Origin of the sequence: Blautia sp. AM47-4 (assembly GCF_003479865.1) — a bacterium.
Classification (GTDB): domain Bacteria; phylum Bacillota; class Clostridia; order Lachnospirales; family Lachnospiraceae; genus Fusicatenibacter; species Fusicatenibacter saccharivorans.
Map to the genome: position 1 here is coordinate 1 of NZ_QUHY01000015.1, position 57,671 is coordinate 57,671.

General features: G+C 49.2%; 52 protein-coding genes, 4 pseudogenes and 1 riboswitch (1 of these 57 running past the window's edge). Of the genes and pseudogenes, 18 read left to right on the plus strand and 38 right to left on the minus strand.

Annotation, left to right across the window (positions count from 1 at the left end; all coding sequences use genetic code 11):
• Positions 1–197, plus strand: a 197-nt coding sequence (locus DW965_RS19445; protein ID WP_330421127.1) for a hypothetical protein, incomplete at its 5' end; no start/stop codon positions are given.
• Between the two features lie 168 nt (positions 198–365).
• Positions 366–614, plus strand: coding sequence for a DUF6061 family protein (locus tag DW965_RS10930; RefSeq protein WP_110442440.1), 249 nt, complete (start codon positions 366–368; stop codon positions 612–614).
• A 49-nt stretch (positions 615–663) separates the two neighbouring features.
• On the opposite strand, the gene DW965_RS10935 is transcribed toward DW965_RS10930, so the two are convergent.
• The 8 genes from DW965_RS10935 to DW965_RS21325 all read right to left on the minus strand — a co-directional run bounded on the left by DW965_RS10935 (position 664) and on the right by DW965_RS21325 (position 8,915).
• On the minus strand, positions 664–1,689 hold the full coding sequence (locus DW965_RS10935; protein WP_033121502.1) for a sensor histidine kinase: 1,026 nt from the start codon (positions 1,687–1,689) through the stop codon (positions 664–666).
• Positions 1,686–2,363, minus strand: a complete 678-nt coding sequence (locus tag DW965_RS10940; RefSeq protein WP_033121503.1) for a response regulator transcription factor — start codon at positions 2,361–2,363, stop codon at positions 1,686–1,688. Before DW965_RS10940 ends, DW965_RS10935 begins: the two co-directional genes overlap by 4 nt.
• Positions 2,364–2,382: 19 nt before the next feature.
• On the minus strand, positions 2,383–4,455 hold the full coding sequence (locus tag DW965_RS10945; RefSeq protein ID WP_119198387.1) for an ABC transporter permease: 2,073 nt from the start codon (positions 4,453–4,455) through the stop codon (positions 2,383–2,385).
• Positions 4,445–5,212, minus strand: a complete 768-nt coding sequence (locus DW965_RS10950; RefSeq protein ID WP_033121505.1) for an ABC transporter ATP-binding protein — start codon at positions 5,210–5,212, stop codon at positions 4,445–4,447. The genes DW965_RS10945 and DW965_RS10950 overlap by 11 nt, the downstream gene beginning before the upstream one ends.
• Positions 5,213–5,289: 77 nt before the next feature.
• The gene (locus DW965_RS10955) at positions 5,290–6,477 is read right to left on the minus strand and encodes a hypothetical protein (RefSeq protein WP_119198388.1); all 1,188 of its coding nucleotides are present in this window, start codon (positions 6,475–6,477) and stop codon (positions 5,290–5,292) included.
• A gap of 31 nt (positions 6,478–6,508) precedes the next feature.
• Positions 6,509–7,798, minus strand: coding sequence for a protein kinase family protein (locus DW965_RS10960; RefSeq protein WP_119198389.1), 1,290 nt, complete (start codon positions 7,796–7,798; stop codon positions 6,509–6,511).
• A 14-nt stretch (positions 7,799–7,812) separates the two neighbouring features.
• Entirely contained in the window at positions 7,813–8,328 is a 516-nt protein-coding gene (locus DW965_RS21320; RefSeq protein WP_330421128.1) for a DUF6076 domain-containing protein, read from the minus strand.
• The gene (locus DW965_RS21325) at positions 8,316–8,915 is read right to left on the minus strand and encodes a hypothetical protein (RefSeq protein WP_330421129.1); all 600 of its coding nucleotides are present in this window, start codon (positions 8,913–8,915) and stop codon (positions 8,316–8,318) included. Before DW965_RS21325 ends, DW965_RS21320 begins: the two co-directional genes overlap by 13 nt.
• 344 nt (positions 8,916–9,259) lie before the next feature.
• Here DW965_RS21325 and DW965_RS10970 point away from each other — a divergent pair, with 344 nt between their 5' ends.
• From DW965_RS10970 to DW965_RS11000, 7 genes are all read left to right on the plus strand, one after another.
• Positions 9,260–9,757 carry a CHC2 zinc finger domain-containing protein gene (locus DW965_RS10970; protein ID WP_243036618.1) on the plus strand — a complete coding sequence of 166 codons (498 nt, stop codon included), beginning with the start codon at positions 9,260–9,262 and terminating at the stop codon, positions 9,755–9,757.
• A gap of 1 nt (position 9,758) precedes the next feature.
• On the plus strand, positions 9,759–11,105 hold the full coding sequence (locus DW965_RS10975) for a DNA primase family protein (RefSeq protein WP_119198400.1): 1,347 nt from the start codon (positions 9,759–9,761) through the stop codon (positions 11,103–11,105).
• A 400-nt stretch (positions 11,106–11,505) separates the two neighbouring features.
• On the plus strand, positions 11,506–11,721 hold the full coding sequence (locus tag DW965_RS10980; RefSeq protein WP_119198390.1) for an LLM class flavin-dependent oxidoreductase: 216 nt from the start codon (positions 11,506–11,508) through the stop codon (positions 11,719–11,721).
• A 63-nt stretch (positions 11,722–11,784) separates the two neighbouring features.
• Complete coding sequence (locus tag DW965_RS10985; RefSeq protein ID WP_119198391.1) at positions 11,785–11,970, plus strand: hypothetical protein; 186 nt, start codon at positions 11,785–11,787, stop codon at positions 11,968–11,970.
• A gap of 77 nt (positions 11,971–12,047) precedes the next feature.
• A complete protein-coding gene (locus DW965_RS10990) occupies positions 12,048–13,337 on the plus strand; it encodes a plasmid recombination protein (RefSeq protein WP_119198392.1) in 1,290 nt (429 codons plus the stop codon).
• Between the two features lie 18 nt (positions 13,338–13,355).
• Complete coding sequence (locus DW965_RS10995; protein WP_119198393.1) at positions 13,356–13,658, plus strand: hypothetical protein; 303 nt, start codon at positions 13,356–13,358, stop codon at positions 13,656–13,658.
• Positions 13,659–13,738: 80 nt separating this feature from the next.
• Entirely contained in the window at positions 13,739–15,385 is a 1,647-nt protein-coding gene (locus tag DW965_RS11000; RefSeq protein WP_243036619.1) for a recombinase family protein, read from the plus strand.
• A 103-nt stretch (positions 15,386–15,488) separates the two neighbouring features.
• Here the strand turns inward: DW965_RS11000 and rpsI are convergent, their stop codons facing one another.
• The 12 genes and pseudogenes from rpsI to DW965_RS11060 form a co-directional block, all read right to left on the minus strand.
• Complete coding sequence (rpsI, locus tag DW965_RS11005) at positions 15,489–15,881, minus strand: 30S ribosomal protein S9 (protein ID WP_055219853.1); 393 nt, start codon at positions 15,879–15,881, stop codon at positions 15,489–15,491.
• 17 nt (positions 15,882–15,898) lie between these two features.
• Positions 15,899–16,327 carry a 50S ribosomal protein L13 gene (gene rplM / locus DW965_RS11010; protein WP_055219851.1) on the minus strand — a complete coding sequence of 143 codons (429 nt, stop codon included), beginning with the start codon at positions 16,325–16,327 and terminating at the stop codon, positions 15,899–15,901.
• Between the two features lie 214 nt (positions 16,328–16,541).
• Positions 16,542–17,294 (minus strand): tRNA pseudouridine(38-40) synthase TruA, encoded by a 753-nt coding sequence (gene truA, locus DW965_RS11015; protein ID WP_055226919.1) that lies wholly within the window; start codon positions 17,292–17,294, stop codon positions 16,542–16,544.
• 24 nt (positions 17,295–17,318) lie between these two features.
• Positions 17,319–18,119 carry an energy-coupling factor transporter transmembrane component T family protein gene (locus DW965_RS11020; protein WP_055265741.1) on the minus strand — a complete coding sequence of 267 codons (801 nt, stop codon included), beginning with the start codon at positions 18,117–18,119 and terminating at the stop codon, positions 17,319–17,321.
• On the minus strand, positions 18,113–18,997 hold the full coding sequence (locus DW965_RS11025; protein WP_119198395.1) for an energy-coupling factor transporter ATPase: 885 nt from the start codon (positions 18,995–18,997) through the stop codon (positions 18,113–18,115). The genes DW965_RS11020 and DW965_RS11025 overlap by 7 nt, the downstream gene beginning before the upstream one ends.
• On the minus strand, positions 18,988–19,833 hold the full coding sequence (locus DW965_RS11030) for an energy-coupling factor transporter ATPase (RefSeq protein ID WP_119198401.1): 846 nt from the start codon (positions 19,831–19,833) through the stop codon (positions 18,988–18,990). The genes DW965_RS11025 and DW965_RS11030 overlap by 10 nt, the downstream gene beginning before the upstream one ends.
• Before the next feature lie 4 nt (positions 19,834–19,837).
• Positions 19,838–20,494, minus strand: a complete 657-nt coding sequence (gene yihA, locus DW965_RS11035) for a ribosome biogenesis GTP-binding protein YihA/YsxC (RefSeq protein ID WP_256372854.1) — start codon at positions 20,492–20,494, stop codon at positions 19,838–19,840.
• Positions 20,478–22,804 (minus strand): annotated as a pseudogene (lon, locus tag DW965_RS22160) (endopeptidase La). The gene yihA and the pseudogene lon overlap by 17 nt, the downstream one beginning before the upstream one ends.
• A gap of 21 nt (positions 22,805–22,825) precedes the next feature.
• Positions 22,826–24,121: an ATP-dependent Clp protease ATP-binding subunit ClpX gene (gene clpX / locus DW965_RS11045; protein WP_117509624.1), complete on the minus strand. Its 1,296-nt coding sequence runs from the start codon at positions 24,119–24,121 to the stop codon at positions 22,826–22,828.
• A 108-nt stretch (positions 24,122–24,229) separates the two neighbouring features.
• A complete protein-coding gene (clpP, locus tag DW965_RS11050) occupies positions 24,230–24,811 on the minus strand; it encodes an ATP-dependent Clp endopeptidase proteolytic subunit ClpP (protein ID WP_022461349.1) in 582 nt (193 codons plus the stop codon).
• A 24-nt stretch (positions 24,812–24,835) separates the two neighbouring features.
• Positions 24,836–26,121: pseudogene (gene tig / locus DW965_RS11055) on the minus strand (trigger factor).
• Positions 26,122–26,265: 144 nt separating this feature from the next.
• Complete coding sequence (locus DW965_RS11060) at positions 26,266–26,817, minus strand: DJ-1 family glyoxalase III (protein ID WP_055219893.1); 552 nt, start codon at positions 26,815–26,817, stop codon at positions 26,266–26,268.
• 235 nt (positions 26,818–27,052) lie between these two features.
• On the opposite strand from DW965_RS11060, the gene DW965_RS11065 reads away from it, so the two are divergent.
• Positions 27,053–27,508, plus strand: a complete 456-nt coding sequence (locus tag DW965_RS11065) for a CYTH domain-containing protein (protein WP_022461346.1) — start codon at positions 27,053–27,055, stop codon at positions 27,506–27,508.
• A 180-nt stretch (positions 27,509–27,688) separates the two neighbouring features.
• Here the strand turns inward: DW965_RS11065 and proC are convergent, their stop codons facing one another.
• The 3 genes from proC to DW965_RS11080 form a co-directional block, all read right to left on the minus strand.
• On the minus strand, positions 27,689–28,486 hold the full coding sequence (gene proC / locus DW965_RS11070) for a pyrroline-5-carboxylate reductase (RefSeq protein ID WP_117760472.1): 798 nt from the start codon (positions 28,484–28,486) through the stop codon (positions 27,689–27,691).
• Between the two features lie 211 nt (positions 28,487–28,697).
• On the minus strand, positions 28,698–29,705 hold the full coding sequence (locus DW965_RS11075) for an ABC transporter substrate-binding protein (protein WP_118640316.1): 1,008 nt from the start codon (positions 29,703–29,705) through the stop codon (positions 28,698–28,700).
• 176 nt (positions 29,706–29,881) lie between these two features.
• Positions 29,882–30,013 (minus strand): diguanylate cyclase domain-containing protein, encoded by a 132-nt coding sequence (locus DW965_RS11080; protein ID WP_117801967.1) that lies wholly within the window; start codon positions 30,011–30,013, stop codon positions 29,882–29,884.
• A gap of 147 nt (positions 30,014–30,160) precedes the next feature.
• On the opposite strand from DW965_RS11080, the gene DW965_RS11085 reads away from it, so the two are divergent.
• Both DW965_RS11085 and DW965_RS11090 read left to right on the plus strand, forming a co-directional pair.
• The gene (locus DW965_RS11085) at positions 30,161–31,117 is read left to right on the plus strand and encodes a ketopantoate reductase family protein (RefSeq protein ID WP_118640315.1); all 957 of its coding nucleotides are present in this window, start codon (positions 30,161–30,163) and stop codon (positions 31,115–31,117) included.
• A 21-nt stretch (positions 31,118–31,138) separates the two neighbouring features.
• Positions 31,139–32,115: pseudogene (locus DW965_RS11090) on the plus strand (Gfo/Idh/MocA family protein).
• Between the two features lie 60 nt (positions 32,116–32,175).
• Here the strand turns inward: DW965_RS11090 and DW965_RS11095 are convergent.
• Positions 32,176–32,349, minus strand: a complete 174-nt coding sequence (locus DW965_RS11095; RefSeq protein ID WP_117760475.1) for a response regulator — start codon at positions 32,347–32,349, stop codon at positions 32,176–32,178.
• 156 nt (positions 32,350–32,505) lie between these two features.
• A riboswitch (TPP riboswitch) is annotated at positions 32,506–32,617 on the plus strand.
• Positions 32,618–32,742: 125 nt separating this feature from the next.
• Here DW965_RS11095 and thiM point away from each other — a divergent pair.
• The 4 genes and pseudogenes from thiM (at position 32,743) to thiC (ending at position 36,422) form a co-directional block, all read left to right on the plus strand.
• Positions 32,743–33,563 (plus strand): annotated as a pseudogene (gene thiM, locus DW965_RS22165) (hydroxyethylthiazole kinase).
• The gene (gene thiE / locus DW965_RS11105) at positions 33,550–34,194 is read left to right on the plus strand and encodes a thiamine phosphate synthase (protein ID WP_055226936.1); all 645 of its coding nucleotides are present in this window, start codon (positions 33,550–33,552) and stop codon (positions 34,192–34,194) included. The pseudogene thiM and the gene thiE overlap by 14 nt, the downstream one beginning before the upstream one ends.
• A 115-nt stretch (positions 34,195–34,309) precedes the next feature.
• Complete coding sequence (gene thiD / locus DW965_RS11110) at positions 34,310–35,089, plus strand: bifunctional hydroxymethylpyrimidine kinase/phosphomethylpyrimidine kinase (protein ID WP_055219891.1); 780 nt, start codon at positions 34,310–34,312, stop codon at positions 35,087–35,089.
• Between the two features lie 25 nt (positions 35,090–35,114).
• Positions 35,115–36,422: a phosphomethylpyrimidine synthase ThiC gene (gene thiC / locus DW965_RS11115; RefSeq protein WP_119198396.1), complete on the plus strand. Its 1,308-nt coding sequence runs from the start codon at positions 35,115–35,117 to the stop codon at positions 36,420–36,422.
• An 86-nt stretch (positions 36,423–36,508) separates the two neighbouring features.
• On the opposite strand, the gene glpK is transcribed toward thiC, so the two are convergent.
• From glpK to DW965_RS11135, 4 genes are all read right to left on the minus strand, one after another.
• Positions 36,509–37,999 carry a glycerol kinase GlpK gene (gene glpK, locus DW965_RS11120; RefSeq protein WP_117814337.1) on the minus strand — a complete coding sequence of 497 codons (1,491 nt, stop codon included), beginning with the start codon at positions 37,997–37,999 and terminating at the stop codon, positions 36,509–36,511.
• Between the two features lie 137 nt (positions 38,000–38,136).
• On the minus strand, positions 38,137–40,524 hold the full coding sequence (locus DW965_RS11125; protein ID WP_119198397.1) for a glycoside hydrolase family 31 protein: 2,388 nt from the start codon (positions 40,522–40,524) through the stop codon (positions 38,137–38,139).
• Between the two features lie 99 nt (positions 40,525–40,623).
• Positions 40,624–42,294: a glycoside hydrolase family 13 protein gene (locus DW965_RS11130; protein WP_117760479.1), complete on the minus strand. Its 1,671-nt coding sequence runs from the start codon at positions 42,292–42,294 to the stop codon at positions 40,624–40,626.
• A 154-nt stretch (positions 42,295–42,448) separates the two neighbouring features.
• Entirely contained in the window at positions 42,449–43,465 is a 1,017-nt protein-coding gene (locus DW965_RS11135; protein WP_022462608.1) for a LacI family DNA-binding transcriptional regulator, read from the minus strand.
• Positions 43,466–43,706: 241 nt separating this feature from the next.
• Between DW965_RS11135 and DW965_RS11140 the strand changes: the two genes are divergently transcribed.
• Complete coding sequence (locus DW965_RS11140) at positions 43,707–45,347, plus strand: InlB B-repeat-containing protein (RefSeq protein ID WP_117760480.1); 1,641 nt, start codon at positions 43,707–43,709, stop codon at positions 45,345–45,347.
• A 123-nt stretch (positions 45,348–45,470) separates the two neighbouring features.
• Here DW965_RS11140 and DW965_RS11145 read toward each other — a convergent pair whose 3' ends face one another.
• Together DW965_RS11145 and DW965_RS11150 are read right to left on the minus strand one after the other, a co-directional pair.
• A complete protein-coding gene (locus DW965_RS11145; protein WP_022462610.1) occupies positions 45,471–45,773 on the minus strand; it encodes a Dabb family protein in 303 nt (100 codons plus the stop codon).
• A 69-nt stretch (positions 45,774–45,842) separates the two neighbouring features.
• Positions 45,843–46,589, minus strand: a complete 747-nt coding sequence (locus tag DW965_RS11150; RefSeq protein WP_147342020.1) for an RNA polymerase sigma factor region1.1 domain-containing protein — start codon at positions 46,587–46,589, stop codon at positions 45,843–45,845.
• A 140-nt stretch (positions 46,590–46,729) separates the two neighbouring features.
• Here DW965_RS11150 and DW965_RS11155 point away from each other — a divergent pair, with 140 nt between their 5' ends.
• Entirely contained in the window at positions 46,730–47,359 is a 630-nt protein-coding gene (locus DW965_RS11155) for an HdeD family acid-resistance protein (protein ID WP_022462612.1), read from the plus strand.
• A 110-nt stretch (positions 47,360–47,469) separates the two neighbouring features.
• Here the strand turns inward: DW965_RS11155 and DW965_RS11160 are convergent, their stop codons facing one another.
• The 8 genes from DW965_RS11160 to DW965_RS11195 all read right to left on the minus strand — a co-directional run.
• Positions 47,470–50,271: a glycoside hydrolase family 3 protein gene (locus DW965_RS11160; protein WP_117760482.1), complete on the minus strand. Its 2,802-nt coding sequence runs from the start codon at positions 50,269–50,271 to the stop codon at positions 47,470–47,472.
• A 181-nt stretch (positions 50,272–50,452) separates the two neighbouring features.
• On the minus strand, positions 50,453–51,811 hold the full coding sequence (locus DW965_RS11165) for a sodium-dependent transporter (protein ID WP_055265757.1): 1,359 nt from the start codon (positions 51,809–51,811) through the stop codon (positions 50,453–50,455).
• Between the two features lie 203 nt (positions 51,812–52,014).
• A complete protein-coding gene (gene sigE / locus DW965_RS11170) occupies positions 52,015–52,713 on the minus strand; it encodes an RNA polymerase sporulation sigma factor SigE (protein WP_330377007.1) in 699 nt (232 codons plus the stop codon).
• Between the two features lie 42 nt (positions 52,714–52,755).
• Entirely contained in the window at positions 52,756–53,619 is an 864-nt protein-coding gene (locus tag DW965_RS11175; RefSeq protein WP_158554986.1) for a sigma-E processing peptidase SpoIIGA, read from the minus strand.
• A gap of 189 nt (positions 53,620–53,808) precedes the next feature.
• On the minus strand, positions 53,809–54,990 hold the full coding sequence (ftsZ, locus tag DW965_RS11180; protein ID WP_055219889.1) for a cell division protein FtsZ: 1,182 nt from the start codon (positions 54,988–54,990) through the stop codon (positions 53,809–53,811).
• A gap of 185 nt (positions 54,991–55,175) precedes the next feature.
• Positions 55,176–56,120 carry a cell division protein FtsQ/DivIB gene (locus DW965_RS11185; RefSeq protein WP_119198398.1) on the minus strand — a complete coding sequence of 315 codons (945 nt, stop codon included), beginning with the start codon at positions 56,118–56,120 and terminating at the stop codon, positions 55,176–55,178.
• Positions 56,117–57,382 (minus strand): UDP-N-acetylglucosamine 1-carboxyvinyltransferase, encoded by a 1,266-nt coding sequence (gene murA / locus DW965_RS11190; RefSeq protein ID WP_117760484.1) that lies wholly within the window; start codon positions 57,380–57,382, stop codon positions 56,117–56,119. The genes DW965_RS11185 and murA overlap by 4 nt, the downstream gene beginning before the upstream one ends.
• An 84-nt stretch (positions 57,383–57,466) precedes the next feature.
• Positions 57,467–57,671, minus strand: the final stretch of a protein-coding gene (locus DW965_RS11195; protein WP_117509641.1) for an FtsW/RodA/SpoVE family cell cycle protein. Its footprint extends 878 nt past the window's final position; the window shows 205 of its 1,083 coding nt (coding positions 879–1,083); its start codon lies off the right edge, out of view; its stop codon occupies positions 57,467–57,469.

A 57,671-nucleotide genomic window follows, 5' to 3' on the forward strand; every position in this document is an offset into this window, starting at 1 on the left:
AAAATACCCCCGAAATTGCTCTCTGGTTGTCCTATTTTTTAACCCCCGAAATTGCTCTCTGGTTGTCCTATTTTTTAACCACTACGGTTCCGCTTTTGACCCCATTTTTGCCGGTTGTCCTATATTTAACCACTAAAAATTGGGTGAAATCCGCTCTCGTTTTGCCAAATTTGGTCAAACCATATCAGCCCGTTTAGATATAGCAAAAGCCCGGAAAACCTTGGCTTAACAGTGATAAGGAACTAATTTACTTATCAACTGTTAGCTGACGGTTTCCGGGGTGCATACGGACAAATCCCGTCTGATTTCCAACAGGAAGTCAGACGGGATTTTCGCTTTATATTACGAATTATGGAGGACATACCATGAAAACCTTAATATCTTGTGCCTACAATATGGATAATTGCTGTGTGGAAGTGAAATTCAGCGACGGCAGTATGATTGCGATTGACACTATCGCCGTTGAGAACGAGATTGCTGACAATATGTATCAGCGGTCAGAGCTGGATTATTTGATCTACAACGCTCCTTTGGAGTATGCAGACCTTATCTTGAACGGCGATCCCGAAACCTATTTGAAAACTGTAACAGAATACAAGCCTTGGGATAGCTGACAACACGCTGCCCGCAGGAGAAAATCCTGCGGGCGTTTTTCTGTTTATATTATTTCCCTCCGTTGGATCTCAATTTAGGAAAGAAGATGACAATCTTGAAGCCCTTTCCCCACTGGGAAGCTGCTTCCAGATGAAGATTTAGATCGTCGGCCATCTTCTTAACCAGGTAAAGTCCCATACCGGTAGCCTTCTTTCTGCTGTCAGTAGAATCCCCGGTAAAGCCCTTTTGAAAAATGTACGGCAGATTATATTTTTTTACGCCAATGCCGTTATCTTCAACAGAAAGGATATCTGCGGTCTCCGAATGTATCACGGAAATTGTAAGCATGGGACTATCGCTGCTATATTTGATGGCATTGCTAACGATTTGTCCCAACATAAACTGAAGTCCTCTACGGTCTGTATAGACTGTTTCAGATTGCAGTTTGTTGAGAATGACAAACTGCTTCTCTTCAAGAAGTGGGGCATAGTCCTCCAGAACTTCACCCAAGCAGTCATTCAAATTGACATCCTCAAATCGGTAATCCTTTGTACTGCTCTTCAACCGGGCATAGTACAGCATCTGCGTGACATCCTCCTGAAGCTGACTGCGGACATAATCCAGCTTTGCTTGCAGGGAAGGAGAGATTTCATCGTTCCGGTTATCCAAGAGCATGGTCAGCAACGATAGGGGCGTTTTCGCTTCATGTGCCCAGCCCTCCACATATTCTTCATAGTCCTGTAGGGCATCTGCCATACTGTTACTCTCAGTTTTGTGTTCCTGTAAAACTGATGCCAGAAGCCGGATAGATTCTCCTTCTTCCCGGCTGATGGCACTGAGCAGCCGTTCCTCGTTGCAGATGGTAGGATCACTGAGGAAATCCCGGAACAGTTCTCGGCGGGTAGTCTCCCGCTTGTTTAGTACAAACAGAATCGCTGAAAACAAAAGGAGGCTTGTCAGAACTACTAACCCAATCAAGGGTTGAAATGCCTGAATGTCAGAAATCCAAAGAATGATAGCACAAAAGCAATCCACGCCCAACAGCAACAATAGCCAGGGGTAGTATCGCTCTGTTATGCGCCAAAGCTGCTTCATGGAGCCACCCCCGTTTCCAGACGATAGCCCATCCCACGAACCGCAACGATTCGCTGCTTCATCTCAAGACCGGACATCGTCTTTTTCAGCCTGGTCAGATTAACCTGCAAGGCATTTTCGTCTATGTATTCCGTGGTTCCCCATAGTGCTATGCAAAGTTGCTCCGTCGTGACCAGAGCATCGCCGCCGGACAAAAGAGCAACCAACAGTTTTCCCTGATTTTTTGGAAGCACGACAGAGGTATTATGAATATAAAGCGTGTAGGTCTGCTGGTCTAACAGGAAATCTGGTCCCTCTATGAGATTGGTACGGCCTTCATACCTTTTGAGAATATTGGATACCCTGGCAAGAAGCCGGTCTTTTCTGCACGGCTTCGTCAAATATTCATCGGCACCCAAGTGGAACGCTTGCAGTTCATCCTTTACCTGATCTCTGGAAGTTAGTACCAGGACGGGGATAGCGGTTTTATTCTTTAGTTCCTGGCAGATTTGAAAGCCACTGATCTCCGGCAAATTCAGGTCTAAGATCACAAGGTCAGGACGGAGGGCTGCCAGGAGCCGAGCGGCATCTTCAAACTCGGTGATTGCCTCCGCAAGATACCCGTCCTTTTGGAGCATATTGCAGAGTTCTTCCCGCATATAGACTTCATCTTCCACAACAGCAATTCTTTTCACGACAGCACCTCCTTCCAAATTATTCTTCTCTCTGCGGCTGCATCAGTGTCAGCAAATACCGATCACTGGAGTGCTTGACCACTCTCATATAAATATATTCTATCACGCAAAGCAGCAAAATCATAGTAGCAGATACAAGCAGCATTTCAGGCACTGTCCCACGGGTTCGGGACGAGAGTATCCCTGTAAACAACGCTCTGACTCCAAACAGACTGCTGACAGCTGCAACCAATACAGGAAGTCCCATAAACCACGCAATCTGCTTTCCGGCAGACTGGCAAAGGCTTTCGTAAGTGGCTCCCAGGCGGATCAGGGTCTGGTATCTACGCCCGGTTTTCTGCTGGCTCATCAGGAACTGAACACCCACAATGGTGTTGGCAACCACCAAGAACACAATCGCCAGATAGAGGGTAATATAGATGGATGCTACGGTGTAGAAAAGCTGGCGGCCCATATTCTGAAGATAGCTTTCATATTCGATACCTATTTTGTCCAGCTTCTCGTTCAGATCGGAATAGGCAGTCATAAGGCTATTTCCATTCAGAGCTTGCTCACTGAGCACCGCATTGACATAGGTATCATACATTCCCTGACTATAATATAGGAATGCTTCATCCGGAAGAATCAATGCAAAGGACAAGGTTATAGAACGGTCCGTGACCAAATTCACAGACTGAACCTCTCCTGTAAGATGAATCGGACTACCATCCAGTTCCACCTTGGGCTGCCCGGCCAATACTTGGTTCAGCATTGCGGTACGGCTTGCCGTAGTAAACTCTGTATCAATATAGACAGTGGCCTCCTTTTCGCCTAATTGGAGAGCCGGATTGCCGGACAATTCCAACAAACGATTATAGTCCGATAAACAAATCAAATATGGGTATGTGGCATAACCAAGATTGTTCAGAAGGACATCCCGGTCTTCCGACTGGGGCAGGCTCCGAAGAGAGTCCATAACAGCGTCCATGCTGTAGGCATTATCATAATCTTCTGTGGTGCGAATACGCCCAACCCTCATTTCAAAAAGCTCTGAAAATTGATTTTCCAAACTGTTTTCTTTCAGGACTGCCTTTATATTCGGAAGAACCTGCGATGAATCTTCTGCAGTATGATCTTCAAAAGTATAGTCGATTACATGGCCAGAAGACAGGCTATTCGTTCCTGCAATTCCTACGCCCGCACCAAAACAACACAGCGCCGCCAGAATCAGCAGGGAGCTGATGGCCATGGAGGTTGACTGATGAATAACATTCTCCTGAATCTGCCGGAAGGTAAATACATGAAGCTGCTTATTTCCTTTTCCTTTCTTAACAATCAAAGCAATCAGCGCACGCATCCCATAGAAAAGCAGCATCGTACCAACTATGCCCAACAGCAAAGTCAGTCCCATCATACTTACCTTTGTCCATGCAATTCCCTGAATCGCCATGTAGTAAGCCACTGCCAACATCACACTTCCGCATATAGCAGCCAGTCCATAGATAACAGATGGCATTTGCTTTTTGGGGCGGTTCGTTGGCTGGGATAGCAAAGTACCGATCTCCTGGCGGCTGATTCGTCCACTCAAAATCAGAAGTGCCGTCAGCTTAATTGCCAGAAATCCTGCCAGCGTCCATTCAATTGCAGACCAGGATAAAGAAAACTGATGACCGATGATCCCCATGCCTACCAGCTTGGCGGTGACAAGACTGACAATTTCTGAAAGCACCACAGCCACAGGTAAGCCTATGAGCATGGCAAGAATACTGGTCAGGAAATCTTCCGCCAGAAGCATACCAAACAGTTTACTTCTACGCATCCCCAACATTAGATAAACACCAAACTCATGCCGTCTGCGCTCGAACTGATACTTGCAGGCAAAATAGATCAAAAAGAACAGAATACCGAGGGTCATCCCATAAAACGCAGGAATCAGAAGCAGGAGTTTGTCAACTGCGTCACTCTCCATTTTCTGCAAAAAGAGCATCACATCTTGAGTGGAGATGGAAAGAATCATGTAAAAGGCAACAATAGAAATCACCAGGGAGCTGAAAAACAGACCGTTTTCCTTTCGGCTGCGGCGGCTGTTCCGAAGAATGAGATTAGAGAACATTTGCGCTGCCCCCTCCCAGTTGCGCCATCACCTTCAGGATGCGCCCGTAGAACTCCTGCTGGCTTTCGTCTCCACGCCGAAGCTCATGAAAGATCACGCCATCCTGGATGAACAGGATGCGCTTACAGAAGCTGGCGGCATTGGAATCATGGGTTACCATCAGGATCGTAGCTTGTTCGTCACGATTCAGGCCGGACAGCTTCTCCATAAGACTTCTTGCGTTCTTAGAATCCAGCGCACCCGTCGGTTCATCGGCAAGGATCATTTGGGGATGTAAGATCAGAGCCCTTGCTGCCGCAACACGCTGACGCTGGCCGCCGGACATCTTGGACGGAAACTTATCCAGAACATCAGTGATTTCCAGATAGTCAGCCAACTGCTTCAGCCGCTGGCTGCTTTCTGCTTCGGATACCCCATGCAAGGAAGTCGGGAGCAGGATGTTTTCCCTGCCAGTCAGGTTGTCCAGCAATTCAAAGTTCTGGAATAGATAACCAACTTTTTTGCCACGGTACTCTGCAAGAGCCTTTCCCTTGAGGGATTGCAGAGTATCGCCTTCCACCTGAATGCTTCCACCTGTGGGTTGAATCACGGTCGCAATACAATTGAGCAGTGTGGATTTACCAGAACCGCTGCTTCCCATAATACCAAGAAACTCTCCCGGCATCACCTGGAAGGTGATCCCATTCAGTGCCTTTGTTTGACTTGGCACATTGCCATAGATTTTTGTTAAATTTTCAATATTCAAAATGGGTTTCATGTGAATACCTCCTATCATTTGTAATAAAATGATAGCATGGGAACACAGCAAATACCACTTACAGTTGTTGTAAGGATTCAGGATATAAGTAGCGGCTCAAGGGGGACGAGCATATATTTTTTAAGAGCATCAGGCGACAATGATAAAGTATACCGGATCGCCTCATTGGCAAACCAGTTCGTTTTAATTGTATCCCAATCAGCAAGCCGAATGATTTCTGCTGTGCCGTTCTCAAAATCAACTGATATTTCGCCCCATTCGCCGTCGCAGTCTGCCTGGTATTCGTAGATTGCGGCGGTGATTTTCTTTTTGCGCTTGGTTTTGGATTTCTGTTTCAGCCGGACTGCATGGATAGCACCCTCGGCAACCAGCAGTTCTGTCAGCTTATCCATCGCTTTCCGGTAAGCCCGCTCTGCACCGCTGGCTGTGCTTCCCTCAAACATAACCGCCAGGTCTTCAAAGGTGGGGCGGTTCTTCCATGAGCCAACACGCCCACAGGTCATGCAAATTGCTAACCGTTTTTCGAGCAAGGTCTGCTCCCGGTAATTCAGTTTCTCAAATGCCCGTTGCACCTTTTCTGCCTGTATGCCGTTCCAGAGGATGTCGGTATAGTTCCAACTATCGTCAAGGGCGACATCTTCGCCAGTTTCCTCGCCGTCCTCGTCTGTCACATAGAATGGCTGCTGATTGCGGATACCTCGGACAACTTTCAGATATTCTTCGGCAAGAGCAAGATCACAGTTGTATTTCTTGGAAAACTCGTTGACAGCATCCTTGGTATTGTGGTACAGCCAAGCCATTGACCGCACCATTTTGTAATTAGTCAGAGAGGATACCGACCATTTTTCTTCGCCCATGCGGAAACGGAGCATAGCATCCCGGATGAACGGAAAAATGTATGTAGCATACTCCGCACCCTTGGCAGGATCATAGTCCATCAGCTTTTGGAGCATTTGCTCCCGGCAGGACAGTTTTATATCCAGAAAACGGTCTGTATCGTACAAATCGCCGCCATCCACACCAAGAAAGCTCTTGATGCGCTTATTAAGCTGCGGCTCGTAGTGATGTAGAAAGAACGAAAAATATAGCAAATTCTTTTCCCGCAAAGCAGACAGGATATATTCATTCAGACTGTCCACTGCTGGCGGTTCCGGTTCCAGTTGGAAGATGCGCTCTGCCACATAGGGAATGATACCATCACCGTGCGGATTGACTTGGTGTTTCGGTATGTATCCGGTCATATTCCATGTAAAATCACTCAGCATAGCGCACCTCCCTTCTGTATGCCATTCTGTTTTATGAAATGTATTCCATGATTATGGAGTTCAAAATATTATACAATGATTCTACGCACATCAGCTTTACTACGCCGTTATGGTCACTTAAAATCGTACCATCTTCGGAATAATAGAACCGTATCGTCTTCCGACTATTTATTGTGTATTTTATCGTGATGCTGCAATACCTATCAGTTCCACGAGCGGGTTCATAATTAATTGAAAAATAGATTCGGTCATAAGTTCCGCTATAGAGATAATGGCTGGCATTGTTTTCAACATTTACGGATGTATAATCAATGCCATCCTTTGAATTTTTACGGTATTCATCGTAGAGTTTTTGAATCAGCTCAAAATCAGGGTATGTATTCAGTAATTCTTCTAACGCCTTTATATAATACTGACTAAAGGAATTTACAATTAGCCGATTCTTTTCTTTTATCTCCAAGAGTTCTAAATTCCGTTTCTCTTGATATACTCGTACTCGATACTGTTCTTCTTCCCCTGGCGTCATATTGCCCTCTGCAATGAAGTTCTCAATCTGTCCAATCAAACTTGAATATGCGCAGCGCTCATCAGGAGCAATATTCAAACATGATGCAATAATTGTATTAGCAACAATCATATCAGCATTTCCGGGAAAACGCTTGGTCAAATCATATTCATCAACAAACCAGAAGTTTGAAGGCATAAAGTCCTCCGGCTCACCATTGATCATACACCAAAGAACTTTACCCAAAGAAAATATATCTCCTTTTTCAGTTACTTCCTCTACACGACCTGTTTCGTATTCTGGGGCAATATACATCCTGGGACCAACTGCCATAGTTTCCGGTGTCAGTCGTTCGCTCCCATCGTTAAGAAAACACGTTCCAAAATCTGTAAGATACAGTGTGTATTCATCACCTTTTTTCAAAAACAAGATATTATCCGGCTTTATATCTCTGTGATACAAGGGCGGATTTCCGGTTGAAAGTGTATAGAGTGCTTTGATGACCGGCAAAAGCAGTTCAAATGCTAATTTAACATTCCCTTTGGTAACTTCGAGTATATCGTATACCGAACCGTCATATTTTTTCATTTCAACATAAGATTCAGCAATTTTATCCTCGTTAATATAAACATCCGTCACCTCAACAACATTGGGAATTGGATTCTTGCATAATTCCTGAAATACAGCAAGTTCTCGTTTGAAGCGTGCGACTTTTTCAACGGTAGACGTATTTCGAAGGTATTTTCTCGCAGTTCCGGTTTCAGTATCGAATACCACATCACCATTACCGCCTTTAACATCAGCTTTTCGTGCCATGTATTATCTCCTTGTCATTTTTTGTTGTAAGCTTCCTTTTTCAAGGCAGCCTGTCCCATTTCCTTTTCATAATCGCCCTTGGCATAAGCAACATTGCTCAAGGCCCGGAGCATTTTATCTTTCGCCAGTTTCTTCATAACCTCTGCAAGATCATCGTCCAGTTTACCACGCTTCACATAGCGGTTTATGGTGTTCAGCCGCTTCTCATAAATCTGTTTCAGCGGATGATCGTCCGCAAGCTCCCGCTGTTCTCTGCCTTTTAGATTGCCGATCTGCCGGCAAGTGCGGTGCAGCTTATCTCCCGGAGCATAGCCGCCGCAGTATTTGGTGTGCCGTGCGTTGGTGGTCAGAAACCACTTGCCGCAGATTTTGCATTTCTTCGGTGCATGACCAACACATAAGCCCTCAAAAAGATCAGACCGGAACATCCCTACAAAGGATACATAGTGCATCCGCTTGACCAGCTTCGCAACTTTTTCGCCGGGACGGATGACGGATACATACTGAACGGAATTGTTCAGGGTAGACATCCAGCATTGCCCTCTGTGATAGAAAACTCCGGCGGGAAATAGGTGCCGAACATTTTCGCAAAGCCCTCTGCGGTGCGGTCTGCTTCGTTTCCGTCCGATTGTTCTGCAAAATCAAGCATGGCCGTTTGGTATTCCCCAAGGGAGTATGCCAGATGCCCGAAAACTGCGGTATAGCGTTGGAGCATCATCGCATCGGCAAAGTTCTGGATTTCTTCAAATTGCAAAGAATTGGTTGCGGCTTTTATGGCAAACTCCACATATTTCAGCGCATTGTCCACAGTAAAGACTTTTTCAATCCGTTCTCTGTGCTTTGAGATATTCATATAGGAGAACGGCGGTGTTTGACTGAGAATATCAAGCATCGTCAGAGCAGCTTCCGTTGCAATAGGACAGAGTGCAGAAGCATCCTGTCCGGCGTTTAATATTCCAAGCAGCAGATTGATTTTCTCGCATTGCTCGTTCATCTTTGCGATGGTATCCGCAGGGACATTCAGCGCATCACAGGCAAGAGCGCCGACAGGAAGTGTTTTTCCCTCATATATGACCGTATCCTGCCAAAAATCCAATGTCATCAGTTCTTGGTTCATGCTTGCCCCTCCTGTCCTGTTTTTTCATTTTCTTAATTGTATCATGCTAATGTAAAGAAATCTACATCTATCCATAAGTTGTCCTGTTTTTTGAAACGGGGTTGTCCTCCGATTAGCCTGTTTTTTGAGAAATCCGGCATAACCATAGTAGAAAGAGCGAAACACCTGCCAATCACGGCGGGTGTTTCGTGCTTTCTGAATACTATGAACGGAGGTTTTTCTATGACAATCTATGAAACCATCAAGCGGCAATCAGCGTAAAGCAAGCCGCCGAACACTACGGGATGAAAGTGAGCCGCAACGGTATGGCTTGCTGCCCGTTTCACAATGACAGGCATCCGAGCTTGAAGCTGAACGAGGACTATTTCTTCTGCTTTGGCTGCGGAGCCAAGGGGGACGCGATTGACTTCGTGGCAAGGTTGTTCAATCTGACGAGCTTGCAAGCGGCGCAAAAGCTGGCTGCGGATTTTGGGCTTGACCCGAAACCGCCCACTGCCGCAGCTATGGTCAAGCCAAAGCGTCCCTATATCCGTCAGTTCCGGGAGAATGAAATGCTGTGTTTCCGGGTGCTGACGGATTATCTGCATCTGCTGGAAGATTGGAAAGTACGATACGCACCCAAGACACCGGAAGATGCTCTGGATGACCGTTTTGTGGAAGCCTGCCAGATGCACTGCTATATCGAATATATGGCAGATGTGCTGACGGTGGGTGATCTGGAAGAACGGGTGGCATTGGTGGACAAGCTGATGCAGGACGACAAAATTGCTTTTCTGCAAGAGTATACCGCACGAAAGAAAAAGGAGGTGGCGCACCGTGGCAAAGAACCGGAAAACGCCTAATATGAATTTGCCTGTCTGGTTTGACGGGCAGAACATCAACGAAGCTCTGTTTTGTGAAGAATTTCTGCATGAGCGCAGAATCATCTTCGCAAACGGAGCTTTTTTCACGCCCGATGGTCGAGTGACGGATGACCTTCCTCTGCGTGGGGAGATTTACGACAAGCTGAAATTTTGTGCCGTGAACAACATCCCACGGAAGATCACCAACATTCTGGAAGTGCTGAAACTGGAAGCGCAGGTGTCTGACTTCCCTCCGGAGCAGGATCGCATCCATGTTGCCAACGGTACGCTGCTCTTGAACGGCACTTTCACCGAAGGCAGACCGGCTATCGTGCGAAGCCGTCTGCCTGTCGGCTATAATCCCGATGCTCCTGCACCGGTGATCTGGCTGAACTTTCTGGATGGACTACTCTATGCAGAGGACATCCCCACCTTGCAGGAGTTCATTGGCTACTGCCTGATTCCCTCCAACAAAGGACAGCGCATGATGGTGATTAAGGGCAACGGCGGTGAGGGCAAATCCCAAATCGGTGCGGTGCTGTCCACCATCTTCGGCACGAATATGAAAGACGGCAGCATCGGGAAGATTTCTGAAAACCGTTTTGCCCGTGCCGATCTGGAACACATCCTGCTGTGCGTGGATGATGATATGCGGATGGAAGCTCTGCGTCAGACCAACTATGTAAAATCCATCGTGACTGCACAGGGCAAAATGGACTTGGAACGCAAGGGCAAACAGAGTTATCAGGGCTGGATGTTTGCCCGGTTGCTGGCATTCAGCAATGGTGATCTGCAAGCCCTATATGATCGCAGCGATGGTTTTTACCGCAGACAGCTTGTGCTGACCACCAAAGAAAAGCCCATAGACAGAGCCGATGATCCTGACCTTGCAGAGAAGATGAAAGCTGAAGCCGAGGGTATCTTCCTGTGGGCATTTGAAGGCTTACAGCGGCTTGTTGCCAACAACTTTAAGTTTACGGAGAGTGACCGTATCCGGGAAAACCGGGAAGCGGTCAAGCGTGACAACAACAATATCTTTGATTTCATGGAGTCGGAGGGATACATCCGATTGAAAGCGGATGCTTCCATCAGCTCTAAGGATTTCTATGAAATCTACCGGATGTGGTGCGAGGAAAATTCCCTTGCTCCGCTGAAAGCCCGTAGCTTCAGCGACGCCATGATTGCCAATGCCAAGAAATTCAATCTGGAGCATTGCAACAACATCACCAACTCTGCCGGACGGCGGGTATGGGGATTTATGGGTGTGGAAGCTGTGGCAAGACCTCATATAAATGGGTTTTACGATGTTTCGCCGTGTACGTACGTACCGGAGGAATGGCGGGATTGATTTTGCCAGTCATGCTCTGTACGTATGTACGCAGCATTTACCCCTGTTTTCTCCCATTATAGGAAACAACGGCTTTCAGAGACAACCTGTTTTCGGGTATTGAAAATCAATGGCAATGGAAACAGCAAAGTTTTTGACCGCAGGACGAAGCTATTTCACGAAATCGTGCTTCTCTGAACCGTGTACCCTGTTCACGGAACAATAGATGTTTTCATTTTTCCAGACCAAATCACACGAAACAGTAAAGCGGGATATGGTCATATATGGACAGGACATCACAAGCAAAATTCTGAACGGATTTCGGAGATTGCAGATTTTTCACTGTTCGGTGCATCCACTCCACCTTGGAGCGCAGAGGTTGCACCGACACATGAACTGAATTATGGAGGATTTTATCAATATGAATATACGCAACGAAATAAAGGCACAGATCATCCGTGCTGGGATGACCATGCAGGAAGTTGTTGACCTGCTCTCGGACGAGTACGGATGGAGCGACAGCGTTTCCAACCTGTCCGCAAAATTACAGCGGGAAAGCATCCGATACAAGGAAGTATTGGAGCTTGCCGATGTGCTGGGATGCGACATTGTATGGCAGCAAAGACGGGAGAAGTGATGCCCCCGGCAACAGCCCCTCGCATCTCCCGTCCCCATAGGCACACCGCAGTGCTGCCTATGGATGGCAGTGAAAGACGCTGCCAACGTCTGCAAGAAACATTCCGCAGAACAGCTTCATGCAGACGGGCTGACCATGGGAAAAGTTGCAGACATTTTGCCTTGGTCAGCAGAGGTCACCGCAGTGACCGCACACCCCCTCGGGAGAGCCCACGGCACTTTGCAGCCAGAATGGATGAAAGTGTTATAGTGGGTTATTACACTTCCGCAGAAGTGCATCCCCGCAGCCCCGCCCGTCTGCTACTCTCGAAAGAAAGGAAAAAACCTATGGCAAGAAACGATGGAATTGACCGTACCTTTGCCCGTAACCAGGACTTGCCCACCCTCGACGATGTGGCGAAAGTTCAGGAGCATAACGAGCGAGAAAAAGACAGCTACTCCAATCAAGATATTGATACCACCCAGACCCACCGCAATGTCCACTTCAAGAAACCTACCGACAGCTATGCCGCCATGTTCGATCAGATGATTGCAGATGGTGTTATCTCCACCCGTGGTCTGAAAGCCGATGCGGTGAAATATGGGGAGCTGCTGTTTGATGTAAACTCTGCCTACTTCCACAACCACGGCGGCTATGAATATGCCAAACAGTTCTATGCCGATGCCTACAAAGCCGCCGTGGAGATTGTGGGCGGCGAGCAGTATATCCTCTCCGCTGTGATGCACGCCGATGAGCGCAACCGGGCAATGTCCGAAGCCCTGGGCGAGGATGTGTATCACTACCACCTCCATGTGGTTTATATCCCGGTGGTGGAAAAGCAAATCCTGTGGTCGAAGCGGTGCAAGGATGAATTCCTCCGGGGAACGGTAAAGGAAACGATCACACAGGTCAGCCGCAGTAAGAAATGGGAATCCAAACCCGTTCTCAATGAAGATGGCAATCCGATGTTGAACGCAAAAGGGAAAAAGATTTTGAAGTCGTCCTACAGTGTGCTGCAGGATGACTTTTTCAATTTCATGCGAAACGCTGGTTATACCGATGTAGAGCGTGGAGAACGTGGCAGCACCGAAGAACATCTGACGGTGACACAGTTCAAGGTACAGGCCGAACAGCAGCGTTTGGAAGCTGTGACCGGACAGGTGACACAGGCCGAGCAGAGCTTAGCGGATGCCAAAGCTGCCACGGAGAAGCAGAAAAAGAAACTGGAAGCTCTGAAAAAGGAAACTCAGGCTGCTAAGTCTGTTGCTATGACTGCACATGAGATTGAGTCGATGGGCAAGAAAAATCCCATTACGGGAAATGTTACCATGACGGCGGATGAGTGCCGCACGCTAAAGGATTATGCGGTCAGCAGCTTTGCGGAAAAGTCTGAGAAGCTGAAATACAAGCAGAAATTCGAGCAGGCAGATAAAAACGCAAAGATATGGAAAGACCGTTTTGAAAAACTGAACAAAGACTATGAGGAGCTGAAACAGAAAGCCCAGCCTTTCCTGGATGCGATTGAGATTGCATCTGAAAAGGTCTGGGCTTTTATCAATGCCATCCTCGCCAGGGGAAAGGAACTGTATGAACACAAACACCCTGCCCGCAATCGTGGACAGGACATGGAAATTTAAGAAAGGAACTATTTGCCTATGAAGGAAACCGTAGATGAAATTAACAAGATGATTATGGAAGATGCCCCGATGGAAGAAATCAACGATGCCATCGGCTATATTGATATTTGCTCCTGCTTCGATCCGATTTTTGAGCCGCCTATTGATTTTCTGGAAGAATGCCGCAAGCGTTGGGAAGCGGCACAGTCCTCTTTCTGCAAAACCATTGAGTGCAAGATCGGAAACACATGGTATGTGATTGAAACGGAGTGTGACGGAAATGAGCCACTTACCGACAAGGTAAAACGGCTCATTTTTTCTGACAAGGGGGTGATTTGTTAATGACTGCGACACAAAAGCATGATATAATTCCAATATACACAACGGTACTGTCGGCTGACCAACCACCGAAGGAGGATATTATGTTGGATCAGCAGAAAATTACCATTCTCTATTGCCGTCTGAGCAACGAGGATGCCCAGGAAGGCGAGAGTAACAGTATCGCAAATCAGAGAGAGTATTTAACCCGATATGCCCGTGACCACGGGTATACAAACCTGAAAATTCTGGTGGATGACGGTTATACGGGGACGAACTTCAATCGTCCCGGTGTGCAGGAAGGCTTTGAGCTTGTCAAGCAGGGGCTTGTGGGCTGCTGGCTGGTCAAAGACCTCAGCCGCTTTGGTCGTGACTATCTGACTGTTGGACAATATACGGATATTATCTTTCCGAGTTATGATGTCCGCTTTATCGCTATAAATGATGGCGTAGACAGCAACCGGGGAGACAGCGAGGGCTTCGCCGCAATCCGTAATCTGTTCAACGAGTGGTATCCCCGTGATACCAGCAAGAAAGTCCGTGTCAGTTTGCGGCAGAGAGGAACCAGTGGGAAGCACATGGGCAAACCGCCCTACGGATACCGCTGTGACCCGGAGGACAAGGATCACTGGATTCTGGATGAAGAAGCGGCTCCGGTAGTCAAGCTCATCTTCGACCTTTGCATTGACGGCAAAGGCCCGGAGCAGATTGCAAGGATTCTGGAAGAAAAGCAGATTCTGACCGCAAAGGCACTCTATGCCAAGCGAAAGAAAAAGCCGATGCCGGAAAGACCGTACCACTGGGGCAACCAGTCCATTGTAGGGATTTTGGAACGGCAGGAGTACACAGGCTGTACCTGCAACTTCAAGACTTATTCCAAGTCCTACAAGCTGAAAAAGCGGATTCCCAATGAGCCGGAGAATATGTTTTATCTGCCGGACACACAGGAAGCGATTGTATCTCAGGCACAGTTTGACAGGGTGCAGGAACTGAGGAAAAACAAACGCCGCCCCGCAAAAGCGGAACGGCAGGGATTGTTCTCCGGGCTTCTGTTTTGTGCCGATTGCGGCGGCAAGCTCCACTTTGCCACAAGCAAAAGCTTTGAGGGCAAGCAGGATCACTACGTCTGCAACAACTACAAGAGCAACCGTGGTACTTGTACTGCCCACTATATCCGGGAAGATGTGCTTCGTGAAATCGTTCTGGAACGCATCCGGGCAGTCAATGAGTATATCCGAAGCGATGTGGACGGTTTTCAGGAGGAATGGCTGCAATGCCGCAGGACTGACCAGGAGCGCAGCATCCGGGATGACAAAAAGAAGCTGGAACAGGCAAAGAAACGCCTTGCCGATCTGGATGTCATCATCTCCCGGCTGTACGAGGACTATGTTCTTGGAAATCTCAATCAGGACAGATACAGAAAGATGTCTGCGGACTATGAAGCCGAACAGGAACGGTTAAAGCTCGAAATTGAAGTTATCGAAGAATGGGTGGAACAGCGGGAAGGAATGAATGACGGTCTGGATGCCTTTATCGCCCTGACACAGAAATATGTGGATGTGGAGGAACTGACACAGACCATCGTGAACGAGTATATCAAGAAGATCGTTGTCTATGCCCCGGACAAGTCCAGCGGCAAGCGCAAGCAGAAAGTGAAGATTTTCTTCAACTTCGTGGACGATGTAGATATTCCCGTTATTTCCGAGCCTATTGTCACACAAACAACCTATGAACGCAGAAAAACGGCGTGACCTTCGGGTCACACCGTTCTCTGCGACAAAATAGTTACTTGTCACTATTAAGCCTTGATTTTCCGGGGTTTTTGAACCATTTTGATATAGTCTGAGCAGTCGATTATCGCTTGCTGAACTGCGGAGCGCGACGTGCTGCTTTGAGACCGTATTTCTTACGCTCTTTCATTCTAGGATCACGAGTCAGGAATCCTGCTTTTTTCAGAACTGGTCTGTAGTCGTTGTCTACAGTCAGAAGGGCACGTGCAACACCGTGACGGATTGCTCCTGCCTGTCCTGTGTATCCGCCGCCGTGAACGTTTACGATCACGTCAAATTTATCAGCGGTCTCTGTAGCTGCCAGAGGCTGACGAACGATAACTTTCAGGGTCTCCAGACCAAAATACTCATCGATGTCTCTTTTATTGATGGTAACTTTACCAGTTCCCGGTACAAGATATACTCTTGCGATAGATTTTTTTCTTCTTCCGGTTCCGTAATATTTTGCGCTAGCCAATGTTCTTTACCTCCCTATTAAAATGTTAATACTTCTGGTTTCTGAGCTGCATGAGCGTGCTCTGCACCAGCGTATACGTGAAGTTTTGTGAACATCTGTCTTCCAAGAGGTCCTTTTGGAAGCATGCCTTTCACTGCAAGTTCAACAACCTTCTCCGGTTTCTTAGCCATCATCTCACGAAGAGTAGCTTCTTTCATTCCGCCTACATAATCGGAGTGGCTGTAATAGATCTTCTGATCCAGTTTTTTACCGGTTACTGCTACTTTATCAGCGTTGATTACGATTACGTAATCACCAGTATCTACGTGCGGAGTGTACTCCGGTTTGTTTTTTCCACGTAATACTTTTGCTACTTCAGATGCCAGACGTCCTAATGTACATCCTTCTGCATCAACAACATACCATTTTCTTTCAATCTTATCTGGATTTGCCATAAAGGTGTTCATGGATATAACCTCCTGTGAAAAATTCAATTTACTGTTTCATGTATATAGGAAACCGCCTTACCGGGGCTTATGGCATCGGCGTTTTCAAACTACGTCACACATTTAGTAATTATATTATACGGATTTTGGAATGTCAACTGTTTTTTACCCATATTTTGCATTTTTTCGCAAACTGCGAGTCCCGTTTCGCGGGAAATACAGACCACTTATGTCTTTACTCGAAATCCCATTCGGGATACCGGATCTGCACCAGGGTCAGCCCCTCCGGCCTTGCCGTTGCTCCCGCCATTTTTCGATCCTTCGCCGCAAGGATTTCTTTTACTTTCTCCGGCGGATAATCACCCTTTCCAACCTCAAGCAGTGTTCCGGTGATAATCCGCACCATATTGTAGAGAAAACCGTTTCCGGTGATCCGGAAGCGGATCAGATCGTCTTCTTTTTCCAAACTCGTTTCATAGATCGTACGGACCGTGTCGGTCACCTCCGGTTTGGCTGTTGCAAAGCTTTTAAAATCATGCATGCCAACCAGATACGATGCTGCCTGCCGCATCGCATCCACATCCAGCGGGCCGTACCAGAAATAGGAATTCAGTCTCCGCGTCGGATCCGCAAAGGTGCGGTTCAAAATCCTGTACTCATATGTTTTGACTGTTGCGGTAAAACGCGGGTGAAAGTCTGGCGGCACTTCGGATGATCCCTGAATACGGATATCTGCCGGAAGCCGTGTGTTGAGTGCAAAAGCGATACGGTCCGCCGGCATTCTCGCATCCGTATCAAATACCGCAACATTGCCGAGAGCATGTACCCCGGCGTCGGTCCGGCTTGCGCCGATGCAGGCAATTTTTTTCGCAAAGAGATCGGAAAGAGCCTGATTTAATACTTCCTGTACTGTAATGCCGTTTGGCTGCACCTGCCATCCACAGTAATTTGTGCCGTCATACGCTACAATCAGCTTAATTCTGCGCATTCTTCTCCTCCGTTTTCGTCAAAGTCAGAGTCCGCACACGCGAAGGCCGATACTGCACACAAGGTATGCCATAAGAACGCCATACGCTGCATAATCGCGCGTCTGATACCGAAGCGGTTTCATCTGTGTTCTTCCCTCTCCTCCATGATAGCAGCGTGCTTCCATCGCCAGCGCCAGATCATTTGCACGGCGGAAGGCTGAAATAAACAGCGGCACCAGAAGCGGCACCATGTTCTTTACTCTCTGGATAATATTTCCGCTCTCAAAATCCGCGCCGCGCGCCATCTGCGCTTTCATAATCTTGTCTGTCTCTTCCAGAAGAATCGGGATAAAACGGAGCGCGATTGACATCATCATGGAAATCTCATGCACCGGCACATGGATTTTTTTCAATGGTCCGAGCAGGCTTTCGAGTGCATCCGTCAGCTGGTTCGGTGTTGTCGTCAGCGTCATCAGCGAAGAGCCGATCATCAGGAAAATCAGACGCACCGACATACGGCATGCCATAGCCACACCCTCACGGGTGATCGTAATTTTCCAGATACGGACGAGCACCTCACCCGGCGTAAATAAGATGTTAAACACCATCGTAATCGCGAGCAGCACAAAAATTGATTTCAGACCCTTCGTGATAAATTTGAACGGTACCTTCGACAGTTTAATCATCACCGCAAGGAATACGGTTCCAAGCAGATAGCCCCAGTTGTGGAACAAAAAGAGGGAAACGACATAAACGATCGTTCCTACAAATTTCACACGCGGGTCAAGCCGGTGCAGAATGGAATCTGCCGGGTAATACTGTCCCAGAGTAATATCTCTTAACATACTTCTGCTCCTTTTTTCCCGTTTTTCTTCTGACTTTCCAGTGCCGCAAGAATCGTATCGCGTGCCTCCTCAATCGTCGTCGCCGTTACGTCCACGTCCATGCCGTGTTCCTTTAGCGCATGCATAATATACGTCATCTGCGGCGCCGCAAGACCGATTTTCTCCAGTTCTTTATAGTGGGCAAAGACTTTCTTCGGAGTATCGTCAAACGCCACATGACCGTGGTTCATGACAATAATCCGCTCTACGTATTTTGCAATATCCTCCATGCTGTGCGATACGAGCACAACCGAAATGCCGCGCGTCTTATGCAGCAATGCAAGCTGATCGAGGATTTCATCGCGTCCCTTCGGATCAAGGCCTGCAGTCGGCTCGTCAAGCACCAGAAAATCCGGGTTCATGGCAAGCACACCGGCAATCGCAACACGACGTTTCTGACCTCCGGAGAGTTCAAACGGCGATTTTTCATACATTTCCTTTGGAAATCCGACATGATCCAGTGCCTCTTCCGCCCGTTTTCTGCATTCCTCCGGTGAAAGTCCCTGGTTTTTCGGACCGAAGCAGACATCTGTGATCACATCCGTCTCAAAAAGCTGATGCTCCGGGTACTGAAAAACCAGTCCCACATGGCTTCGGAGCTCTCTTAGCGGATATCCTTCTTTCCAGATATCCTCTCCGTTATACAGCACCCGTCCCAATGTCGGGCGGATCAGACCGTTCAAATGCTGCACAAGCGTCGATTTTCCGCTTCCCGTATGGCCGATAATCCCAACAAACTGGCCATTCGGAAATTCAAGATTGATATGCTCCAGGGCGTGCATTTCATATGCCGTTCCCGGGCTGTATGTGTACGTTACATCTTCAAGTTTCAATGACATAATGCATTCACCAGTTCTTCAATGGTCAGAATTCCCTCCGGGAGATCTACACCACTTTTTCTCAATTCATAAGCCAACAGTGTCACTTGGGGTACATCGAGACGGAGCTCTTTTAATTTTTCCACCTCGGAGAAAATCTCCCGTGGTGTCCCCTGCATTACCAGCTTACCGCTGTCCATAACGAACACACGGTCCGCAAAAACAACCTCTTCCATGTAATGCGTAATCAGAATAACCGTAACGCCCTTTTCTTCATTCAGCTTACGCACAGCGCGAAGAACCTCTTTTCGTCCGTTCGGATCCAGCATCGCGGTTGGTTCATCAAGAACAATACATTCCGGCTGCATAGCCATCACTCCTGCAATTGCAACCCTCTGTTTCTGACCTCCCGAGAGCTTATTCGGAGAGTGGGCCCGGTATGAAATCATCCCGGTCGCCGTAAGGCTTTCCTCCACCCGTTTCCAGATTTCATCGGTCGGGACACCGAGGTTTTCCGGTCCAAAGCCGACATCCTCTTCCACCACATTTCCGATGATCTGGTTATCCGGGTTTTGAAATACCATGCCGGCTTTCTGGCGGATCTTCCAGACATCCTCCTCATCTGTCGTCTTCATGTCGTCCACCCACATGGTGCCTTCCGTAGGCACCAGCAGCGCGTTGATATGCTTCGCGAGCGTTGATTTTCCGCTTCCGTTATGCCCGAGCACCGCGATAAACTGTCCTTTCTGGATTTCCAGACTGACATCCTCGATCGCTTTTGTTACTTCCGGCTCCTGTCCTTCCTCCTCGTAACGGAGGTATTCATACCCAAGGCCTGCCGCACGTATCATACCCATGACATTATTCCCCGCTTTCTTCTGCATCCGAGCGGATTTCATCAATCAGATTCCAGATCTCCTCGCGTCCCTGTTTTGTCTCTGCAGAAAACGGAATCACAATCGTATCTTTCTCAACCTCCAGCGTCTCGCGGATCAGCTTGATCTGCTTCTGAAGCTGGCTGCGCTTGATCTTGTCCAGCTTCGTCGCAATGATGATCGGCTGATAGCCGTTTCGAAGAATCCAGTCGTACATGATGCGATCGTTGTTGGACGGTGCATGACGGATATCAATCAGAAGAAATACTGCATGCAGCATTTTCGACTGATGCAGATAATCCTCGATCAGCTTGCCCCATTTTGCTTTAACCTCCTCGGAGGCTCTCGCAAAACCGTATCCCGGCAAATCCACCAGATACATTTCCTCATTGATGTGGTAGTAGTTGATCGTCTGTGTTTTTCCCGGCTGCGCACTGGTACGCGCCAGTGATTTCCGATTCATCAGGGCATTGATGAGAGAAGATTTTCCAACATTGGATTTTCCCGCAAATGCCACTTCCACCTGACCGGTATCCGGCAGTTTACTGGTGATTCCGCAGACATGCTGCAGCTCTACCTGTTTAATTACCATACTTTTCTTCTCCTGTTTTTTGTATCTTCTGGCCTTACTTCTTTTCCACAAGTGCCAGTTTTAATACCTGTTCCATGCTGCCGACAAATTCGATCTGCAGTCCGTCTGTGATCTCCGCATCCAGTTCTCTTACATCCGGCTCATTTTTCTCCGGAACGAGAACCATATGGATACCGGCTTTCTTTGCCGCCAGCAGCTTCTCTTTTAAGCCGCCGATCGGAAGCACACGGCCGCGGAGCGTAATCTCTCCGGTCATCGCAACGTCTGCTTTTACCGGAACCTTTGTGATCGCGGAAACCATCGCCGTCGCCATCGTAATACCGGCAGACGGGCCATCTTTTGGAACGGCTCCCTCCGGAATATGAATGTGGATGTCGTGTTTCTCGAAAAATTCTTTCGGAATCTCATACTGCTCTGCCACGGAACGAATAAAGCTGATGCCCGCCTGCGCAGACTCCTTCATCACATCGCCGAGCTGGCCGGTCAGCAGAAACTCTCCTTTTCCCGGCATCACATTGACCTCGATCTGCAGCGTATCGCCGCCGACTGCCGTCCAGGCAAGACCGCGCACAATACCAATCTCCGGTTTTTCGTTGGCCGGCTGGAACTCATACCTCTCTTTTCCGAGGAACTCTTCCAGGTTTTCTTTCGTCACAACAACCTCTTTTACCTGTTCCTCGAGAATCTTTCTCGCGCTCTTTCTGCAGATTCTGCCGATCTGGCGCTCCAGGGAGCGGACACCGGCCTCTCTGGTGTAGCCGCTGATCACTTCCATCAACGCCTCATCCTCGATCACAAGCTGTGCTTCTTTCAGACCGTTCGCCTTCTTCTGCTTCGGAACGAGATGTTCTTTTGCGATATGGAACTTCTCGTTTTCCGTATAGCTTGAAATTTCAATCACTTCCATACGGTCCAGCAGCGGACGCGGAATGTTCTGAATATCATTTGCGGTTGCAATAAAGAGCACCTCCGAAAGGTCGATCGGAAGCTCTACGTAATGATCGGCAAATTTATTATTCTGCTCGGAATCGAGGACCTCAAGAAGTGCGGAAGAGGTATCTCCCTTGTAATCTGCACTTACTTTGTCGATCTCATCGAGCAGCATCAGCGGATTTTTCACCTTCGCCTGATGGAGTCCCGCCGCAATGCGTCCCGGCATCGCGCCGATGTAGGTTCTTCTGTGGCCGCGGATCTCCGCCTCATCCCGCACACCGCCGAGACAGATGCGGACGTATTTTTTATTCAGGCTCGCGCCACGCTTCTCGCAATCGAGGTCTTACCGGTTCCCGGAGGGCCTGCCAGGCAGAGAATCGGGCTCTCGCCTTTCTTCGTCAGGGTGCGTACGGCCAGGAATTCGAGGATTCTCTCTTTTACTTTCGAAAGACCGTAGTGATCTTCCTCCAGAATCTCGCGTGCTCTTGCCAGATCTTGATTGTCACGGGATGCCTTATCCCACGGAAGCCCCAGCAGTGTCTCGATATAGCCGCGGATCACGCCTGCCTCGGACGGATTGCTGGCCGAATTTTCCAGACGGTGGATCTCCTCGGAAATCCGCTCTTTTACCTCTTTGGAGGCTTTGAGCTTCTCAAGCTGCTTCTTATAATTTTCAATCTCGGTCCGGGAATTGTCCTCGCCGAGTTCCTCGCGGATGACTTTAAGCTGCTCGCGCAGAATATAATCACGCTGGTTCTTATCGATCCGCTCTTTGATTTTTCCCTGAATCTCCGAACGGATCTCCTGAATCTGAATCTCGTTGGCGATCATGACGCAGAGCGTATCATACCGCTCGGAAAGCTCCACAGCCTCCAGCAGTTTCTGGCGGTTTACGTAGTCGAGGGGCAGATTCATGCAGATCTGGTCCACCAGCTTTCCGACTTCTTCGGTTCCGAGGATCTGGCCTGCCAGTTCCTTGCTGACTTTCTGCGTCTGCTCGCAGTAGACGGCAAACAGCTCTTTTAAGTTGCGCAGCATTGCCTCCTGCTCGATATCGGAAAACTGCATTTCGTCCGAGCCGGTAAACAGCGCCACCTCGGCGCGGAGATACTCGCTCTCCTCTTCCTCGAAGTTCAGCAGTTCTGCACGTCTTTCTGCTTCTACGAGAATCCGCAGAACATCCTTTGGCATTCTCACAACCTGTTTGATGACCGCAATTGTTCCAATTTTATACACATCAAGCAGACCCGGTACTTCCGTATCCGGGTCTTTCTGTGTAATCAGGAAAATTTTCTGGTCTCTCAGCATCGCCTCCTCGACCGCACGGACCGATTTAGGTCTGCTGATATCAAAATGTACAATCATATCCGGCAGAATCGTCGTTCCACGCAGCGCAATCGCCGGTAATACTTTTGTCACTTCTTCCATTTAAGTTTCCTCCTGCGTTTTTCAGGCGGTTTCCGGTCTTCCGGATCTTCTTCCCATATTCCGCCGTGGAACAGGGGCCGGTTCGCCGTGAATAATCTCCGGCTCCGCCTTCTTTTCTACAGCGTCCTTGGTGATGACGCATTCTTTTGTCGTATTGTCCGACGGGATCTCATACATCAGATCCATCATCGTATCTTCCATGATTGCGCGGAGACCTCTGGCGCCTGTTTTCCGCTCCAGGGATTTCTTTGCAATCGCTTCGAGTGCATCTTCTTTAAAGTCAAGCTGTACGCCGTCCAGCTCAAACAGCTTCTTGTACTGTTTGACCAGAGAATTCTTCGGCTCAACCAGAATCTTCATCAGGGCCGTCTCATCCAGAGAATTTAACGTAACGACAATCGGCACACGTCCGACAAACTCCGGAATCAGGCCGAACTTGGTCAGATCCTGCGGCATGACCTGACGGAGCAGATCTCCGACATTCTCATCTTTTGCATGGCCGATCGGATTGTTGAATCCGATGGATTTCGTATCCTGTCTCGTCTCGATGATCTTCTCGAGTCCTTCGAATGCACCGCCGCAGATAAAGAGGATATTCGTCGTATCAATCTGAATAAACTCCTGATGCGGATGCTTTCTTCCGCCCTGCGGCGGAACGGAAGCTACAGTTCCCTCCAGGATTTTCAGCAGTGCCTGCTGTACACCCTCGCCGGAAACATCTCGTGTGATCGAAGCGTTTTCGGATTTTCTTGTGATTTTATCGATCTCATCGATGTAGATGATGCCGTGCTCAGCGCGCTCGATATCATAGTCTGCTGCCTGAATGAGGCGGAGCAGAATGTTTTCTACGTCCTCGCCGACATAACCTGCCTCGGTGAGTGCCGTTGCGTCTGCAATTGCAAACGGAACGTTGATCAGTTTGGCCAGTGTCTGTGCCAGATACGTTTTTCCGGAACCGGTCGGTCCGAGCATCAGAATGTTGCTCTTCTGCAGTTCGATGTCGGAGGATGCACCGGAAAGCACTCGTTTGTAATGGTTGTAAACAGCAACGGAGAGCACTTTTTTCGCCTCATCCTGTCCGATTACGTAGTCATCCAGAAATGCTTTGATTTCCTTTGGTTTGATCAGGTTGATCTCGTCGGTATCCTGCTCGCCGTACAGATCCTCAAATTCTTCCTGAATGATCTCCGAGCAGATTGCCACGCAGTCATCACAGATGTATGCCCCGTCCGGGCCTGCGATCAGCTTGCGTACCTGGTCTTCTGTCTTTCCGCAGAAAGAGCAGCGGATCTTGGTATCATTCCCTTTTATAGCCATCGTTTTCTTCCTTTCAACATATTACAACTAAACCTTATCGCCGGATAAGGCAAAAGGTGCCACAAAAGCCTCATTGCCGGAACTACGCTTTTGGACACCTTTCCTCTCTTATCGGTTCGTAATTACATTATCAATCAGACCGTATGCTTTTGCTTCCTCTGCGGACATGTAGTTGTCACGCTCGGTATCGATCTCAATCTGTTCCAGCGGTTTTCCTGTATTTGCCGCCAGAATTTCATTTAATTTCCGTTTGGTTTTCAGAATCTGTTCTGCAACGATTTTGATCTCGGTTGCCTGACCCTGTGCACCGCCGGATGGCTGATGAATCATGATTTCAGAGTTTGGCAGAGCCATTCTCTTTCCTTTGGTACCGCCGGCAAGAAGGAATGCTCCCATGCTGGCAGCCATACCGATACAGATCGTGGATACATCACATTTGATGTACTGCATCGTATCATAGATAGCAAGTCCTGCGCTTACAGAACCTCCCGGGCTGTTGATATACATGTGGATATCTTTTCCCGGATCTTCAGACTCCAGGAACAGAAGCTGTGCAACGATCAGGTTTGCCGATACGTCAGTGACTTCCTCTCCCAGAAAAATAATACGGTCGTTCAGCAGTCTTGAATAAATATCGTAACTTCTCTCTCCCCTGCTTGTCTGCTCGATGACATAAGGTACAAAACTCATTCAATTGCCTCTCTTTCCGAGGTCTTACGCCTCTTTTGCGCTGTCGGCCATGAGAGTTACTGCTTCCTGAACAGCGAGATCTTTCTTCATCTGCTCTTTCTCATATTCGCCAACGAGCTCTTTGAATTTATCCAGCTCCATTTTGTACATTTCAGCCATTTTAGCCAGCTCTTCGTCCAGCTTCTCATCGCTGATCTGGATGTTTTCTGCTTCTGCAACTTTCTCAAGTACCAGTCTGCTCTCGATTCTCTTAACAGCCTGCGGTTTCATCTGCTCTTTTAAGGAATCAACGGTAGCGCCTGTAAACTGCATGTACTGCTCCATGGACAGACCCTGGGACTGGATTCTTCTTGCGAAATCGTCAACCATGTTCTCTACCTGCGTATCGATCATAGCTCCGGAATCTCCATTGTTGCGTTCTCTACTGCTTTATCTACGACAGCGTTCTCTTTTTCTGTCTTAGCCTGCTCTTCTTTTTTCTTGGTCAGGTTGTCTTTGATTTCTTTTTTGTACTCATCCAGAGTATCGAACTCGGAAACGTCTTTTGCGAAGTCGTCATCAAGTGCCGGAAGCTCTTTTGCTTCGATTTTGTGGATGGTGCATTTGAATACTGCTGCTTTTCCAGCAAGCTCTTCTGCCTGATAATCCTCTGGGAAAGTAACGTTTACTTCCTTCTCCTCTTCCAGAGCTGCGCCAACGAGCTGCTCTTCGAATCCCGGAATGAAGGAATGGGAGCCAAGGGTCAGCGGATAATCTTTTCCAGCGCCGCCGTCGAACGGAACGCCGTCTACAGAACCTTCGAAGTCAAGTGTAACGGTATCTCCGTCTGCTGCCGGACGATCCTCTACATTGATGGTTCTTGCATTTTTCTCCTGCTCTTTTTTCAGCTCAGCTTCTACTTCTTCATCTGTAACGGTTGTGTCAGCTTTTGCTACTTCCAGACCTTTGTACTCGCCAAGGGTAACTTCCGGTTTTACTGCTACAGTTGCGGTAAAGATGAAAGCTTTGCCTTTTTCGATCTGCTCTACGTTGATCTCCGGACGGGATACGATGTCCAGTTTGCTCTCTTCTGCTGCTTTGGAATACTCTTCCGGAACAAGGCTGTTTACAGCATCCTCATAGAATACTGCCGGGCCATACATTTTTTCTACCATAGCTCTCGGAACTTTTCCTTTACGGAAGCCCGGAACGCTGATGTTCTTTTTCTGTTTCTGGTAAGCTTTCTCCAGTGCTTTCTCTAATTCTTCAGCCGGAACCTCAATGGTAAGTTTGGCCATATTCTTTTCTAAATTTTCGACCTGTACACTCATTTTATCAATTTCCTCCTTGATTTATCTGAAAAGCGGCAGAAAACCTGCACACCTCTCCATTCTACAGTCATTTATCGAGTATAGCATACTCTTTTCAAAAACGCCAGTGATTTTTTTATATTTCTGTGGTTTTTAGGCTTTTTTTTAGCAATGAAATACGATTTTTTCCGCCATTTCTTTTGCTTTGTCCTCTCCCTGCAGAACACGGATCAGCTCCAGTGCGAAGTCAGTGGCTGCTCCCATGCCGCGGCCGGTGGTCACATTTTTGTCGGTGACTGCCGGTACATCGAGTACGTTTGCGCCTGCCAGCTTTTCTTCAAATCCCGGGAAGCAGACAGCGTTTTTATCTTTTAAGATGCCCATCACACCAAGGATGCTCGGCGCTGCGCAGATGGCTGCCAGTTTCTTTCCCTGATCGTCATAGGAACGGATCAGCGCTGCGAGCGTCTCGTTTCCGGCCAGATTTAATGTACCCGGCATTCCGCCCGGAAGTACCAGCATGTCTCCGTCATCAAACTCTCCCTCTTCGATGGTTTCATCTGCAAGAATGGTGATTTTGTGGGATCCTGTTACTTCTTTTCTTCCCATAATAGAAACGGTGCATACGTCTTCTCCGGCTCTGCGCAGCAGATCCACCGGGGTCAGTGCCTCAATCTCTTCACATCCGTCTGCCAGAAATACATAAATCTTTGCCATGGTTTTGTCCTCCTGTGTTGTATGATCAGTCTCGTGTGTTTTGTCACGTGATATTCTCTGCTTTTCTTTGTAACAAACCGCCGCTATTATACCACATTTTTCCGCAGAATGCTTGCATTTCATAAAAATTTCAGGACTTTTTTCGCAAAAAGCCGGATTTCGCTTAACATCACGGGAAAAGCATGGTAAACTCTTGAAAAAAGCAGTGATGCAATCACGAGAAGGAGTCTCTTTTATGGAAATCGAACGCAAATACCTTCTGGATCAGCTTCCGGAAAATCTTACAAGCTATCCATGTAAAAAAATCGAGCAGGGCTATCTTTCCACCGAACCGGTTGTCCGCATCCGCCGCTCTGACGACGAATATTATCTGACCTACAAGTCAAAAGGGCTGATGGTGCGTGAAGAGTATAATCTTCCGCTCACAAAGGAATCCTACCTGCATCTGCGGGAAAAGGCAGACGGCGTTCTCATCTCAAAAACACGCTATCTGCTGCCGCTTACCGGAACGGATCTGACGATCGAGCTCGATGTCTTTGATGCGCCGTATGAAGGCCTTTACCTCGCAGAGGTGGAGTTTCCGGACGAAGCATCCGCAAACGCCTTTGTTCCTCCGGTATGGTTTGGAAAGGATGTAACCTATTCTTCCGATTATCACAACAGTACGCTCAGTAAAGGAAAAAAACTATAAATTACCAGAAAAAATCCCGGTGCCTTTTCCACGGCTGCCGGGATTTTTCCGCTCGTTTGTTTTTTTACTCTTTTTTGTGCTTGCTTTTTGCTTGTTTTGGTTTGTTTTTTTGTGCATACATTCTTTATTTTGCTGCTTTCACATTAGCGTCATTCTGTCAAAGCGGCGGTGCTGCTCCTTCTAATCCACTCCCTTTGATTTCCGGATGCAGGCTCGTGTTGCATCAATAACAGCACTTCTCAGTTTCTCCCGCTCCAGTACGGCAACCGCTTCGATGGTGGTTCCGCCTGGCGAGCAGACCATGTCTTTTAATTCTCCCGGGTGCATTCCTGTCTCGAGAAGCATTTTGGCGCTTCCAAGGACAGACTGTGCAGCAAATTCATATGCCTGTTTTCTCGGCATTCCTTCGGCTACGGCCGCATCTGCAAGAGCCTCCAGGAAAAGAAATACGTACGCCGGCGAGCTTCCGCTGACACCTGTGACGGTATCCATCAGATACTCCGGAACAACTTCTGCGCGGCCAAAGCTTTTCAGGAGGGTTAAAACGAGCTGCAGCTCTTCCTCCGTCACGAGATCATTGGCACAGACGCCGGTCATTCCTTCTCCGACGAGTGCTGGTGTGTTTGGCATGGTGCGAATTAACTTTGTTGGTTTTCCGATTTCTGTACCCAGCCATTGTAAAGACTTACCGGGAAGAATCGATACGATAATCTTCTCGGGTGAGATGAAGTTTTTGACGAGGTTTATTATATTTTTTATTTGGTTTGGCTTTACTGCCAGGAATACAAGATCGGATCCGGCTACGACCGCTTCGTTCTCCGTAGTCGCCTGGACTCCAAACTGGTTGGTCAAGCGTTCCACACTTTTCTCCGTGCGGACCGATACCAGAATGTCATCTGCAGATACAACTCCTTTTTGAATCATTCCGCCAATCATGGCACTCGCCATGTTGCCGCCGCCGATAAAACCTACTTTCATGTCTGTTCGCCTCCGTATGCCTGTGTTGTAAAAAATATATGCGACATCCATAGTATGCAATAAAATTTACTTTTTTGCAATACTTTTTCTCTATTTTTCTTCTTTTCTTTTGCAATTTTCTTTATTTTTTTCGAATGAAATGTCGCTGTTTGTCGACGAATGTCGAAAAGTGTCTTTTTCTGTCTTTTTTCGCTTTTCTATTCCGCCGGAATCAGCCTTTGGCGGCGGCCTCTTCGGCGTATTTTGTTGTCACGAGTGTCTTGTACGGTGCCTTTTTCTCCAGCTCTCCCGCCTGCTCCAGAATCTCCTGCAGAAGATCAAAACTTTCTTCCTCAAAGATCAGATTTTCTTTCCACGTATCCTGCTCATAGTAGCGGCGCACGATCGCGGTGATGGTTTCCAGCTCGGTTTCTGCAAACTGCGGCGCAATCACTTCTGCAATCTCCTCCGGTGTGTGCGTCTGCACGAAGTCCATTCCCTTCTGCAGTGCCTTCGTGAATTTTTCTACGGTTGCGCCGTGCGTTTTCAGATAACTCTGTTTGACGCTGTACGACGTATACGGCACATACCCGGATTCCGTTCCGACCGATGCCACGACATAGCCGTCGCCCTTCTGCTCGAGCAGTGTCGCGGACGGTTCAAATTCAATCGTATAATCCCCCTGCCCGCCGGAGAACGCGGCAGCTGTGGAACCAAAATCGATGCTCTGGTTAATGTTTACGTCTTTTTTATCAATCCCTTTCTGCGCCAGAACATACTCAAAGACCATTTCCGGCATACCGCCTTTTCTTCCCCCTAATACCTCTTTGTTTTTCAATTTCTCCCAGGTAAACGAATTGTCTTTCTCTCTTCCCACAACAAAGTTTCCCGCCCGCTGCGTCAGCTGCGCGAAGTTCACAACCGGGTCTGCGGTTCCCTCGAGGTACGCGTAGACGGTTGCCTCCGCCCCCATAAACCCGATATCCGCCTCGCCGGAAATCATCGCCGTCAGCACTTTATCTGCACCAAATCCTGTCATCAGCGTCAGATCAATGCCCTCGTCCGCGAAATACCCCTCCTCAATTGCCACGTACTGCGGGGCGTAAAAAATGGAGTGGGCAACCTCATTTAATGTCACCTGCTCCACTTTTTCTTTTGTCTCATCTTTTGCCCCGCATCCCGCCAGCGTCACTGCCGCCATTGCCAGTACAAGCGCACCTGTCAGCCATTTTCCTTTCATCAACAGATTCTCCTGTTTTTTCATTCTAACCTTAGAATATGATTTCCCGGTAAAAATGCGCGCAAAAAACAAAGGAGAAATGTTCGAATTTCGTTTCTCCTTCGTTTCTTATTTCTTCTCTTGTTTTTCTTTTGCCTTCTGTTCTTCTTTCGTCCGGATTTTGTCTTCGTACATTTTCAGATCTGCCTCGTGCAGCAGGTCGGAGGCGGAACGACCTTCCGCAGGAGCTTTGCAAAGTTCAGGATCATGATGTCGCCCATCTCGTGGCCCAGCGTATCGTTGACCTTTTTCAGATCGTCTGTCACCATCCAGTTATTCTGCTCCGCGGTCCAATAGCTTCCGTCAACACATTTAGGCTTCCTTTTCCGAAATTTTCTATTTTGAAAAACAAATTGAGGATCTCCGCAAAATTTGTTATAGTAAGGGTAATTCAAATAGTTACAAAGGAGGCTATTATGATAATAAAATCAGTTGCTGTTCTGGGCGCCGGAGCGGTTGGGTCTTATGTAATCTGGGGGCTTTCGGAGAAAAAGGACATCCGGCTTGGCGTTATCGCGTCCGGGGAACGGGCGAAGCGTCTGAAAAACAAAGGATGCAAAATTAACGATACGGTTTATCACCCGGAGGTATGGACACCGGAAGAGGCACACGGCGTGGATTTTCTGATCGTCTCGCTCAAATACGGCGCACTGCCGGGGGCTCTTGACAATATTACTGCCGTTACCGGCGAGAATACTGTGATCATGAGTCTGATGAACGGCGTGGACAGTGAGGAGATCATCGCGGAAAAAGTCGGTGCGGAGCATCTGCTTCATGCTGTTATCAAAGTAGCTTCTCATAAAGAGAATGACGGCTACGTTTTCAACCCTGAGGCGACGCTCGGCATCATTTTCGGCGAAGTTTCGGCGCCGTACGACAGTGAGCGTGTGCAGGCTGTTCTGGATCTGTTCTCCGGCACAGGGCTGCATTACCGGGCAACCGATTGTATTTTAGAGGAAATATGGAGCAAATTCCGGCTGAATGTCTGCAATAACCTGCCGCAGGCTATTCTCGGTGCCGGGGTCGGCTGCTACCGCGACAGTGTACATATGAAGGCGATCAGCGACGGACTCCGCGCAGAACTGATGGCGATTGCGGAGGCAAAGGGAATTGATATCAGCAAGGCGGATGTCTCCTCGGGACGCGGAAGTGCGGTTCCGCCGACGGCGCGCTACTCGACGCTCCAGGATCTCGATGCGGGACGCCATACGGAAATTGATATGTTCTCGGGTGCGCTGATCCGCATGGGAAAAGAGCTTGGAATTCCAACGCCTTACAATGAATTTACGTACCATATGATCAAAGCACTGGAAGAGAAAAACGACGGACGGTTTGACTACAGCGGAAGCGAAGAACCGCTCTGGGCGAAATAGATACGATAGGAGAATCTCACGATGAAAGAAATCAAATGGGCTGTACTCGGATGCGGTGTGATTGCAAATGAAATGGCGGTCGCACTGCAGAAAAACGGAAAGAATATTTACGCAGTCGGCAACCGGACCCATGAGAAGGCGGCTGCTTTTGCGGAGAAATATGGAATTGGAAAAGTTTACGATGATTTCCATGAGATGTTTACCGATCCGGAGGTCGATGTCATTTATATCACGACGCCGCACAACACGCATCTTGGCTTTATGAAAGAGGCGATTGCCAATGGAAAACACATTCTCGTTGAGAAATCGATTACGCTGAACAGCGACGAGCTCGACGAGGCCATAGCGCTTGCAAAAGAAAAAGGTGTCATCATCGGAGAGGCAATGACGATTTACCATATGCCGATCTACAAAGAGCTGAAAAAAATTCTCGACTCCGGCCGTCTCGGCAGAGTCAATCTGATCACGATGAACTTCGGCAGTTTCAAAGAGTACAACATGAAGAACCGCTTCTTCAACCGGAATCTCGCAGGCGGCGCGATGCTTGATATCGGCGTATACGCACTCTCCTTCCTCCGCTGGTTCTTCGACTCCAAGCCGGATCAGCTCCTTTCCCAGGTAAAGCCCGCTCCGACCGGTGTGGACGAGCAGGCCGGCCTCCTTCTCACCAATCAGGAAGGCAGATGGCAAGTGTGATGCTCTCTCTCCACTCCAAACAGCCGAAACGCGGCATGGTTTCCTGTGAGAACGGATTTATCGAGATCATGGAGTACCCGCGTGCCTGGGAAGCAAAAATCACAGACGCTTCCACCGGCGAATCCGAAATCATCAAAGCCGGTGACAACGCCGATGCACTCGCCTATGAGCTCGCCGACATGGAACGCGCCATCAATGGAGATGCATCTGCCATGCACCTCGACTACACGAAGGACGTCATGGATCTGATGACCTCCTTCCGCAGAACCTGGGGCTATACGTACCCGGAGGAAGAAAAATAAGATTCGCACATCAAAAGCCCCTGCCCGGCACACATCAGATGCCGGCAGGGGCACTTCTTTTCACCTGCAATACTCTGCAATTTTCTTTTTCAGTAATTCCGCATCAATCGGCTTTGCGATATGCACGTCCATGCCGGCCTCTTTTGCGGCCTGCCGGTCTTCAACAAAGGCGTTGGCGCTCATGGCGAAAATCGGAATGGAGGCGGCATCATCACGTCCATGACTTCCACGCATATTTTATACTTCATTTTACGCTGATATTATTTTCTCTGTCAACCCAAATAACATTACATTTCCAATATTTTGCATGTCTTTTTTATTTTTCTGAATTTTTTTAAAATCTTCCGTTTTTCTCTTGCACAATTGTTTTTATGCGTATATAATTGTCTGCAGAAAGCAAAGGGGAGCTCGCGTGCGAAGCGGGCTGAGAGTAGGATGCATCTCCTAGACCCTGAACCTGATTTGGGTAATGCCAACGTAGGGAGATACGATATGCACATTTTCTGCAGATATACCTCCACGTATATCTGCTTTTTAATCTCTATGAACACATCATCAACAGGTTCTTCCAGTACCACAAGGGAATTTGCTTCTGCAAAAATACTCACACAGGAGGAACAAAAAATTATGTTAGGCACTTGTCTTGACAATGTCAGAAAAACAACCCCTCTCGTACACAACATCACAAATTACGTTACAGTAAACGATGTCGCCAATATTCTGCTGGCATGCGGCGCAAGCCCGATCATGTCCGATGAACCGGAGGATGTCGAGGATATCACCTCCATCTGCGGCGGTCTGAACATCAACATCGGAACGCTGCACAGAACGAGCATCGACGGCATGTACCGTGCCGGTGCAAAAGCAGCTTCGCTCGGCCACAAAATCCTGCTCGATCCAGTCGGCGCAGGCGCAAGCCACTTACGTACTTCGACCGCAGTCGGCTGATGGAAAAAATCCCGTTCACCGTCATCCGCGGAAATATTTCCGAAATCAAAACACTGGCACTTGGAAGCGGAACGACAAAGGGTGTTGACGCAGACGTTGCCGATAAAGTAACAGACGAAAACCTCGACAGCGCCGTTGCTTTTGCAAAAAACTTTGCGAAAGACCACAACTGTGTTGTCGCCATCACAGGAGCGATCGACCTCGTTGCCGATGCTGACACCTGCTACGTGATCCGCAACGGACGCGCCGAGATGGGAAGCATCACCGGAACAGGCTGCCAGCTCTCCGGCATGATGACCGCTTACCTCGTTGCCAACCCGGACGAGCCGTTAAAAGCCGCTGCTGCCGCTGTCTGCGCGATGGGACTTGCCGGCGAGATCGGCTGGAGCCATATGAAACCGGAAGACGGCAACTCCACCTACCGGAACCGCATCATCGACGCCATCTACCACATGGACGGCGAGACGCTGGAGAAAGGTGCAAAGTATGAAGTGCGATAAAAAAGGCCTGCTTTTATATGCTGTGACAGACCGCAGCTGGCTGAACGGCGAGACACTGTACAGCCAGGTGGAAAAGGCTCTGCAGGGCGGCGCAACGTTTATCCAGCTCCGCGAAAAAAATCTTGACCAGGATCACTTTATGGAAGAGGCACTGGAACTGAAAAAACTCTGTGCCGCATACCATGTTCCTTTCGTCATCAACGATAACGTGGAAATCGCAGCTAAGATGGATGCGGACGGCGTTCATGTCGGCCAGAGCGATATGGAGGCCGGCGATGTCCGTGCAAAGCTTGGCCCGGACAAGATCATCGGCGTTTCGGCACAGACCGTGGAACAGGCCATTCTCGCCGAGCAGCGCGGGGCAGATTACCTCGGCGTCGGCGCAGTCTTCCACACCGGTTCCAAGGCGGATGCGGAGGATGTCAGCCACGAAACGCTGACTGCTATCTGCAATGCCGTTAAAATCCCTGTCATCGCCATCGGCGGCATCACACGCGATAACGTGACGGAGCTTTCCGGCAGCGGCATCTGCGGCATCGCCGTCATCAGTGCCATTTTTGCACAGAAAGACATTGTTTCCGCAACGAAGGATCTGAAAGAACAGACTCTGCGCATGCTGGAAAACAAATAATTTTACGTAACCATTCATCCTCACACCAGGCGGCAGACTGGGGGCACCACTTTCTTTGTCGCCTGTCCAAAAAGAAAAGTAATGCAAAGGAGTAATTCTCATGGACGCGAAAAACATGAAAACAGCATTAACAATCGCGGGAAGTGATTCCAGCGGAGGCGCCGGCATTCAGGCAGACATCAAAACCATGATCACAAACGGAGTTTACGCCATGTCGGCAATTACCGCACTCACCGCCCAGAACACCACCGGAGTTTCCGGTATTTTCGATGTAACACCGGAGTTTCTGGCCGCACAGCTTGACGCCGTCTTTACGGACATCTTCCCGGACGCCGTCAAAATCGGTATGGTATCCTCCCCGGCACTGATCGAAGTCATCTCCGAACGGCTTCGCTTCTACCAGGCCAAACACATCGTTGTGGACCCGGTCCTCGTCGCTACAAGTGGCTCCGCGCTCGCTTCGGGCGGCGTGCCTGACCTGATGAAAAAACTGCTCTTTCCTCTGGCCGAAGTCATCACACCGAATATCCCAGAGGGAGAAGTTCTCTCCGGCATCAAAATCCAGTCGGAAAGTGATATGGAACGCGCCGCAAAAGAGATCGGGGATTCCTGCGGCTGTGCCGTTCTGTTAAAGGGCGGCCACAGTATCAATGATGCCAACGATCTTTTATATCACAACGGCACATTTACCTGGTTCACCGGAAAACGCATCGACAATCCGAACACACACGGCACCGGCTGTACACTCTCCAGCGCCATCGCATCGGGGCTCGCAAAGGGGCTTTCCCTTCCGGATGCCATTTCCGCCGCAAAAGAGTATATTTCGGGCGCACTCGCGAGCATGATGGATCTCGGCCACGGCTCGGGACCGCTGAACCACGCTTACCGGATCTGATTTTGAAAATAAAGGAGAACAACAGATGGAACGCAATTACGCAACACAGATGGACGCCGCACGCCGCGGCATTGTAACACCGGAGCTGAAAAAAGTCGCAGAAAAAGAGTATATGGCCGTGGAAGACCTGATGCCGCTCGTTGCCAGCGGAAAGATTGCCATTCCGGCCAATAAGCTGCACACCTGCATCGATCCGGAGGGCATCGGCTCGATGCTGCGCACGAAAATCAATGTAAATCTCGGTGTTTCGAAAGACTGTAAAGATTACGATGTGGAGATGCAGAAGGTACTCTCCGCGGTCAATATGGGCGCAGAAGCCATCATGGACCTGTCGAGCCACGGCAATACGCAGCCGTTCCGGCGGAAACTGACCTCCGAATGTCCGGCCATGATCGGCACCGTGCCGGTATATGACAGTGTGATCCATTACCAGCGAGACCTGGATACGCTGACCGCCAAAGATTTTATTGACGTCATCCGCCTCCATGCCGAGGACGGTGTCGATTTCGTCACCCTGCACTGCGGCATCACCAGAAAAACCATCGATCAGATCCGCAAACACAAACGGAAAATGAATATTGTCTCCCGCGGCGGCTCCCTCGTGTTCGCCTGGATGTGCATGACCGGCGAGGAGAATCCGTTCTACGAGTATTACGATGAGATTCTCGATATCTGCCGTGAATACGATGTGACCATTTCTCTCGGTGACGCCTGCCGTCCTGGCTGCCTTGCCGACGCAACGGATGTCTGCCAGATTGAAGAGCTGGTGCGCCTCGGCGAACTCACCAAACGTGCCTGGGAGAAAGACGTTCAGGTTATGGTTGAGGGACCGGGCCACGTTCCGATGGATCAGATTGCGGCCAATATGAAAGTACAGCAGACCATCTGCATGGGCGCTCCGTTCTATGTCCTCGGCCCTCTTGTGACCGATATTGCACCGGGCTACGACCACATCACTGCTGCCATCGGAGGCGCAATTGCCGCTATGAACGGCGCTGCTTTCCTCTGCTACGTAACGCCGGCAGAGCATCTGGCTCTTCCGAACCTGGATGATGTAAAACAGGGCATCATCGCAAGCAAAATCGCCGCACACGCTGCCGACATCGCCAAAGGTGTTCCGCATGCGCGTGATATTGACGACAAGATGGGAGACGCCCGCCGCGTGCTCGACTGGAAAGCACAGTGGGACTGTGCACTGGACCCGGAGACTGCAAAAGCCATCCGCGCCGACCGCTCGCCGGAACAGGAAGATACCTGCTCGATGTGCGGTAAATTCTGTGCCGTGCGAAGCATGAACAAAGCTTTAAACGGCGAACATATCGACATTCTTTAACATCAGTAGACAAGAAGTCACAGTACGCGAAAAGGAACGGTTTTCATTACGAAACCGTTCCTTTTCTGCATTTCCAAAATCTTTTTCTATTTTGCCCATCCTTCGGCGTAACGGACTGCTTTGTGCCATCCGTTCATCTTCTCATCGCGCTCCTCTTTCGAGAGCTCCGGCTCAAACGTACGGTCAATGGCTCCGTTCTGTTTTACCGTCTCCTGATCCGGCCAGTAGCCGACGGCGAGTCCCGCAAGATAAGCTGCTCCCATCGCGGTCGTCTCGATGCAGCACGGCCGCTCCACCGGCGCCTGGCTGATGTCCGCCTGGCACTGCATCAGGAAGTTGTTGGCGCTTGCTCCGCCGTCCACACGCAGTGCGGAGAGCTTCATGCCGGAATCTGCCTCCATCGCTTTTAAGACATCATCCACCTGATACGTGATCGACTCCAGCGTTGCGCGGATCACATGGTATTTGTTGACGCCGCGGGTCAGGCCGAGAATGGTTCCTCTCGCATACTGATCCCAGTACGGTGCGCCAAGGCCGGTAAACGCCGGCACGACGTAGCAGCCGTTCGTGTCGTTCACCTTCTGCGCCATGTACTCGGAATCCGCCGAGGACTCGATCAGCTTCATCTCATCGCGCAGCCACTGGATTGCGGCTCCGCCGACGAAAATGGATCCCTCGAGCGCATACGTAATCTTGTCCCCGATGCCCCATGCAATCGTGGTAACAAGACCGTGTGTCGAAGAAACCGGCTTTTCTCCCGTGTTCATCAGCAGGAAGCAGCCTGTTCCGTATGTATTTTTCGCTTCGCCCGGCGCATAGCAGGTCTGGCCGAACAGCGCCGCCTGCTGGTCTCCCGCTGCTCCCGCAATCGGAATCGGGCCGCCGAAATATGTGGATGCCGTCTCCCCGTAGACACAGCTCGACGGGCGGACTTCCGGCAGCATACAGAGCGGAATGTTCAGCTCTTTTAAGATATCCTCATCCCATTTCAGGGTATGGATATTGAACAGCATTGTACGGGACGCGTTGGTGTAATCGGTGACATGTATCTTTCCCTTTGTCATCTTCCAGATCAGCCACGTCTCCACTGTTCCAAAATAGAGATCGCCTCGCTCCGCCCGCTCGCGCACGCCCGGAACTTCATCTAGAATCCATTTCAGCTTCGTGGCTGAAAAATACGCATCGATCACAAGACCTGTTTTCTCCCGGAAGCGGTCAACCAGTCCGCGCTCCATCAGGGAATCGCAGTATTCCGATGTTCTGCGGCACTGCCATACAATTGCATTGTAGACCGGCTCTCCCGTCTTTTTGTCCCAGACGATCGTCGTCTCTCTCTGGTTTGTGATTCCGATTGCCGCAATATCCTCGTAGGACGCGCCCGCTTTCTGCATTGCCTCCACGGCTACACCGAGCATCGTGGACCAGATTTCATTGGCATCGTGCTCCACCCAGCCCGGTTTCGGGAAACGCTGGGTAAACTCCTTCTGCGCAAGGCTTACGATCTGTCCTTTCTGATCAAACAGAATACAGCGGTTGCTCGTTGTGCCGGCATCAAGTGCCATGATGTATTTTCCCACGTTTAAAAATCCTCCTGTCTCACATTTCAAGAAGAGAGCCTGACAGAATCCACTGCCACGCTCTCTTCCTTTTCTTTGTATGTATCGTATCACAGAATTCTTTTTCTGTAAATCAAATCGTGTTTTTCTGCAGCAATTTATGCCGTAATGATCTCCAGCAGCGCACCGCGCAGATCATTTGAAAGTTCCATGCTCTGCAGCTCTGCAGCCAGAATTGCTACCTTTCCGTCTGCTTTGTGAAGAAGATTTGCGATCTGCTCTTTGGTGATGTAGCTGATTTCGGCGTGCAGCAACAGATCCATCGCACGTGTCATGACATCGTTCTTTGCAATCTCCGTATCTTCCGGCAGACAGATTGTCACGGTATCCTGCGGTTTTACATCTGTTACCGCGATCGTAAGAAGTCCGTCTTTCTCTTTGACTTCTGCATCCGCTTCCACGCCGTTTACAAAGACCTTCGCTTCTTTTGCCGTACTTCCGCCGAATTCTACGCAGTACATTCTGCTTTCCGGAACAAGGCTCTGATTGCCCTCAACCGGTGCAATCGTAAATTTCCGCGCACCCCAGTCGAGCGTCATCGATGTTTTTGCACAGTCATCCTTCTCATATGCCATGGTAGTATTGTCATCCTCGTACAGGGCAAATGTATTGTCCGCGCCCGCGTAAACGCGTACCGTCAGCTCATCCGGGTTGGATTCTACATCCAGCGCACTGATCTTCTCTGTCATCGGGATAATCGCACCTGCTTTCGCAAGAACCGGGATCTCCTCGAGCGTACGGTACAGATCCATACTTCTGCCACCCTCGTAAATCATTCCGTTGAAGAAATCAAACCACGTACCTTCCGGCAGCCACACCTTTGTTTTTGCACGCTTCAGCTCCGGAATGCATTTCGTTGTCACCGGTGTTACCATCAGCTCGCTTCCGAAGAAGTACTGATTCGGTGCCTGATTTTTGCCCCAGAAAACCGTCTCCGGGTAATCATAATACATCGGAACAACGATCGGTGTGTCTTCTTTCCATGCACGGTAGTTCATCGTGTACAGATACGGTACGAGTTTATGACGCAGACGAAGGAAATCATCCATTGTGCTGCGCACTTCCATACTGAAGTTCCAAGGCTCTTTTCCACTGAAGGCACTGCTAGAGCTGTGCAGACGGTTGATCGGAGAAAAGACTCCGTACTGATACCATCTTGCTTCAAGCTCATCGTCACGGTAGCCGAGCATATGGCCGCCGATATCATGACTCCACCATCCGTAGCCGATGTTGGAGGCTGTGCTGGTAAAGTATGGCTGGAAATCCAGAGATTCCCAGGTGATGTGGGTGTCTCCGGAAAATCCGACCGGATAGCGGTGGGAGCCCGGTCCTGCATAGCGGGAGAAGGTCATCGGACGTTTTCCGTCTCTTCCACTGTCAAGGAAATGATAGTGATTCAGCATCCACAGCGGATCAAGACCCTCGATCTTGGTACTTTGTCCCTGCTGCCAGTCAATCCACCAGAAATCGACGCCCTCTTTTTCCATCGGATGATGGACTTTGTCGAAATATACATCAACAAATTTCGGATCCGCAATGTCAAAATTGACCGGCTCTTCTTTTTTTGCATCCACTCCCATAGCTTCTGCTACTTCCGGATAGCAGTCCTCATACGCACGAATTCCGTCTGCAGGATGGACGTTCAGTGTTGTCTTCATGCCGCGTGCATGGAGTTTTCCAAGAAAACGCTCCGGATCCGGGAAGAGTTTTTTATTCCAGCTATAGCCGGTCCAGCCGCTGCCGTATTTCGGATCCACATCGTCTACACGGTGCCAGTCCATATCGATAACAGCAACCGAGAAGGGAACGTTCTCTTTATCAAAGTCTTCCATCAGTTTCATATAGGATGTTTCACTGTAACGCCAGTAACGGCTCCACCAGTTTCCAAGCGCAAACCTCGGAAGCATCGGTGTCTTGCCGCAAAGGTGGTAGAAATCCTTTAATGCCAAACGGAAATTCCAGCCATAGCCGAAGAAGTACAGATCCTGCACTCCTTTCTTTCTCGGGGTCACCCAACCGTCCTCTGTCATCAGAAGCGACTTCGAATCATCCAGAACAGCGGAACCAAACCAGGACATGATACCAGGTTCCAGTTCGCATGCTCCGTTGACCTGATCAAGCGTACGGGCCGTTCCTCCAAGATCCTGTGTCGGATCTCCGTAATGCCATGCCGGTACAGAACTGATGCCGACTGCCGTTGTTTTGCAGGAAAGTCCGTTTGCAGAGAATGCCTTTTTGTTGTAATTCAGCTGCAGATACTTTGTACGCAGCTCCAGCTCATCGCCTGTGTCTTTGACGGAAAATTCCACTGCTGGAAAATCACGGTTTACAACCGTCTGGGATGCTGCATCGATAAATTCACCGTCCTCACTGTATTCCAGCCGAAGAAGATGCTCTGTCAGTACTGTGATACGGTATTTATCGCCTTTTATCACATTCTCGGGATTTGCAAGTGGATGTGTCTCCAATTTCAGATATGGTTTCATATTTTGTTTTTCCCTTTCTTATCTTACCAGTTCTTGCCCTATTTTGAGAACGGGAATCTGTGACAAAAGTCCGTTCTGCCTCAGATTCCTCTGCATTTTTTATTTTGTCTCCAGAACAACCGCCTCATACGCGCGCAGTTTTCGTACCCCCGCTGCCGCGCCGTCCTGCGGATAGTTGCTGATCAGTACCTCTGCTCCCGCAAAGGTTTCCGGAACCGTGTATTCCTGCTCCTCTTTTGTAAAATTGCACATCACGAGGAGTTTCTGGTCGCCTAAGGTTCTGGTATATACATACAGTGCCTCGTCCTCCGGATCGAGCAGCTCGTACGTTCCGTAAACCATGATATCCTTCTCTTTCCGGAGATGAATCAGTTTCTTGTAATAATTGTATACAGAATCCGGATCCGCCATCTCATTCTTGGCATTGACGGTCTCGTAATCCGGTCCGACCTTGATCCACGGTGTTCCTGTGGTAAATCCTGCCGAAGCGGTATCATCCCACTGCATCGGAGTTCTTGCATTGTCTCTTCCGCGCAGGTTCAGGTAGCGCATCATGTCGTCCGGCGCTACTTTTCCGGCACCGGTCAGCTCGTGGAACGCGTTGATGCTCTCAATATCGCGGAACTCGGACAGATCGTGGAACGGAACATTCTTCATGCCAAGCTCATCGCCCTGGTATACATACGGGGTACCCTGCATCATATGAAGGCAGGTTGCCAGCATTTTGGCACTTACCACACGGTATTCCGGTGAATCATCGCCGAAACGGGACAGGCAGCGCGGCTGGTCGTGGTTTCCAAGGAAGAGGCTGTTCCATGCCTTGCCCTCAAGCTCCGTCTGCCATGCTGTCATGACGCGTTTGAAATCTTTGAGCGGTACGCGTTTGTCCGTCCATTTGCCGTATGTTCCGCTTGCCAGATCTACCAGCTCGAACTGGAATACCATACTGAGCTCTTTGCCGTCTGCGGATGCATATTTTTCTGCCTCCTCGATCGTGACACCGGCACACTCACCAACCGTCATCAGATCGTATTTGGAGAGGACTTCCCTGTTCATCTCCTGCAGATACTCATGAACGTGCGGTCCGTTTACGCAGCCGGAATCACCGTAGAGTCCGCCCTCCGGAATTTTTCCGTCCGGCAGCCCTTCCGGTTTGGAGATCATGCTGATAACGTCCATCCGGAAACCGTCAATGCCTTTTTCACACCACCAGTTCATCATATCGAAAACTTCTTTTCGAACCGCCGGGTTCTCCCAGTTCAGATCAGGCTGTTTTGTTGAGAACAGATGCAGGTAATACATCTCTGTCTGCGGATCGTATTTCCATGCGGAACCGGAGAAGCAGCTTCCCCAGTTGTTTGGCTCTTTTCCCTCTTTTGCATCACGCCAGATATAATAATCGCGGTATGGATTGTCTTTCGATTTGCGGCTCTCCACGAACCATTTGTGTTCATCTGAAGTATGATTGACAACAAGGTCCATGACCAGCCTGATGCCTCTTTTATGCATCTCCGAAAGCATGCGGTCAAAATCCTCCATTGTTCCGAACTCCTGCATGATTGCCCGGTAATCGCTGATATCATATCCATTGTCATCGTTTGGTGACTGGTACACCGGAGACAGCCAGATAACATCCACGCCAAGATCCTTCAGATAATCCAGACGGGATGTGATACCATTTAAATCTCCGATACCGTCTCCGTTGCTGTCCATGAAGCTGCGCGGATAAATCTGATACACTACGGCTTCTTTCCACCATTTTTTGTCCATTTTTTTACCTCCTTTATTTCATCCCCAGAACGTGTCTGGTTCTTTAATTCTGTCGTTTGCAAGCACATTTTACCATACCTCACGGTGATTTTTCAATAGTTTTGCGCAAAACCAGCAGTTTCTACAAGAGTTTTTCTGTAAATTTGGTAACTATTTACTTCGTCAGATCTCTTACCGACTCCCTCTCCACCAGCGTTGTCGGCAATGGCGGAATATCTTTTTGTACCGGCTCATCCTGGATCAAGTGCATCAGGACTTCTACGGCACGGCGTGCTTTTCCATCCACCATCTGATGCACGGTAGTCAGCTTCGGCCGCGCAAGTGTCGCATAGGTAACATCATCAAAGCCCGCAATTGAAATTTCCTCCGGAACCTTTATTCCCCTGTTCTGCAGAAAGTTGGATGCTTCAAGTGCATAGTAATCCGATGAAAAAAAGAGCGCTGTCTGTTTTTTGAAGAACGGAAGCATCTCCTCATATGCCTTCTCCCTCTGCTCTGGATTCCACGGGATCACAATATGGCGACTTTCAAAGTCCTCAATTCCCGCCTCCTCCATTGCCTGACGCACACCGAGCCACCGATAGTGGTCAACCCCGAGATCGCAGTCGGATAAAAAGAGAAATTTTTTATGTCCCTTTCCAATCAGGTACTGACTCATCTGGTACGCACCGCCGCGGTCATCCATCGTAATGGAGCGGACTCCAAGTTCCGGCGGGAGATACTGATCAATGGTTACCAGCGGTTTTCCGAGACGTTCCGAGAGCTCTGCAATCTCCTTTTCCTTCAGAGCCATCGCAATCATGCCGTCAAAATTCCAGCCGAGCGCCTGCTGCATAATATCGTCCTGCTCATGGCGCGCAACCAGCATCATATAGTAGCCGTGTTCCCGGATCTGATACTCCAGATTTCCGAGCATTGCCGACACAAAGGGATCCTCAAAGGAAGATGCATTTCCTTTCTTCATGAAACCAAGCGCCACACCAATGAGACCGGAGCTGTTGTTCGCCAGCATGCGCGCGCTGATACTCGGCACGTACTCCATCTCCTTTAAAATCCGGTTGATTTTCTCGACCGTCGCCTTTGAGACGCGCCCTGTCTTTCCGTGTATTACATTCGAAACCGTCGTCGGGCTGACCCCTGCGCGGTCTGCAATATCTTTGATTCTAATCATCGGTTCTCTGCCTTTCCTTTTTCTTCACAATTTTCTGAATTCTGTTATGTTTATTTTACCAAGACGGCAAAATGTTTACAACTACTTTGCATCGGCAAACACTACAAAATTATTACATTTTCTTAAACGATATGTAAGAAAATCTCCATCCCTCCTTCATTTACTTTCCGCCGGTTCCGTGGTAAGATAGGATGACAGAAAAAGTTCACCTTTTTTCTGTAAGAAAGGACCTACACATCATATGCGGCTTGCATTTACAAATTTTTCGATAAAATCTCCCACTGGCAAGAAATCCGGCCGTTTTTTTCTTGCCCTTTTTCTGGGTATTTTTCTCTTCCTCGCTCATCCCATACTCTGTCAGGCTGGTTTTGCCTCCAGTACGCCGTTTACCGGTGCCTCCTGGGAACTGGTCGGGGAATATCCGATTCTCGGCAGCAACGGCGCGGTGCAGTCCGTCTGTGCGACGGAAGATTATATCATCTGCATCGAAAATTTTAATGATCTGACGACAGAGCCGGACGTAGTCTCTGCCTACTATAAAAATGATACAGACGCAGACGGAAATCCCGTTACGCAGTATTCCCTCGCGCATCAGGTAAGGGACGCAGACTTTGCTCACGCAAACGGTATGGCATACAATCCCGTCACACATGAAATCCTCGTGAGCGGCTACAGCAGCCCGGATGCTTCCAATTACGGATGTATCTTCCGCCTCGACCCGGATACTCTCGAGCAGAAAGAGCGGATCCAGCTCTCGACAAGCTACAATATTCTCGGTATTGATTATCTTCCCTCCACCGGCGGCTATCTGATCCAGACCGATGCGGACGGCGGCTACGGCTTTAAACTCCTCGATGCCTCACTTCAGGTGATGGATGACTGGGGCACGTATCCCTTCGATTTTTACATGGAAAACTTTCAGGATCTCTGTGTTTCCGGCGATCTCTTTTTTCTTTTTCCGCTGACGATGCATCTCGGAATCGGAAACTTTATCCAGACATACTCGCTCTCGCAGAAAACACTGCTTGCGGACGACACGGTTGATTTTGGCTTTTCCGACGATATCACCATCAATGAACCAGAGGGCCTCTGTGAGACAAATCCTGGGGAATTTATTGCGATTGTAAACGTAACAAAGGCAGATGGTGGACGGTACGTGCAGTTCTACCGCACCCGGGTGCCGTATCTGTTCACGGTTTCCACTTCCGCGGCGGAGCATGGCTCGGTGTCCGAGGGCGGGGAAGTTTCCAGCGGAGAGGAAAAAACCGTTTCCTACACGGCAGACGAAGGCTTCCGGCTCGCGAAGCTCTCGGTGGACGGCTTGTATCTGCCGGTGACGGAATATCCGGACAGCTACACATTTTCCGATATCCAGAAGGATCATACCCTTGCCGTAACGTTTGAACCGGTTCCGACGGCGACACCGACGCCGACTGCCACTGCGACGCCGACCGAAACACCGGCCATAACCCAGACACCGGAACCGGCCATTTCCAAAGCACCGGCATCATCCACGGTTTCCTTCTCATCTGTGGCTTCCCATTTCGCAGCGTTCTGGAAAGGCACTGTGCATGCCGCTTCCTGGTTCCGCCATCTTGCCTCGGCCGGTGCATCCCTTTTTGCCCGTATCCGGAAGGCAGATCCTGTTTTTCTGGCGATGCCGTTTGTCCTTCTCGTTCTGATTCTGCTCTTTGTCCTCCGCCTGCGGTATGTCCGCCGCATCCGGCGGGAGCGGTCGCGGAAAGCGCTGGAACACAGAAGAAGAACGTACGAAGAACTGGTCAGAGAATTTACGGAAAATCCGAAGGACGAAAAGGTTTCCATCGATGAGCTGCTGCTTACAATTGACGAACTGCAGAAGGAAGAACAGAAAAACACTTAAATGAAACGTATTCACCAGATCAGGAATTGATCTTCTCGGCACAAAAAAAGTATCCCGTTCCTTTTGGGGAAGCGGGATACTTTTTTATTTAAACGGGCAACGAGCTAAAGTCCGTGCTTGTTTTTACTCTTCGTAATCGAGTGCTGCACGCTCCGTTGTGTACGGACGTACATAGGTGTCTGCTACTTTTACGTGCTCCGGATGTTTTGCATATACAGCTACATCCTCTGCTTTTTCCAGTGTTGTGACAAGTGCCATATCATGGGTGGAAGATGCAAGCGGTGCTTCTACAAAGTCAACCGTCAACAGTCCCGGCACTTTGCCGACCAGGCTTTTCAGGTTCTCTGCCATCGCTTTTTTCAGCTCCGGTTTCTTTGCATCCTCTACTTCCGGTTTGAATTTCCACATAACAATATGATGTACCATTGTATTTTTCTCCTTTGCTTTTGTTTTATTGCCAATTCACACAGTTTCTGTGCAAATACCAGCCTTTTGTTACGGCTCTTCGCCTGCAATCCGCAGAATATCCTCAATCTCTTCCACGGACATGTCAAGATACGCGGAAAGCTCTGCCACACTGAAATCCATGTCATCGCCGTCGGAGAGTTCCTCGATGGCGTCTTTTAAGCGGTTTACTTTATTGACTACAGTATTGTCCTTGTGTTTCTGAACTCTGTGTTCTTCCATGAAATCGCTGATCGTCTCACGCACAGCCGCATCAATCGCCTGCTCCGCCGTCTCAGCTTTTACAACGGACTCCAGCGCTACTAAAAGTCCGACATTTCCCTCCTGCACCAGATCCATCAGGAAGAAATCGCGGGTGTGCATTTCTTTTGCGGTCTCAATAACTTTCGGAAGCCAGAGCTGCACGAGCATGCTCTTTGCAAGGGAATCGCCCTCTGCCGCTTTCCGGTAAAGCTCTGCCGTTTCTTCCTCCGACGGTGTTTCTGTCTCCGGCAGTTCGTCAAGATACTGCTGTAAGGCACGCAGCTCCTCCTCGGAAAACTCCGGTTTTTTCTTTTCTTTTTCGGTCTCCTCCGGCACGACGCCCGGCTCATAATCTGCCACATCGACCTGCTCCATCGTCAGATATTCGCAGACAAAGGTGACTTTCTGCTCATCCAGTGCAAAGTCTTCAAAAAAGTCTCTGACTTCTTTCATCGTTACTTTATTTTCATGGTCTCTGGCGTATGACAGCAATTCGGAGAGCTTCTCCTGGAACTTTTTCTGTTCGTCCTGCATCTTTTTTACCCTCTCTTTCTTCCGTTTCACGATTCCATTTCTTCGTACATTTTTTTCAATTTGTCCATTGCTTTTTCTGCTTTGAAAAGCTACTATAAAAGCAAACGAAAAACCACATTCAAGTGGAAAGGAGAATCCTTATGAAACAATTTTTTCAGGATGTGAAAAACAGTTTCCTGCTTTCAGCCGCTGTCTCTATTATACTAGGTATCGTGCTGATCGTCTACCCCGTAAAAACGAGTTTGCTGATCTGTTATATCGCCGGAGCACTGCTCCTGTTTGGCGGCGTTGTTGCGTTGATCCGCTACATTGCAAGCCGCGGCGAGCCGTTTTTCTTCCGCTACGATCTGTTCGTTGCCCTGGTACTGATTCTGTTCGGCTGCTTCGTTATCTTTGAAAGTGACCTTGTAATCGCATTCATCCCGGTTGTCATCGGTATCATCCTTCTGGCAAACGGACTGCTCAGCATTCAGAAGGCGTTCAACCTCAAAAAAACAGGGCTGGAAAAATGGTGGCTTGAGTTCCTGCTGGCTCTTTTAACCAGCGTTCTCGGCATCATCATCTGTACCAATCCGTTTGATGCCGTTGCAACCACAAACATTTTCATCGGTATCTGCCTTGTCTACAGCGGCATTTCCGATCTTGTCACCACCTACTACATGGGCCGCGCAAAACGCCGGATCAAAAACGTCATCCAGACCGAGATCAACCAGCAGAAAATCCTGCACGATGACAATGTGATTGATGTGGATGAGGACGAGCTTCACTAAAAAACAGCTTCTTCCATAAAAATCTTCTTTCATACGAAAAACCGGAACCCGGCACCGCTTCTAAGCAGCGGCTCCCGGGTTCCGGTTTTTCTCTGTATTTCTTTTTTTATTTATTCCTCGTGTTTGCTCAGCGCTTCCATGCCTTCTCTTAATTTCAGACGAATCTTGCCAAGCTGCATGCCGTTTGCACCGAAATACAGTTTCAGATAGTGATTAGATCCAAAGAAGAAGCCAAGATCTCTGGTCTCTTTGATCCACTCGCCTTTTGTTCCACGGATGCTGATAACGGTTTTTACAATATTGTCGATATATACTGTAACGGAAAGCTGTGCCAGGTCTTCGAGGTCTGCTTTCATTTCCATCTCGATATCATAAGTTCCCATTTTATCTGCCAGAATGGAAACACCGCAGACTTCGCTTGTTCCTTTTTTATTTTCCCATGCGGAAGCGTCAATGACAACATCACCTGTTTCCGGATCTGCCTCATACGTTACCAGGTCTGCTGCAACAAAATCGTTATCTCCCTGCTGCTCCTGTGCTTCTTTTTCTTCCTCGCTGATGCGGTCAAGGAAACGTAAAATACATGGTGTTCCAAGAATGAAGTGAAGGACATTCATGGCATTTCTCTGCAGATCACCTCTTGTGATTTCACCTTTTTCCAGTGCTTCTTTCACATCATCCTGGCTCATATCGGTGCAGTCATTGCATACCATGAAGACATCATTTCCGGCGGATACCATCGGTGCATGTGTCGTTCTTGTTGCCTCGTATCCTTCACGGTTCGACATTGCCCACCAGTCGGTCATAACAAATCCATCGTAGTTCCACTCACCACGGAGAATGGTGGTTAACAGATCGTAGTTTCCTGCGGTCCAGATACCGTTGACCGGTCCATATGTACTCATAATGGATCTTGCGCCGCCTTCTTTGACTGCAATTTCATATCCTTTCAGATAGATCTCGCGCAGTGCACGCTCGGAAACAACCGCATTTACGGTGTGGCGCTTCGACTCCTGGTTATTACCGCAGAAGTGTTTGATGGTTCCGGTTACATCGGATTTTTCCATACCAAGAATCTGTACAGCACTGATCCATCCGGTCAGGTACGGATCCTCGGAAATATACTCAAAGTTACGTCCGTTTAACGGATTTCTGTGAATATTCATACCAGGTCCAAGAAGCGCATCGACACGGTTCTGTCTCATTTCGCGTCCTGCCATCTCGTACAGGTCTTCTACCAGCGGAAGATCGAACGTACAGCCAAGCAGCGTACCGTTTGGCATGGAGAAGGCTTTTGTTCCGCAGTCAAAACGAAGTCCGGAAGGACCGTCGGTACAGCAGGATGCCGGAATGCCAAACTCCTGTAATTCCGGTGTCAGACCGCCAAAAGCAGCTGCGGTTCCAGGCGTTACTTTCGGGCTGCACATACCCTCGCCGCGGAACATGCAGATCAGATCATCATCGGAAAGCTGTGCCACGAATTCTTCCATGGTTACTTTCTTATCCAGCACATCGCCCAGCTTATAGCCTTTGTCTCCGGTGTACGGAATCGGCTCCATACGGTTCTCTTTCATGCGTTTTGCCGGATCTACGGTGCGCAGCGGGGCTGCCTCGTATCCCGGTTTTAATGTGCCGTCCTCACCTGCAACGGCTTTCATACGCTCAAACGCTTCGACCGGCGCCATTGCCTCGGTCAGCGTCTCAACCACTTTAAACGGCTGCTCGTAAGCGCCTGCGAAAGCTGCACTTCTGACATCGCTTCCGACATAAAACTCATAGCTGCCCTCTTCGAGTACGTAGCAGGATTTGTGTCCCGTTGCACCGCTGTCATCATAGGATGCGAAGCTTTCTTTTGCCACATTGATGGTCACGGTCTCTTTTGCTCCAGGAGCTAAAATACCGGTCTTTGCAAAGCCGACGAGTGCGCGGGCTGGTTTTCCAAGAACGCCCTGTGGAGCTTTTACGTATACCTGAACAACTTCTTTACCGGCCGTTTTTCCTGTATTCTCTACGGTTGCCGTTACGGTTACCTGATCGACGTCTTTCTCTTTCGCCTCTGCGGTTACTGCAAAGGTTGTGTAGGAAAGACCAAATCCGAACGGATATAATACTTTGTCTTTTGCAAAAGTCTCAAAGTAGCGGTATCCTACATAGATATCCTCTTTGTATTCGTTTCTTACTAGATCGCCAAAGCAGCTGGTCGACGGATAATCCTCAATATTTTCTGCGATGGTATCCGTCAGTTTACCGCACGGGCTGACTCTTCCCATCAGCACATCGGCAACGCCGTTTCCACCTTCCTGACCGCCCTGCCATACGTAGAGAACAGCTGCAGGATTGCACTCTTTCACCCATTTCATGTCGATGATATTTCCGACATTCAGCACAACGATCGTTCTTGCAAACGCTTTGCTGACTTTCTCTACCATCTCACGCTCGGTATCTGTCAAGAGATAACTGCCCGCCTCGTTTTTGTTGTCCTGGTCCTCACCTGCGGTACGGCCTACAACAACAATAGCTGCATCGGCGCCTTTTGCGCTCTCCACAATCTCGTCGGTGAGCTCCATCTCTTTCTGGGACCACGGCACTTTTCCCCAGCCCTGGCCTTCGTCGTATGGATTTTCCTCGATCCATTTCTCATATGTTCCAAGAAGATTCTCATCGAGCGTGATGTCTTTTTCTTCTTTTAAGGCATCCAGAATGCCAACCACATATTTGGTGTTGACGAGTCCGCCGGAGCCCAGTCCGCTCTTATAATAATGGAATGCAATTCTTCCGAAAACGGCTACTTTATCCCCCTTGCGAAGCGGAAGCGCCTCGTTGTCATTTTTCAGAAGGACACATCCCTCTGCTGCTGCCTGACGGGCAAGCGCTACGTATTCTTCGAAATCCAATGGTGTAAATTTTCCCATATTGTTCCCCTTTCTCCTGCATACTTTTCTATCCAACATGTGCGGAACACCCAAAGGAAATCCCGGGTTCCGGCACATGACTGGCTTCTTGTCTTTTATTATCTCGTATTTTCTGCTTTTTTTCCAGTTCTTTTCTTATCTTTTTTCTATCTGATATTGACCTTTTTTCTTCTCTTTTTGCTTATCCAATCAGTCCCTGGACAATTAATACAAGAAGCAGCAGCGGAAGGATATACGTAAGGTATAATCGCATCCAGTCCGGCACTTTCAGACCATCGCCCTTACTTGCCTCTGCCTGGTAATTTTTAAATCCCCATCCCCACTTTGATGTACAGAATAAAAGATAGATCAGTGAACCGACCGGCAGCAGAAGGTTGCTGACGATAAAGTCCTCAAGATCGAGAACTGTGCTTCCTGCGCCGAGCGGCTGGAATCCGGACCACACATTGTAGCCGAGTGCACACGGCAGGGATCCTAAAATGATCAGAATGCAGTTGATGACTGCTGACTGTTTTCTGGAAACACCGAAAATCTCGGAAAAGCAGCACATGATGTTCTCGAATACAGCGATGATAGTGGACAGTGCCGCAAAGAACAGAAACAGGAAGAAAAAGCTTCCGAAAATCCGTCCGCCCTTCATCGAGGTGAAGATGTGCGGCAGTGTCATAAAGATCAGCTTCGGGCCGCTGTCCGGCTGTACGTGATAGGAAAAGCACGCCGGGAAAATAATAAGACCTGCGGTGATGGCTACAAACGTATCGAGCACCGCAATATTGATCGCCTCTCCGAGCAGCGATTTTCCTCCGTTTAAGTAGCTTCCGAAAATCAGCATTGCGCCGATACCAAGACTTAACGTAAAGAATGCCTGGCTCATCGCGCTTGTGATAATGTGGAACAGTCCCACCTGTTCAATCTGCTGCTTGTCCGGCACCAGATAAAATTTCAGACCCTCTTTTGCGCCTGGCATTGTAAAGCTGTAAACCGCAAGGAAAATCATAACGACCATCAGTACAATCATCATCACTTTTGTGACACGCTCCACACCATTCTGCAGACCAACAGAGCAGATCAGAAAGCCTGCAATCGTGATCAGCAGCATCGTGATGACAAGAATAGACGGAGATGAAAGCATCTCATTGAATTTTCCAGTTACAGCGTCCCCCTTAAGGCCACTGAATTTTCCGGTTAAAAAGCTGTAAAAATAATACAGCATCCAGCCTGCAACAACCGTATAGAACATCATCAGCAGATAGTTTCCGATGAGGGCAACGTATCCATGGATATGCCACTTCTGCCCTTTCTTCTCCAGTTCCCCATACGCGCGCACGGTACTCTTTTTGCTTCCTCTTCCGATGGCAAGCTCCATCGACAGAATCGGAACTCCCATAATGGCAAGGAACAACAGATAAAACAGCACGAAAATGCCGCCTCCGTTGTTTCCTACCATGTACGGGAATTTCCATACATTTCCGATGCCGATGGCACAGCCTGCCGAAAGCAGAAGAAAGCCAAGGCGCGATTGGAATGTCTCTCGTTCCATTTCTTTTATTTCCTCCCTTTTTTCTTCGTACAAAACTCAGATTTCAGAACGGCACCGTTCTGCCGTTCTGTCCGGTTTGTCTTCCTGTTTTGCACTATGCTTTCTATTATACTTTTCTTATCAGAAAAAGACAAGCAATTGCTTAGGGCGTGTTTGAAAAATTTTTTTTAAACACGCCCTGAGAAAGGAAATTTTTCTATTCTTTATTCATACCGCGCAATCTCTTTCCGCAGCCGTTTCATAATCCGTTTTTCCAGCCGCGAAATATACGACTGTGAAATTCCAAGAAGATCCGCGACTTCTTTCTGCGTTTTCTCCCGCCCCTCTGGCATATTGATGCCAAACCGGAGTTTCACGATCACCTGCTCCCGCTCAGAGAGCTTGCTGATTGCGCTTCCCAGCACGCGATGTTCCGCCTCCTGCTCGAGCCCCTGATAGATCACATCCTCCTCCGTTCCGAGGATATCCGACAAAAGAAGCTCATTTCCATCCCAGTCTACATTGAGCGGCTCATCGATCGAGACCTCCATCCGTGTCTTGTTATTTCTCCGCAGATACATCAGAATCTCGTTCTCAATGCACCGGGACGCGTACGTGGCAAGCTTGATCTTTTTTTCCGGATTGAACGTGTTAATTGCCTTGATGAGGCCGATGGTTCCAATCGAAATCAGATCCTCCACACCAACTCCTGTATTATCAAATTTCTGTGCAATGTAGACGACGAGACGCAGGTTGTGTTCGATCAGCTCGCTCCTTGCCGTCTCGTTTTCCGGATCGGAAAGCCCCGCAATCGCATCGGCCTCCTCCTGTCCTTCCAAAGGCGCCGGGAGAACATCTGTGCCCCCGATATAAAAAATTTCTCCTGTCTGACGAAATACAGCCGGCACGGACCGCGGCAGCATACGAAGCCGGAATCCGTTTGGCAGTGCAGCCTGCAGCATACTTCATTCCTCCTGTCCTTCCATGAGATCTGGATGCAAAATTATTTCATAGCCCCTGGGAGATGAACTATTTTCTCCGCCAAGCGCAATCAGCGGTCCGCTTATGTGCCTGGCTGTATGTTCTGTCACAAGAATCATTTCCGAGATCCGGATCACCGGCAGAAAGCCCCGGCCTTCCAGTCCGCGAAACGGTATGTAACGGGGCTGCAGCGCAAGAAGCCGTTCCGGCTCCGGCACCGTCTCGTGCCTTGCAAGCGCCGCAATCCCTGTCCGCATTTCGTCCGGGAACAATTCGAGTATCACAGTGTACGGTACGACCGAGACCGGCTTTTTGGTTGTGGCATCCCGCAAAGTATTGCCCGTGTCGTACAGTCCTTTTACTTTTTTCCATTTCCCATTCTGCACAAGCTGTACCGTAACCTGCCTGGCGTGTTCCAGGAGCATCTCCTTTCGGATCTTCAGCAGGAGGAGTGTTCCCGCATATGCGGCACTCCCGGAAAGAAGAAAAAGAAAAATTCCCCTTCCCGGCATCAGCTCCCGGAACAGGCGGTATGCACTGCCGATCAGAAAACCGGACAGTATATAGCCTGCCATTCCCACCACAAGATCCCGTACTGTCGTGATTCTGCAGCCAGATTTCACCATCCCTGTTGTAATTCCGATTCCGACCAGGGCGAGCAGCGCACCCGGCAGATACCGTGCAAACACGGCATACAGCACCGCATAACCGGCGCCGAGCGCGGCTGCCGCAAAACTCCTTCTTCGCGTGGCAGATCGTTTCAGAAGAAAGGAGGAAAGGCGCAGAATAGTATAATTCAGCAGAAGATTCTCTGCAAAGAGAAGATCCAGAAAGATCTCATAGTGCAAAAAAACACCCCCTGCGCCTTTTGCATGGTCTGAATTTCTAACAGACCCTATTATAGACGGAAGGGGGTGAATTTTTTGTCGTTTTCGGAAGAATGACCTTCTTTTTTGATCAACAAACTTCGACACGCCGCAACATTTTCGGTCTGCGGCGTGTCGAGGTAAATTCGTTATTTGCTTATTATTCTTTGCTTATCTGCGGTTTCTTAAGAAATCCGGGATCTGGATGTCCTTTTTCGGAACATTGCTTGTCATGGTCTGCTGAGCCTGTACCTGCGGCTGCACCTGAACCTGTGGCTGCGGCTGTACCGGAGCGGAAGCTTTCGGAGCAGTGTGTACCGGAGCGGCTGCCTGTGCAGAGAAGCTGCTGCTGGAAAATGCGCTCTTTCTTGCATCTGCCGGCTCTTTGCGGGATACGCTTGCCTGTTTCGCCGTTGCATCGTTGAGACCTGTTGCGATAACGGTGATCTTCGCTGTATCGGTAACAGAATCATCATACATAGCACCGAAGATGATGTTTGCATCCTCTCCAGCCAGATTCTGTACGTAACTTGCAGCATCGTTTGCATCCATAAGGGAGATATCTCCGGAAATGTTGATGATAACGTGGCTTGCACCCTCGATGGTGGTCTCAAGCAGCGGACTGGAAACAGCCTGCTGTACAGCCTCGAGCGCTTTGTCGTCGCCCTTTGCCTCGCCGATACCGATGTGGGCGATACCCTTGTCGGTCATAACGGTCTGAACATCTGCGAAGTCGAGGTTGATGAGTGCCGGCAGGTTGATCAGGTCTGTGATGCCCTGTACGGCCTGCTGCAGAACCTCGTCTGCTTTCTTTAATGCCTCCGGCATGGTTGTCCGGCGGTCTACGATTTCAAGAAGTTTGTCGTTCGGGATCACGATCAGGGTATCTACGTTTTCCTCGAGTTTTTCGATTCCCATCAGCGCATTGCTCATACGGGTTCTTGCCTCGAATTTGAACGGTTTTGTTACAACGCCGACAGTCAGAATGCCCATTTCTTTTGCAACGCCTGCTACAACCGGTGCTGCACCTGTTCCGGTTCCGCCGCCCATACCGCAGGTGACGAATACCATATCAGCGCCTTCCATGATCTGTTTGAGCTCTTCGATGCTCTCCTCGGCTGCTTTCTCTCCAACCTCAGGTTTTGCTCCTGCGCCCAGTCCCTTGGTCAGCTTCTCGCCGATCTGGAGAATGGTAGGTGCCTTACAGAGGGTCAGCGCCTGTTTATCGGTGTTGATTCCAACGAATTCAACGCCGCCGATGGATTCCTCCACCATTCTATTTACAGCATTATTTCCTGCACCACCTACACCGATTACGATAATCTTTGCAGATGATTCTGCCTCATTTGTCATGATCTCTAACAATTTCAACTTCCTCCTTTTGATTATGAACTGCTGTCTATCTCAAAATAGTCTGATATTCTGATGGTCATACATAAAGATATAATATAATTTCTTCGGAAAATAATCAACTGTTTTTTTCGTATTTCATAAAAAATTCAGGATTATTGCGTTTTTTTGACGGCTTTCCTTTCCTCTTATACATCTTTCGAGAAGACAAAGCTGCTGTCGCCGTCCTTGTAATCCTCCATATGGAGTTCTCCGGAAAGACCGGAAAGGCTCGGCAGGATTGCTGCTACGCGCGTCATCTTTTCTTCTAACGCCGTATCGGTTCCAAGCAGAATCCGCACGGTATCATAGTAATGCAGAATAATTTCGCTGTTCTCATTAAATTCCACACTGTCCGGCGTGATATTGTATTTCTCCGTCATTCTCGTAAGTGCGAGCATGGTGCGGAAAACTGCCGGTTTTTCAACCGGGAGCTGCTTGTTCACGGTCACATAGTCAAACGTAAGTCCTGTTACAAGCGGAACATCGGAAAGGGTCGGCTGAAAGTCTGTCGTTGTCACACGTGCACTTTTAATCGTATCCGCCGAGAGCGCACCGTCGGACGTACTGCTTTCGGATGCTGTGCCATCGGATGATACGCTTTCGGATGCAAGCGACTCACTCGTAAGAGATCCATCCGCACTCGTTCCATCGGAGGCGGTTCCGTCGGAAGGCTCACCCTCCGCAGGTGTTTCCTGCTCCTCGTCCACGCACTCCAGCACGATGCCGTTCTTGTCAAAATAGACCTTCTGCTCGTACTCGACATAACCGACCACTTTTTTCTCATTTACCTGGATGCAGATGGTGTCATAGCTTACAAACGTAAACTCCACGGAGTTCATAAAAGGAATATCGCTCATATCAACCTTCGAATGAAACGTCGTAAGAAGCACCGTGTTTTTCATCCACTTGTCGTCCGCGACCATCTCTTTGATTTCATCTTTTGTATACCGGGTGTTCCCCGCCACCTGGATATTGCGGATTTTGAACACATTAAAAAACAAGGCACCTGCAAGGCCGACGCCAAGCACCACCCCGGTCAGAATCCGTATTTTTCTGTTTTTCTTCTTTTTTCTGTTTTTTTTCTGTCTCATATTTCTTTTTCTACGATAATCTTGGCTCCGAGTTCCCGGAGCGTTTCTGGAAACCGTTCATACCCCCGCTCAATCAGTTCTGTCTGCCGGATTGTGGAAAATCCTTCTGCGGCAAGCGCCGCCGATACGAGTGCCGCGCCGCCCCGAAGATCCTGGGAAACAACTTCTGCACCGTGCAGACGGCTTTTTTCGGCCGTCAGCCATTTTCCGCAGATCTGCAGCGTACCGCCCATTTTCTGCAGCTCCTCTGCCGTCCGGAGGCGGTCCTCAAATACATTTTCACAGATACAGCTCTTTCCTTCCAGCGTCATCGCTGCCGCCAGATACAGCGACTGCAGATCCGTCGGAAAACCGGGATATTCCTCTGTCTCCACGTACGGAACAGCATGCTGCACGTTTTTGCTGTCTGCTACCAGTGTACCACTCTTCCTTGTATATTGTCCACCTATTTTCTGATAGAGGGACAGAACCGCCCCCATTTCGTCCAGCGGCGCGCCGGAAAGCGTCAGGTGCCCCCGCGTCGCCGCGCCCATCAGAAGATACGTCCCTGCCGCGATCCGGTCACCCGGAACACGATACCGGCAGCCGGACAGCAGTCTCTTTCCCCGCCTTCCGTAAACGGTAATCTGCTCCGTCCCCTCGCCGGTAATCTCCGCTCCCATGGCCTTAAGAAACCGGCAGAGATGAACCACTTCCGGCTCCCGCGCACAATGCTCCAGCCTTGTTGCACCTTCCGCTCCGACAGCAAAAAGAACCGCATTTTCCGTCGCCCCGACACTCTTTTTCGGAAAGCAGAGCACGGCTCCTTTCGGATGATCTGCCTTTGCCCGAATGGTGCCGTCCTCCTCGAAGACCTCGGCTCCCAGAAGCTCCATTGCCCTCTGATGCAGGTCCGTCGGCCGCTTTCCGATCCGGCAGCCGCCGGCCCCTGCAAGGTATGCCTCCCCTGTCCTTGCAAGAAGACTTCCCAGAAACAAAAGAGAGGCGCGCAGTCTCTTCGAAAGCGCTCCCTCCACACGGCTTTTTTCGATCTTTTCACAGTTCAGGTGGAGCGCATTCCTCTCCCACCAGACTGTTCCGCCAAGGCTTCTTACAATCTCCGCCATATCCTCCACATCGGAAATCTTCGGGCAGCCTTCCAGCACGACCTCCTCTTTTGTCAGAACCGCCGCCGCGATCATGGGAAGAACGGCATTTTTGGAACCCTGGACTGTTACCGTTCCGCAAAGCCGCCTTCCGCCGAGAATCTGATATACTCCCACCTGTTCTCTCCCATCCGGCCTCTCTTTTTACGGTATGCATTACACTCCCGTTTTGTTCCCGTTCTGCAGCGCTTTTCCGCCTTTTTAATCGGTGTCCCTCGAGACCGACAGGGCAAGCCCCATCTCGCCGAGCAGAAACAACACGGAGGTGCCGCCGTAACTGATAAAAGGCAGCGTAATGCCGGTATTCGGAATCGTATTTGTCACAACCGCGATGTTCAGAATCACCTGAAGCGCAATATGCCCCATAATTCCGCCCGCAATCAGTGCTCCGCCAAGATCCCGCGCA

Coding starts and splice junctions, on each gene's coding strand:
- DW965_RS11065 (WP_022461346.1), top strand. CDS start 27,053: ATGGAAATCGAACGCAAATACCTTCTGGATCAGCTTCCGGAAAATCTT.
- DW965_RS10990 (WP_119198392.1), top strand. CDS start 12,048: ATGGCAAGAAACGATGGAATTGACCGTACCTTTGCCCGTAACCAGGAC.
- DW965_RS10960 (WP_119198389.1), bottom strand. CDS start 7,798: ATGGCACGAAAAGCTGATGTTAAAGGCGGTAATGGTGATGTGGTATTC.
- DW965_RS11185 (WP_119198398.1), bottom strand. CDS start 56,120: ATGAGACAGAAAAAAAACAGAAAAAAGAAGAAAAACAGAAAAATACGG.
- DW965_RS11150 (WP_147342020.1), bottom strand. CDS start 46,589: ATGCAGGACGAACAGAAAAAGTTCCAGGAGAAGCTCTCCGAATTGCTG.
- DW965_RS11075 (WP_118640316.1), bottom strand. CDS start 29,705: ATGAAAGGAAAATGGCTGACAGGTGCGCTTGTACTGGCAATGGCGGCA.
- DW965_RS11165 (WP_055265757.1), bottom strand. CDS start 51,811: ATGGAACGAGAGACATTCCAATCGCGCCTTGGCTTTCTTCTGCTTTCG.
- DW965_RS10945 (WP_119198387.1), bottom strand. CDS start 4,455: ATGTTCTCTAATCTCATTCTTCGGAACAGCCGCCGCAGCCGAAAGGAA.
- DW965_RS10930 (WP_110442440.1), top strand. CDS start 366: ATGAAAACCTTAATATCTTGTGCCTACAATATGGATAATTGCTGTGTG.
- DW965_RS11145 (WP_022462610.1), bottom strand. CDS start 45,773: ATGGTACATCATATTGTTATGTGGAAATTCAAACCGGAAGTAGAGGAT.
- truA (WP_055226919.1), bottom strand. CDS start 17,294: ATGCGCAGAATTAAGCTGATTGTAGCGTATGACGGCACAAATTACTGT.
- DW965_RS11095 (WP_117760475.1), bottom strand. CDS start 32,349: ATGCGTGGAAGTCATGGACGTGATGATGCCGCCTCCATTCCGATTTTC.
- proC (WP_117760472.1), bottom strand. CDS start 28,486: ATGAAAGTAGGTTTTATCGGCGGCGGCAACATGGCGAGTGCCATGATT.
- clpP (WP_022461349.1), bottom strand. CDS start 24,811: ATGAGTTTTGTACCTTATGTCATCGAGCAGACAAGCAGGGGAGAGAGA.
- thiC (WP_119198396.1), top strand. CDS start 35,115: ATGGAACGCAATTACGCAACACAGATGGACGCCGCACGCCGCGGCATT.
- DW965_RS11160 (WP_117760482.1), bottom strand. CDS start 50,271: ATGGGAAAATTTACACCATTGGATTTCGAAGAATACGTAGCGCTTGCC.
- rplM (WP_055219851.1), bottom strand. CDS start 16,327: ATGAACACCTTTATGGCAAATCCAGATAAGATTGAAAGAAAATGGTAT.
- DW965_RS11025 (WP_119198395.1), bottom strand. CDS start 18,997: ATGTCATTGAAACTTGAAGATGTAACGTACACATACAGCCCGGGAACG.
- DW965_RS10980 (WP_119198390.1), top strand. CDS start 11,506: ATGAATATACGCAACGAAATAAAGGCACAGATCATCCGTGCTGGGATG.
- DW965_RS21325 (WP_330421129.1), bottom strand. CDS start 8,915: ATGAACCAAGAACTGATGACATTGGATTTTTGGCAGGATACGGTCATA.
- DW965_RS11130 (WP_117760479.1), bottom strand. CDS start 42,294: ATGGACAAAAAATGGTGGAAAGAAGCCGTAGTGTATCAGATTTATCCG.
- DW965_RS10975 (WP_119198400.1), top strand. CDS start 9,759: ATGAATTTGCCTGTCTGGTTTGACGGGCAGAACATCAACGAAGCTCTG.
- DW965_RS11125 (WP_119198397.1), bottom strand. CDS start 40,524: ATGAAACCATATCTGAAATTGGAGACACATCCACTTGCAAATCCCGAG.
- DW965_RS21320 (WP_330421128.1), bottom strand. CDS start 8,328: ATGTCTACCCTGAACAATTCCGTTCAGTATGTATCCGTCATCCGTCCC.
- sigE (WP_330377007.1), bottom strand. CDS start 52,713: ATGCTGCCGCGGTCCGTGCCGGCTGTATTTCGTCAGACAGGAGAAATT.
- DW965_RS11000 (WP_243036619.1), top strand. CDS start 13,739: ATGTTGGATCAGCAGAAAATTACCATTCTCTATTGCCGTCTGAGCAAC.
- DW965_RS10955 (WP_119198388.1), bottom strand. CDS start 6,477: ATGCTGAGTGATTTTACATGGAATATGACCGGATACATACCGAAACAC.
- DW965_RS11085 (WP_118640315.1), top strand. CDS start 30,161: ATGATAATAAAATCAGTTGCTGTTCTGGGCGCCGGAGCGGTTGGGTCT.
- DW965_RS10935 (WP_033121502.1), bottom strand. CDS start 1,689: ATGAAGCAGCTTTGGCGCATAACAGAGCGATACTACCCCTGGCTATTG.
- DW965_RS11020 (WP_055265741.1), bottom strand. CDS start 18,119: ATGTTAAGAGATATTACTCTGGGACAGTATTACCCGGCAGATTCCATT.
- DW965_RS11030 (WP_119198401.1), bottom strand. CDS start 19,833: ATGGGTATGATACGTGCGGCAGGCCTTGGGTATGAATACCTCCGTTAC.
- DW965_RS10995 (WP_119198393.1), top strand. CDS start 13,356: ATGAAGGAAACCGTAGATGAAATTAACAAGATGATTATGGAAGATGCC.
- DW965_RS11060 (WP_055219893.1), bottom strand. CDS start 26,817: ATGGCAAAGATTTATGTATTTCTGGCAGACGGATGTGAAGAGATTGAG.
- DW965_RS10985 (WP_119198391.1), top strand. CDS start 11,785: ATGGCAGTGAAAGACGCTGCCAACGTCTGCAAGAAACATTCCGCAGAA.
- DW965_RS11155 (WP_022462612.1), top strand. CDS start 46,730: ATGAAACAATTTTTTCAGGATGTGAAAAACAGTTTCCTGCTTTCAGCC.
- thiD (WP_055219891.1), top strand. CDS start 34,310: ATGAAAACAGCATTAACAATCGCGGGAAGTGATTCCAGCGGAGGCGCC.
- clpX (WP_117509624.1), bottom strand. CDS start 24,121: ATGGCTATAAAAGGGAATGATACCAAGATCCGCTGCTCTTTCTGCGGA.
- DW965_RS11135 (WP_022462608.1), bottom strand. CDS start 43,465: ATGATTAGAATCAAAGATATTGCAGACCGCGCAGGGGTCAGCCCGACG.
- DW965_RS11140 (WP_117760480.1), top strand. CDS start 43,707: ATGCGGCTTGCATTTACAAATTTTTCGATAAAATCTCCCACTGGCAAG.
- DW965_RS10950 (WP_033121505.1), bottom strand. CDS start 5,212: ATGAAACCCATTTTGAATATTGAAAATTTAACAAAAATCTATGGCAAT.
- DW965_RS11080 (WP_117801967.1), bottom strand. CDS start 30,013: ATGGTGACAGACGATCTGAAAAAGGTCAACGATACGCTGGGCCACGAG.
- thiE (WP_055226936.1), top strand. CDS start 33,550: ATGAAGTGCGATAAAAAAGGCCTGCTTTTATATGCTGTGACAGACCGC.
- ftsZ (WP_055219889.1), bottom strand. CDS start 54,990: ATGACAAATGAGGCAGAATCATCTGCAAAGATTATCGTAATCGGTGTA.